The sequence below is a fragment of the Mesorhizobium sp. B2-5-11 genome (assembly GCF_006440835.1).
Classification (GTDB): domain Bacteria; phylum Pseudomonadota; class Alphaproteobacteria; order Rhizobiales; family Rhizobiaceae; genus Mesorhizobium.
Map to the genome: position 1 here is coordinate 1 of NZ_VFUK01000018.1, position 57,671 is coordinate 57,671.

Here is a 57,671-nt window from a genome sequence, read left to right on the forward strand (position 1 = left end):
TCGGCAAAGACGCGGTAGCGTCGTTCCGCATGGAGCTGGTCGATCGCGTCCTCGAAGAACCGCTGATAATTCATGTCGGCTTCCCAGTTTTGCGCTGGATCATAATCATTGCCCGATTGGCCGTCCACCGGCCCGTTTTGGTCAAAATGCCACGCCCCGCACCTGTTCCTAACGAGGGGCGGATCATGGCCTATTTCCTGGCGATAACGGCCTGTAGGGCGCTTTTGTTTCGACATGATGCCATATGCCGGCCAAGTCGGTTACGCAGGGTTTTATTGGTCATGGGGCGGGCTTTCCAGTAGAGCGGTATTGAGACAGTTTCCGATAGATCTTGAATGCGAGGACGCGGAATGACGGTTTTGGTGACGGGCGGCGCCGGTTATATCGGCAGCCATATGGTCTGGGAATTGCTGGATGCGGGCGAAAGCGTGGTCGTTCTCGACCGGCTTTCGACCGGTTTCGAATGGGCGGTGGCACCGGAGGCAAAGCTGGTCGTCGGCGATGTCGCCGACAAGGAATTGGTCGGCTCCATCATCCGCGACAACAATGTCGATGCGATCATCCATTTTGCCGGCTCGATCGTCGTTCCCGAATCCGTCGCCGATCCGCTCGGCTACTACGAGAACAACACCTGCAAGACGCGCACGCTGATCGAAACGGCGGTGCGCGAGGGCGTGCCGAACTTCATCTTCTCCTCGACAGCCGCCGTCTATGGCGGCGCCGGGCTGGAACCGGTGCGCGAGGATGCCCGCCTGGCGCCGGAATCGCCCTACGGCCTCTCCAAGCTGATGAGCGAATGGATGCTGCGCGATGCGGCGATCGCGCATGGCCTGCGCTATACGGCGCTGCGCTATTTCAACGTCGCGGGCGCCGATCCCAGGGGGCGCACCGGCCAGTCGACGCCGGGCGCCACGCATCTGATCAAGGTCGCTTGCGAGACGGCGCTCGGCAAGCGGCCGTTCATGCAGGTGTACGGCACCGATTATCCGACGCCCGACGGCACCTGCATGCGCGATTATATCCATGTCAGCGACCTGGCCGCGGCGCATCGCCTGGCCCTTGAGCGGCTGCGCGCCGGGGGCGCGAGCCTCGTCGCCAATTGCGGCTACAGCCACGGCTACTCGGTGCTGGAGGTGATCGAGAGCGTGCGCCGCGCCTTCGGCCATGATTTCGAGGTCAGGACGGGCGAGCGCCGCCCCGGTGACGCCGCCGCGGTGGTTGCCAATTCCGATCTCGCCCGGACGGAACTCGGCTGGACGCCGCAACGCGACGATCTCGACCAGATCGTTGCAGATGCGCTCGCCTGGGAGCGTATCCTGACGGGGAAGAATTCCGCACGCGGTTGAGCGGGTTTTCCCAAGGGCTCGCAAGCCGCTCCGCGAAGCGCTATGGAAGCGTTCGCGGAGGGTGCGGAAGCGCGCTGCCCGGTTCGACCTTTTTTGGGGGGACGACATGAAGATAACGGTGCTCGGGGCCGGCGTCGTCGGCACGGCGGCCGCCTACTATCTGGCGAGCGACGGCCATGAGGTCACCGTCATCGAGCGTCATCCGGCGCCGGCGCGGGGCACCAGCCAGTCGAATGCCGGACTGGTGTCGCCGGGCGATGCCACCGCCTGGGCTTCCCCGGCGGCGCTGAAGACCTTCCTGCGCGGGCTCTACAACCACGATCTCGGCATCAAGGTGCGACTGCGCTTCGATCCCTATTTTCTCGCCTGGAGCCTGCGCTTCCTGCGCCAGTGCACGGTGGCGCGCCTGCGCGCCAACACCGACATCAAGCTGCGGCTCGCGCTCTATTCGCGCGACTGCATCAATGCGCTGTCGGAGGCGACCGGCATCCACTATGACGAGCGCAAGAAGGGCATCCTCTACTTCTTCCGCTCGCAGAAGAGTCTCGACACCGGGACCGACAATTATCGCTATCTTGCCGAGCATGGCTTGCCGATCGAGATCGTCGGGCGCGACCGGCTGGTCGAACTGGAGCCGGGGCTTGCCGGGGTGAAGGACAAGATAGCCGGCGGGGTTTATTCGCCCACTGACCAGACTGGCGATTCCAAACTGTTTGTCGACAGGCTCGCCGCCTATGCGACCGAGAGGCTTGGCGCCGAGTTCCGGTTCGGCACCACGGTCGAAGGTTTCGATATCGAAGGCGACAGGGTGCGGGCCGTCATCACCTCGTCAGGCCCGGTGGCCGGCGATGCGGTTGTCATCGCAATGGGCCCGGAAAGCGGCCTACTCGGCCGCCGCTACGGCATCGACCTGCCGGTTTATCCGGTGAAAGGCTATACCGCGACGATCCCCCTGGAGGACGAAAGCAAGGGGCCGACTATGGGTGGCGCCGACGAGGACCGGCTGATCGGCTATTCCAGGCTGGGCAACCGCTTGCGGATGTCCTCGACGGCCGAGTTCACCGGCTTTGACCGAAGCTTCAAGCCCGCTGACTTCAACACCATCATCAGCACCGGCAAGGATCTTTTCCCTGGCGCCTTCGACGAGAAGAAGGCCATGTTCTGGGCGGGCCTGCGGCCGATGATGCCCAATTCCGTGCCGGTCATCGGCCGGGCCCGCTACAAAAATCTCTATCTCGACACCGGCCACGGCCATGTCGGATGGACCATGGCCTGCGGCTCGGGCAAATTCCTCGCCGATCTCGTCGCCGGCCGAAAGCCCGAAATCGATCCACAGGGGCTGGTCTATGAAGATTAGGCAAGCGGATCCGTAGTTAGCCCCGCCCTTCGACCGCCGCACGCCAGGTGCTTGCATAATCCGTCAAGGCGGGGTCGACCGGCGGTTCTTGTCTCAAGCCCTTGCCATGCGCCTCAGCCTTGTCCGATGCCAGCAACGCGGCACCGATGCTGGTGCCGGTCGCGGCTTCGGAGGCGACGACGCTTCTGGCGGTCGCCGCCGCCAGCATGCCGACAAAGAGCCGGTTGCGGGCGAAAGGGCCTTCGACAATGGTCGGGCCGTCGGCGCCGATCAGATCGAGGCAGGTCGCCGTCATCAGCGCCAGATAGAAAGAGATGGCGGCAAAGCGCTGGCCGCTGTTCATGCCGTCAGCGTTGAGCCACGCCGCCGCATGATGCGGGAACGGTCCCGACCCCTGTTGTGTCGATGGCAGCAGCAGCGTCCTTTTTGCCAGCACGGCCCCGACATCGTCTTCGGTCCAGTTCTCCGGCTGATCATCCGTCAGCACGGAAAATTCGCGGCCGCCCATGAAGCGCGCCGATGGCACGGGATCGCCCAGCGCGTTGACGTTGACCAGCGTATCACGCGCCGGGTCGAGCGCCACCGATCTGCCGCTGACCGACATCGACACCACCCAGGTGCCGGTCGAGACGACGCTGAAAGGCGGCGCGTCGGCGAGAAGATGCGGCAACAGCGAGGCGTTGGAATCGTGCAGGCCGCAGAACACAGGCGTCCGCGGATCGAGCCCCGTTCGCTCGGCAAGCGCCGGCAGGAGCGGGCCGAGCCGGTCCCTTGCCGGCCGCACCGGCGCCATCAACGCGCGCCAACCGAGGCGGTCGATCATTGCCGAAAAATCCGCTTTCCACGGGTTCCACAGATCGGTGTGGCAGCCGAGCGAGGTCACCTCGTTGGCGGCGATGCCGGTCAGCCGCAGCGCCCAATATTGGGGATACATCAACATCGCCGTTGCCCTGGCGAATTCCGTCGGAAAGCGCTTCTGCTGCCAGAAGAATTGCGCGCCGAGATTGAGGCCGAGCGGCAGCCGCGGCGTGCCGGTTTCAGCGAAGGGCGGACGGATCGCGTCATACTCGGCCGCGAGTTCCTCGGGGCCGTCGAATTCGTAGTCGAGCACGGGCAACACCAGTTCGCCGGAGGCCTCAACCAGAGCGCCCGTCGCGCCATGGGTAGTGATCGAAACGGCGTCGATGGTCTGTTCGCGGTTGAGATCGGCAAGACTGTCGAGGATGAAGGCCCACAGCGCCTCGACGTCGTGATGCGGGTAGGGAGCTTGCCGCACCGGCGCGTTCGCCATTCGGCGCAGCGCGACCTCACTCAGAGTGGCGAGGTCGACCAGCGCCACCTTGGCGTTGGTCTTGCCGATGTCGATGACGGCGATGTGGCGCGGGGCACTCATGCCATGTGGAACATGGTTTCCAGGGGCACGGCCACCGGCTCATTGTCAGGCCTGGTCTCCATGAGGTCGGCCATGTCTGCCCACCAGCGCTGCATCACCGGATGCTTCGGCAGGTCGGCCATGCCATGGTCGTCCCGCCGCCACAGCACGCCGAACAGGATGTTGGTCTCCTCGTCGAGATGGATGGAATAGTCGGAAACCCCGGCCTGCTTCAACAGCGCGACCAGCGATGGCCATATCTCGTCGTGACGCTTCTTGTATTCCGCCTTCATGCCGGGCTTGAGCATCATCTTGAACGCGTATTTTTCGGCCATCAGCGTCCCCCGCGCAGCCGCCGCCAGACGATCGGCAGCGCGATGACGATGATCAGGAGCAGGCCGATGAAGATCGACATGACGATGCCGGGCACGTTGAGCAGGCCGAGCCCGAAGGTCACCAGCCCCATGATGAAGGCGGCGAGCACGACGCCGACAATGCTGCCTGCGCCGCCAAGGATGCTGACGCCGCCAAGCACCACCATGGTGATGACTTCCAGCTCATAGCCCTGCGCGATCGAGGGACGGGTCGAACCGAGCCGGGAGGTGATCAGCACCGAGGCGATGCCGGACATCAGCCCGGTCAGGCAGAACAGGATGAACTTGATGCGGCCGACACGCACGCCGGAAAACTGTGCCGCGACCGGATTGTTGCCGATGGCGAAGACGCGGCGGCCGAAACTCGTGCGGTGCAGCACGAACCAGTAGACGACGGCGGCGATGAGAAAGAGCACCAATTCGAACGACACCACCCACCGGACGTAACCCTGGCCGAAGAAGGCGAAGCTCTCGGGATAACCCTTGTAGGCCTGGTCGCCGAGGATGATGAAGGCGATGCCTCGAAACAGGCTCATCGTGCCGATGGTGACGACGATCGAGGGCAGGCCAAGCCTCGTGACCAGAAGGCCGTTGAAGGCCCCGCAGCCGAGCCCGACGACGGTGCCGATCGCCACCAGCACCGGCGTTCCGGCGCCGGCCTGCACCGCCATGCCCATCATGGTCGAGGCCAGCGCGATGATGGCGGCGACCGACAGGTCGATCTCGCCCGAAATGATCAGCAGCGCCATGGCGAAGGCGATCAGGCCCTTCTCGGTGAAGTTGAAGGTCAGGTCCGACAGCGAATAGGGGTCGAGGAAATAGGGCGAGGCGAAGCTGTTGATGGCGAAGATGGCGAGGGCCACCACGACCAGCAGCGCTTCCCAGGAAAAGATCGCCGAACGAAACGGCTTGTCGAGCCGGTCCGGAATGTGGCGCGGGGCAGGGACGTCGCTCATGCCGCCTCCATTTTTCTCAGGATGATGCGGCCCTGCTGGCGTTCGCCGCGCGCGTTGAGCACGACGGCGAGGATGATGGCGCTGCCCGAAATCGCCATCTGCCAGAAGGGCGAGATGTTGATGACCGGCAGCGCGTTGGAGATGATGCCCAGGAACAGCGCCCCCAACACCGCGCCCCCGACCGAACCGATGCCGCCGGCAATCGAGATGCCGCCGATGACGCAAGCGGCGATGATGTTGAGCTCGTAGCCATTGGCGACCTCGACCGAGGCGATCACGTAGCGTGAGATCCAGAGATAGCCGGCGAGCCCGCCGATCATGCCGGAGATGCAGAAGACGATGAATTTCGTCCGCCCGACATCGATGCCGGCATAAACCGACGCCGTAGGATTGACGCCGATGGCATAGATCGAGCGGCCGAGCGCGGTGCGCGTCATCAGGATGAAGAACAGCGCGATGACCAGAATGGCGATCCAGGACAGCACCGGAATGCCGAGTAAGGCCGCGCGTTGGAAGCCGATGAACTCGGGGCTCATCTTGTCGGCATTGACCCAGGCGCCGCCGGAGATGACGAAGGTGGCGCCGCGATAGATGGTCAGCGTGCCCAATGTCACCACGATCGAGGGGATGTTCAGCCGCCACACCAGAAGGCCGTTGATGGCGCCGAGCACCAGGCCGACGACCAGGGCAATGACGATCAGCAGCGGGATCGGGATCGCCGGGTGAGCGGCGTTCAGCATCGCCACCACCATGCCGGTGAAGCAGAGGTTCGATGCCATCGACAGGTCGATCGAACGGGTCAGGATGACCACCATCTGCCCGAGCGCCAGGATCATCAGGATCGAGGTGTCGTTGAACACCTGGCGCAAATTGCCGGGGTCGGCGAAGGCGGGAAAACGCGTCGAGATCAGCCCGATCAGCACGAGAATGGCCGCCAGCAACCAGATTTCGCGATATTTCAGCAAAGCCTTCATGCCGCAATCCCCGCCGCCGTCCGGACCAGCGTCTCGGCGTCCAGTCCGTTGTTGTCGTAGACGGCCGCGACAAGGCCCTCGCGCATGACGACGACGCGGTCGGACATGCCGAGGATTTCGGGCAGCTCCGACGACACCATGATAACCGACAGGCCTTGCGCCACCAGCTCGGCCATGAAGCCGTGCACGGCGGCCTTGGAGCCGATGTCGATGCCCTTGGTCGGCTCGTCCAGGATGATGACCTTGGGCGTGGTCGCCAGCCATTTGGCAATGACGATCTTCTGCTGGTTGCCGCCCGACAGCGTGCCGACATCCTGGCTGAGCGAGGAGGCCCTGAGGTCGAGCCGCTCGGTGTAGGAGCGGGCGAGCGAAAATTCCTCCGCCAGCCGCAGCACGCCGGATTTGGAGGTGCGTGCCAGCGACGGGAGAGAAACATTCTGGAAGATGGGCAGGCCGATCACCACGCCTTGCTTGCCGCGTTCCTCCGGCACGTAGACGATGCCGGCCTCGATCGAATCCGCCGCCGATTTCGGCACGATCGACTTGCCGTCCAGCGTGATCGTGCCGCCGGAGGTGCGAGTGATCCCTGAAATCGCCTGCATCACCTCGCTGCGGCCGGCGCCCACAAGACCGTAGAAGCCGAGAATCTCGCCCTTGTGCAGTTCGAAACCGATGTCGTTGAATTCGGTGGGGTGCGACAGGCCGGAGACCGACAGCACCTGCGCGCCGATCTCGGCCTTGCGCTGTGGAAAGATGTGATCGACCGCACGGCCCACCATCATGCGCACGATCTGGCTCTGGGCGGCATCCTTGATCAGCCCTTCGCCGACCATCTCGCCGTCGCGGAACACGGTGTAGCGGTCGGCGATGCGGTAGATCTCGTCGAACTTGTGGCTGATGAACAGGATCGCCTTGCCTTCGCTCTTGAGGAACTCGATCAGCAAAAAGAGCTCTTCGATCTCCTTCATCGAAAGGGCGGCCGTCGGTTCGTCCATGATGACGATCTGCGCGTCGATCGACATGGCCCGCGCCACGGCAACGAGATGCTTGTTGGCGATGCCGAGGTCCTTCAGCCTTGCATCGGCGTCGATATGGCCGGCATGCATGGTGTCGAGCACTTCGCGCGCATTTCTGCGCATGGTGCGCCAGTCGATGGTGCCAAAGCGGGTGCGCGGCGCATGGCCGAGAAAGATGTTTTCGGCGACCGTCAGATCGTCGAACAGCACGGTTTCCTGATGGATGGCGGTAACGCCATGGCCGAAGGCGGCGTGCGCGCTGGGCAGGGTGACGTCCTGCCCGTCTATGCTGATCGTGCCCGCATCGGGCTGGTAGATGCCGGTCATGATCTTGACCAGCGTCGACTTGCCGGCGCCGTTCTCGCCGATCAGCGCCGTCACCTGGCCCGGATAGAGCGAGAGGCTGACATTGTGCAGCGCGCGCACGCCGGGAAAGCTCTTCGAGATGCCGGACAGCGTCAGGCGTGGCGTGGAGGCCTGGGGCCCATCCTTCACCGTGCCGTGTTGGGCTGTCGTGTCCATGGTCGTATCAAGCCCTGAAACAAGGTGCGTTTGAAGTTGCGGCGGGGCGTGAACCCCGCCGCGTCAGCTTGAAGCTCCGGATCAGTAGATCTTGGAGAACTTCTCGATGTTGGTCTTGTCGAACTGGAAGGGCGGAGCCATCGCAGCCGAATTGGTGTCGTCGAGCGTGACCTTGCCGACGCGGCCGATCGACAGCGTCGCACCGGGCTTGGCCTCTTCCTTCTTCACCGCCAGATCGTGGGCGAGGTAGACGGCGGAGTAACCGAGATCGATCGGGTTCCAAAGAGCCACGGCCTGTGAAGCGCCGTTGTCGATGAACTTCTTGAACTCCGACGGCAGCGCGAGGCCGGTGACGTTGACCTTGCCGATCAGCTTCTCATCGGTGACGACCTGGGCAGCGGCGACGACGCCGACGGTGGTCGGCGCGATGATCGCCTTCAGGTTCGGATAGGACTTCAAGAGGCCCTTGGCTTCGTCGGTGCTCTTGGCCGAATCGTCGTCGCCATAGACGGTGGCGACGAGCTTGATCTTCGGGAATTTCTCCGGCAGCACCTTCTTGGCCGCGTCGATCCAGGCATTCTGGTTGGTCGCGGTCGAGGAGGCCGACAGGATGGCGACGTCGCCGCCCTCCGGCAAATAGTCGGCGGCGAGCTTGATGATGGTCTCGCCGATCAGGCCGGTGTCGGACGGGTTCAGGTGAAGCTGGCGGCCTTCCTTGGCGACGCCCGAATCCCAGGAGATGACGGTGATGCCGCGCTCCATGGCCTTCTTCAGCACCGGCACCAGCGCGTCGGCGTCATTGGCCGAGATGGCGATAGCGTTGACCTTTTGCGCGATCAGTGAATTGACCACCTCGATTTGCGCTTCGGCGGTCGCCTTGGTCGGGCCGGTGTAGATGATGTCGACATCGCCCAGTTCCTTGGCCGCCTCTTCGGCGCCCTTGTTGGCGGCGTCGAAGAAGCCGTTGCCGAGCGACTTCACCACCAGCGCGATCTTGACGTTCTCGGCATAGGCGGCATTCACGACCATGGCGGCGGAAAAGGCCGCCGTAACCATCAGTTTCTTCAGAAAGCTCATCGAATATTCCTCCCTTGAGCGTTGCATTCCATCGCCGCTGCGGGCGTGAGGGTGTCTCAGGCTTGCAGCGAAGATTCTTCCTTTGCCGACTTGCGGGCGACGATCAGCGTTACCCCCGCTGTTTCGAGCATCTTTGCCTCGCGGTCCTCGATGCCGTCGTCGGTGATGACGGTGGCGATGCGCGACAGGCCGCACAGGATCAGGCTGGAGCGTTTGCGGAATTTCGAGGAATCGACCAGCACCACCAGCTCGTCGGCCTGGTCGATCAACTTCTGCTCCGCCTGGATCAACAGCGGATCGCCTTCCATCAGGCCGAGCGGCCCGAGCCCCTGGGCGCCCATGAACATGCGGCGCGCGTAGAAATTGCGCGTCACGTCATTGTCGAAGGGCGACAGGATGATGTTCTGCTCGCGGTAGATGGTGCCGCCGGACAGCATCACCGTGTTCTTGGAGTGCTTGAGCAGGCTTTCGGCGATCGGGAAGGAATTGGTGAAGATCGGCATGCGGCGGCCGGTCAGGAAATGCACCATCTGGAAGGTGGTGGTGCCGCCGTTGATGATGATCGGCTCGCCGTCCTTGCAGAGCTCCACCGCTTCCCGCGCTATCGCCCGCTTCTGCGCGGCGTTGAGCGTCTCGTTGACGGAAAAAGGCCGGCCGGCAAGGCCGATGAACTGTGGCGGCGTGATCGCCTCGGCGCCGCCGCGCACCCGGCGCAGTCGCTTTTGCACGTGCAGGGCCGCGATATCGCGCCGGATCGTCGCCTCGGACGACTCCGTCAGGTCGACCATTTCCTGCACCGTCACCACAGGCTTTTCCTGGACGGCGGACAGAATGATCCTGTGGCGCTCTTTTTCGTGCATGGTTCCTCCCTGCATGGCCATCTGGCATTAGAAATCGCGCAGTGTCAATCATTTCCGATCATATAATTTCATTGTGCAGTGCAATATGATTGATGTTGATCGTTTGTGATTGACAAAGCCCCGCCTTGCGTAGACATTCCCGACGAAAAGAGGAGCGCACCGTCCGCGCTTCAAGGGAGGATTACCCATGCTCGACAAGCGCTCCGGCTCGCGCCTCGCCAATCTTTGGGATGATGCGAAGGTAAGGGGGATGAGCGATCCCGAGCTTCTGGTCTATCGTTCGAACACGCTCGGCTCCGACAAGTGTGTCACCAATTACGGCGGCGGCAACACATCGTCGAAAATCCGGCAACAGGATCCGCTCACCGGACAGGACGTGGAAGTGCTGTGGGTGAAGGGCTCCGGCGGCGACAGCGCTTCGATCAAGCTTGATGGTTTTGCCACGCTCTACATGGACAAATTGCGAGCCCTCAAAGGCCTTTATCGCGGCGTCGAGCATGAAGACGAGATGGTGGGTTATCTGCCCCACTGCACCTTCAATCTCAATCCGCGCGCGGCCTCGATCGACACGCCGCTGCATGCCTACGTGCCGAAGCCCTATGTCGATCACATGCATCCCGACGCCATCATCGCCATCGCTGCCGCCAAAGATTCCAAGGCCCTGACGAAGGAAATCTTCGGCGACGCCATAGGCTGGCTGCCGTGGAAGCGGCCGGGCTTCGAACTTGGCCTGTGGCTGGAGAAATTCTGCCTCGACCATCCAGCCGCCAAGGGCGTCATCCTGGAAAGCCACGGCCTGTTCACATGGGGCGACAGCCCGAAGGAATGCTACGAAACGACGATCTCGGTGATCAACCAGGCGATCGAGTGGTTCGAGCGGCGTTCCGAGGGTGTCGCCATTTTCGGTGGCGAAGCGGTCAAGTCGCTCGACCCCGCCGAACGCCGCGCCATCGCCGCGAAGCTGATGCCGAGGATCCGCGGCCTGATCTCGGAAAAGAGCCATAAGCTCGGCCATTTCGACGATTCCGCCGCCGTGCTCGAATTCGTCAATTCCAGGGATCTGCGCCCGCTGGCGGCACTCGGCACCTCATGCCCGGACCATTTCCTGCGCACCAAGATCCGGCCGCTGGTCATCGAGTTCGATCCGGCCAAGCCCAATGTCGATGCCGTCATCGCGCGGCTGGCCGACGACATTGCCGAATACCGCGTAGGCTACCAGGCCTATTATGACAGCTGCAAGCATGCGGACTCGCCCGCCATCCGCGATCCCAATGCCGTGGTCTATCTGATGCCCGGCGTCGGCATGTTCACCTTCGCCGGCGACAAGGCCACGGCGCGCATTTCGGGGGAGTTCTACGTCAACGCCATCAACGTCATGCGCGGCGCCTCGACCGTCTCCTCCTATGTCGGCCTGCCTGCGCAGGAAGCCTTCGACATCGAATACTGGCTGCTCGAGGATCTGAAGCTGCAGCGCATGCCGAAGCCCAAGGCTCTTGCCGGCAAGATCGCGCTCGTCACTGGCGGCGCGGGCGGCATCGGCCGCGCGACGGCGAGCCGGCTGCTGCGCGAAGGCGCCTGCGTGGTGCTCGCCGACATCGACGAGACAGCACTTGCCAGCGCCAACGACGAACTGGCCAAGGCCTATGGCAAGGATTTTGTCCGCCCCGTGGTCATCAACGTCACGTCGGAGGATCAGGTCGTCGCCGGCTTTGCCGAAACGGCGGTCGAGTTCGGCGGCATTGATATTCTGGTCTCCAACGCGGGCCTCGCCTCCTCGGCGCCGATCGAGGACACGACGCTGGCGCTGTGGAACAAGAACATGGACATCCTGTCGACGGGATATTTCCTGGTCTCGCGGGAAGCGTTCCGGCTGTTCAGGGTGCAGAAGATCGGCGGCAACGTCGTTTTCGTCGCCTCCAAGAACGGCCTTGCCGCCTCGCCGAACGCTGCCGCCTATTGCACCGCCAAGGCCGCCGAGATTCATCTCGCCCGCTGCTTGGCGCTTGAGGGCGCGGAGGCGCAGATCAGGGTCAACGTCGTCAATCCGGACGCCGTACTGCGCGGCTCCAAGATCTGGTCCGGCGAGTGGAAGGAACAGCGCGCCGCCGCCTACAAGATGTCGACCGACGACCTTGAGGAACATTACCGCTCGCGCTCGATGCTGAAGCGCTCGGTGTTTCCCGAGGACATCGCCGAAGCGATCTATTTCTTCGCCTCCGACATGTCGGCCAAGTCGACCGGCAACATCGTCAATGTCGACGCCGGCAACGCGCAAAGCTTTACGCGCTAGGCCTTCCTTCTCCCCGTTCACGGGGAGAAGGTGCCGGCAGGCGGATGAGGGGCAGCGCCAGCCGAACGAAATCTGGGAGGAACAGCAGTGTCCGAAACCATCATCTCGGCTGACGTCGTCGAAAAAAACAACGCCGCGCGCAAGGCCGACCTCGAGCGTGACTACGCCTCGCTCGGCGAACGGCTCGACCGTCGCGGCATCGCCATCGACGCGATCCGAGACAAGGTCGAGAAATTCGCGGTGGCGATCCCCTCCTGGGGTGTCGGTACCGGCGGCACGCGCTTTGCCCGTTTCCCCGGCGCCGGCGAACCGCGCGACATCTTCGACAAGATCGAGGATTGCGCCGTCATCAAGCAATTGACGCAGGCGACACCGACGGTGTCGCTGCACATTCCCTGGGACAAGGCCGACCCGAACCGGCTGAAGCAGGCGGCCTCGCGTTTCGGCCTCGGCTTCGACGCCATGAACTCCAATACATTCTCCGACGCCAGGGACCAAAAGCTGTCCTACAAATTCGGTTCGCTGTCGCATGCCGACGCCGGAACGCGCCGGCAAGCGGTCGAGCACAATCTCGAATGCATCGAGATCGGCAAGACGCTTGGGTCGAAGGCGCTGACGGTGTGGATCGGCGACGGCTCGAACTTCCCCGGCCAGGTCAACTTCGCCAAGGCGTTCGAGCGCTATCTCGATGCCATGAAAGAGGTCTATGTCGGGCTGCCCGCTGACTGGAAGCTGTTCACCGAACACAAGATATACGAGCCTGCCTTCTATTCCACCGTCGTGCAGGATTGGGGCACCAATTACATTATTGCCAAGGAACTCGGCGACAAGGCGTTCTGCTTGGTCGACCTCGGCCACCACGCACCCAACGTCAACATCGAGATGATCGTGTCGCGGCTGATCCAGTTTAGGAAACTCGGCGGCTTCCACTTCAACGATTCGAAATATGGCGACGACGACCTCGATGCCGGTTCGATCGACCCCTACCGGCTGTTCCTCGTCTTCAACGAACTGGTCGACGCCGAACTGTCCGGCGCCGACGGCTTCGATCCGGCCCATATGCTCGACCAGAGCCACAACGTCACCGATCCGATCGAGAGCCTGATGCTGTCCGCGGTCGAGGTGCAGCGCGCCTACGCGCAGGCGCTGCTGGTCGACCGCAAGGCGCTTGAAGGTTTTCAGGACGGCAATGACGCGCTGATGGCAACGCAGACGCTAAAATCAGCCTACCGCACCGATGTCGAGCCGATCTTGGCCATGGCGCGGCTGAACACCGGCGGCGCCATCGATCCGGTCGCCGCTTACCGGGCGGCAGGCTACCGCGCCAAGGTCGCGGCGGAACGCCCGGCCGTTGCCGGCGGCAGCGGTGGCATTGTCTGAGGCCGAGCCCGCCCCTCATCCGGTCGCTTCGCGGCCACCTTCTCCCCGCTGGGGAGAAGAGACTGGCGCGAGCGCTGACAGCCTCCTCTCCACTAGACTAGGGAAGAGGTCGGATGGCAATCCGGGTGGGGCTCTTTCTCGTGCTCCCTCAATTGTTAGTGGACTCGATCACCCCAACACGGTTTCCTAGGTGTCCCCCGCCAGGAGCCTCGCCATGCATATCACTCGCCGCACGCTGATCGCCGTCAGCCTCTCCTTCACAATCGCTTTCGCGCCATGGGCGGCCGCCTTCGCCGCCTCGCCAGCGCCTGCCAAAGGCGAGAACGGCATGGTTGTCACCGCGCAGCATCTGGCGTCGGAGGTGGGCGTCGAAGTCCTGAAGAAGGGCGGCAACGCCGTCGATGCGGCGGTCGCCGTTGGTTATGCGCTCGCCGTCGTCTATCCCAATGCCGGCAATATCGGCGGCGGCGGCTTCATGACTGTCCGCTTCAAGGACGGCAAGTCGACCTTCCTCGATTTCCGCGAACGTGCGCCGCTGGCCGCGACCAAGACCATGTATCTCGACAAGGACGGCAAACCGGTGAAAGGCGCCAGCCTCGACGGCTACCTCGCCGTCGGCGTGCCGGGCTCCGTCGCCGGTTTCGAGATGGCGCGCGAAAAATACGGCACCTTGTCCCGGCAGGACCTCATGGCGCCGGCCATTCGCTATGCCAAGGACGGGTTCATCCTCAATCAGGGTGACGCCGCCTCGTTTGCCGGAGGTGCCGACAGGCTGGCGAAGGATCCCGCTGCGGCGGCCATATTCCTGAAGCCGGATGGCAAGCCCTATGGCATCGGCGAGCGGCTGGTCCAACCCGACCTAGCCGCGTCGCTCTCGGCGATTTCCGAAAAAGGCCCCGACGCCTTCTACAAGGGCGCCATCGCCGATGCCATCGTCAAGGCAAGCGGCGCCAAGGGCGGTATCCTGGCCAAGGGCGATTTCGAACAATATGCGGTGCGCGAGCTCAAGCCGGTGACCTGTTCCTATCGCGGCTACGAGATCATTTCCTCGCCGCCGCCCAGCTCCGGCGGCGTCATCATCTGTGAAATCCTCAACGTGCTGGAAGGCTATCCGCTGTCCTATCTTGGCGCCGGTTCGGCCGAGACCGTGCATGTCATGGTCGAAGCCATGCGCCACGCCTATGTCGACCGCAATTCGGCGCTCGGAGATCCCGATTTCGTCGACAATCCGGTCTCGAAGCTGCTGGACAAGGCCTACGCCAAGGATATCCGCGACAAGATCGATCCGTTCCGGGCCGGCGTCTCTCAGGACCTGATGCCGAAGGGGTTCGGCGAGAGCAAGGAGACGACGCATTATTCGATCATCGACAAGGACGGCAACGCGGTCGCGGTCACCTACACGCTCAACGGCTCGTTTGGCGCCGGCGTCGTCGCCGACGGAACCGGTATCCTGCTCAACAACGAGATGGACGATTTCACCCAGAAGCCCGGCGTGCCCAACCTCTACGGCCTGGTCCAGGGCGAGGCCAACGCCATCCAGCCGAAGAAGACGCCGCTGTCGTCGATGAGCCCGACCGTGGTGGCCAAGGACGGCAAGCCGTTCATGGTCATCGGCAGCCCCGGCGGTTCGCGCATCATCACCATTACGCTGGAAGCCATCGTCAACGTCATCGACCACCGCATGAACATCCAGGAGGCGATCGACGCGCCGCGCATCCATCATCAATGGCTGCCCGACACGGTCTATATCGAGCCGTTCGGACTGTCGCCGGACACCGAAAGGCTGCTGGCCGGCATGGGTTATCACCTCGATCTCAGCGACAAGACCTGGGGCCAGGCGGCGGGCATCCTGGTCGGCGGCAAGAGCCTTGCGGAAATCGGGAAGGGTGGCGGCGCGCGCTACAATGGCGCCATCGACAGCCGCGCCGCTTCCGGCGAGGCGCTCGGCTACTGATGGGACTGGCGCACTCCGCAAGCGCGTGAACCCGCGTCCGCAATCGCACCGAAAACGAAAAGACAGGGCGACCTGAGTTTCCGTGAAACGACCGCTCTAATTGACGATCAAGCCGTCACGAAATCAGCGTGACGGTGGATGCGATCAGCATCAGGGCCGCGATGCCGACGAACAGTGCGTAGATGCGCGGCCGGTCGAGCAGAAGCGCGTTTCCCGATATCCAGGCCGATGTGGCGCCGCCGAGCGCGAACAGGAAACCGTTGCGGTGGCCGAAGGTCATCGACGCGGCCATCAGCCCGCCTATGATCAGGGCGCCGAACACGATTATGACGGCGACCGCGTATCTCTCGAAGTCATTACCGCTACCCATGGCCGGCCCGATCGCATTCAAATTCGGCAGGTCATCCGGATCGAAGGGGCTGGTCGACCCGTATTCGTCTTGACCGATGGATTCTCGCATCACTCGTTCTCCGCTGACCGGCAACAAACCATCAACACATGCCGAGCGCAACCCGATCGCGTGTTTCTCCCTACGTGTTGACCGCGATATCCAACCGTTCCGGCAGGGCGCGCCAACCGTTTTGGCGGGTGCGGATCACCGCCGCAACTCCAGCGGTATCTGCCCGAATGGCAACGGTCCGCCAACCTGTTTTTAATATGGGCGTTTCTTCTGGAGAAAACATGATGGCGGAGTTGATTCGAGCTTCGACAGAAGCATTTTTACGCGACCGGAGCCGCGGCGCCAGACGCGGCCGCCTAAAATTTTCAGCTCCGGGCGTCCGCTTGATGTTGAGCCAGGTGCGTTCCGTACTTGGGGCGAGCGTCATGCTGGCGCTCGCGGGCTCATGATGAACCAGCTCGACCAAAGCGGCCGGGCTGATCGCATGGACAAAGCTCGGCCGGGGATCGATTTTCGGCGACGGCCTGCGATATCCTAAGCTGGTATCAGGGCGGCGATACGATGGATGCTGATCTCCTTGCGTGCCTTGGACGCCTCGTTGGTCAGCCTCATGTCGAACCTCTGTACTGGACAGCCTCAATCCATAGTGCGAGCGCGGTGGCAGGCGACCGTCCCTTTACTTTCAAATCGCGGCCTCGATAGCCGCCGGCCGCGATCCATACCGTTTTTGAACGCTGATAGATCGTTACGCCTCGTGCATTCGCCCAAGCGCATGATTCCGCGAACTTTGGAGCCATTGCCGAGCCCGTTCCCGAGAATGCTGTCTCTATGTGACAAAGCTGCGTGGCCATATCAGGTCCCCTAATTTTGACGGTCCCGGCCGACGATCCCCGACCCTCGCCCAAAATCACCGAATGAATGATAGGACCGCTTCCGTTACGGTAATGTGTCGCCACCAGCGCGGTCAGGTATCTCCCGATGCAAAAGCCGCCAGCTTTCGGCAGGGACAGGTCTGGATTGGCCAGGGATTAAACCCAGCTTAGGTCAACGAGCGGGCGGAGAGCCGGGATCGGCCGCCATTCAAACCTGATCAGGAGATCGGGCTGGAGACGATGATGCGCAAGGCGCACCTGTTCGACGCACAGCGCGGCGCCAGGATAAATTAGGGGGAATGGCTGACGCGCGCTGGCGACTGTCAGTTCATCCTGTCTATCAAGGTTTGGCGTTGGCTTTCCGCCAAGCCTCGTACTCGTCGTTCGCGCTTGGGTGGAGTGGATAGTAGCGTTGCAACGGCGCGCCCCCCATGAGTTTCATTCGTGAGAATTCCTCCCAATCGTGATGCTTCTGGGATTCTTCGATGACCTTCGGGGCCATTGCGACGGGAAGCACCACCACCCCGTCGTCATCGGCGACGATGATGTCGCCGGGGATCACCGTGACACCGCCGCAGGCAATCGGAACGTTGACCGCATTGGGATAGATGCTGGTCTGCACATGATAATTTGGCGTCCAGCCGCGCAGCCAAAGAGGCAGGTCGAGCTTTTCGACATTGGGCCGGTCGCGCATGCACCCATCGATGACAATGCCCGCACCGCCTCTGCCCTTGAAATAGGTCGACATCATATCGCCGAAGACACCGGAGCTCATGTCGCCGCGCGCGTCGACGACGACCACGTCGCCCTCCTGCGCATGGTAGAGCACATGTCTGTGAAGTTGCGTCTCCGGATCGGCATATTCTCCCTCGGTGAAGAGGTCCGGTCTCTGCGGCATGAACTGCAATGTCAGTGCCGGCCCGACGATCGACTTCCCATGGTTCTGCGGCACCGGGCCGACCATGTGCGGATTGCGAAAGCCCATATGGCCAAGTGTGCCCGCGACCGTGGCGGCGCCGATCTCCCTTAGCGCGTCGATCAGGTCCTTGGGCGGCCGCGTGATATCGGGAGTATGCGTCATTTTCGGACTCCGGTTGAAATTGAATTACCAGTTGGTGACAGAGCCGTCGCGGCGCTTGAGATGTGGCGCTTCCCAGAAACGGAAACTCTGCGCCTGGACCGCCGCTTCATTGACCTCGACGCCGAGCCCCGGCAGGTCGCTGACCGGATAATCGGTCCCGTCGAGCCTTGGCTGTACGGGGAAAAAGTCGGAATTGTCGAAACCCAGCTTCCTTTCGGGGATCCTGGTCTCGAGCCACGCGAAGTTGGGCACCGCGGCGGCGAGATGCACGGTTGCGGCCGTGCACACCGGGCCAAGGGGATTGTGTGGCATCAGGTCCACATAGTGCGCCTCGCTCCAGCCAGCGACTTTCATCGCCTCGGTGAGCCCGCCGACATTGCAGACATCGAGCCGGTTGAACTGGTGGATGCCGCGCTCGATGTAAGGCAGGAACTGCCACTTGCTGGCAAATTCCTCGCCGATGGCAAAGGGGATGTCGGTCATCGTACGAAGGGACTCGTACGCCTCTGGTGTCTCGGCCCGTATCGGCTCCTCGAGGAAATCAAGCACGCCGCGGCCGAGCTTGCTGCAGAAGCTCGCCGCCTCGGCCACCGACAGCCGGTGATGATAATCGACGCCGAGCACCACCTCATCGCCCAGCGCCTCGCGCGCTTTGTTCAGCATGCTCGCCGTAGGGCCGATCGATTCACGCGGCTCGAAGACGTCCTTGCTGCTTTGTCCGATGGGGAAGAAGCGGATTGCCTGCCAGCCCTGCGCGCGCAGTTCGCGGGCGCGTTCGATCGCAACATCGCCCTCGGCCTCGTCTCCGGTCGAGGCGAAGGTGGGCACGCGGTCGCGCTGCTTGCCGCCAAGCAGCTCGTAGACGGGCACCCCCAGCGCCTTGCCTTTGATGTCATGAAGGGCGATGTCGATGGCGGAAATCGCCGCCTGCAGGACCCGGCCTCCTTCGAAGTACTGACTGCGGTAAACCTCCTGCCAGATCAGGCCGATCTGCATCGGGTCGCGGCCGATGAGAAACTCGCGATAGTGCTCGACCGCGCCCGCCACGGCTTTCTCGCGACCGCTCAAGCCGCTCTCGCCCCAGCCGAAGATACCCTGGTCGGTCTCGACCTTGACGAGCATCTGGTTGCGCGTTCCCACCCATACCGGGTAGGGCTTGATCGCGGTGATCTTCAGGTTCTTGGTCATACACGCCCGCGTTCCACGCGCATCCCCTGTCTCAATCGGCCTTGAGGGCCATTTCAGTTTCGCCGTCGAACAGATGCATCCGCTCCTGGTCGAACTCGAGCCAGATCCGCTCATCAGGTTTGACGGCGACGTTGGGCGACACGCTGATGTTGACGATGGCGCCCGACAGGAATGCTTGCACGAAGGTGACGTCTCCGGTCGGCTCCACCGTATAGGCCTTGGCCGGAATGGCGCCCGGGACCGCGCTTTTGTGCAGCTTGATCGTCGAGTGCCGCGCGCCGAGCACGACCTTCTTGGTGGTCGCTCCCTGGACCTTGCGCGCGTTGAGTTGCGACAGCTCAAGCGTCCAGCCTTCCGCGCTGGTCAGCGCGGTGCTGCCGTTTGCCGTCGAAGCCTCCAGCGGAATGAGACTCATCGCCGGGCTGCCGATAAAGCTGGCGACGAACATGTTGACCGGATGGGCAAAGACCTGCGCCGGTGAATCGTATTGCTGCAGATAGCCGCCATTCATCACCGCCATCTTGTCGGCCATGGTCACGGCTTCGAGCTGGTCGTGCGTCACGTAGATGATCGTTGCCTTGAGGTCCTGGTGGAAGCGCTTGATCTCGGATCGCATCTGCACGCGCAGTTTGGCGTCGAGGTTGGAGAGCGGCTCGTCCATGAGGAACACAGCGGGGTCGCGGACGAGGGCACGGCCAAGGGCGACGCGCTGCTGCTGCCCGCCCGAAAGTTCCCGCGGTTTGCGCTCGAGCAGGTGCGTCATGTCGAGAACGCGCGCCGCTTCCCTGACCTTCTTGTCGATCTCGTCCCTGGAGAGTTTGCGCATCTGCAGCGGGAACGCCAGGTTCTTGTAGACCGATTTCTGCGGGTACAGCGCGTAGTTCTGGAACACCATTGCGATGTCCCGGTCCTTGGGGTCGAGATCATTGACCACCCGGTCTCCGATGACGATGTCGCCCGATGTGATCGAGGTCAGCCCCGCGACGAGATTGAGCGTGGTTGTCTTGCCGCAGCCTGAAGGGCCGACCAGCGCAACGAATTCGCCGTCATTGACCGTCAGCGAAACATCGTTGACAGCTTTGAAGCCGCCATAGGTCTTGACGAGATCTTTGAGGACCACGTGGGCCATCGGCAACTCCCTAATGCTTGACCGCGCCTTCTGTAAGGGCGCGTACGAAGTATCGTTGCAGGACGAGGAACAGCACCACGACGGGCACGCTCATCATGAAGCTGGCCGCCATCAGGCCCGGAAAGTCCGTCGTGTTTTCCGAGAAGAAGCGCTGGATGCCGACCGGCAGCGTCAATTGCTCGTTCTTGGAAAGGAAGGTGTAGGCGTAGATGTATTCGTTCCACGCGCCGATGAAGGAATAGATCGCGGTGGCGATGATCCCAGGCGTCGAGAGCGGCATCACGATCAGGATGAAGGCCTGGAACCGCGTTGCGCCGTCGATGCGCGCCGCCTGCTCGAGTTGCACCGGGATGTTGTCGTAGAAGCCCTTGAGCAGCCAGATCGCCAGCGGCAGCCCGAAGGTCAGATAGGTGAGAATGAGCGAGCCGTGCGTGTTCACCAGGCCGATCGCGCGCATCAGGATGAAGAGCGGCACGAGAAAGATCACTGCCGGGAACATGTTGCGCAGCAAAACGGCGAAGAACAGGAAGTTCCGTCCGGGGAAACTGAAGCGCGAAAAAGCGTAGGCCGCGGGGACAGCCACGATCACGGAAAGGATTGTCGTGACGGTCGACACGAACAGGCTGTTCCAGAAGAAGCGGAGGAAGTCCTGGCCGACGCTGTTCTGCGGATCGAGCAATTTCTGATAGCTGGCGAGGGTCGGCTCGTCCGGCCACCATTGCGGCGGGAATTGCGTCGCCGCGAACCCCGATTTGATCGAGGTGATCAGCATCCAGATCATCGGCAACGCCGTATAAAGCAGCATGAAAACGAGGAAGATGCGCCCGGCCCACCGCCATCCGTCGACGCGCATACGGCGACGGGTCTGGCCTCGGGAGACCGTCTCGGCAATCGCGCTCATACGCCGCCCTCCTTCCGCTCGTTGCCGCTCAGCGCACGGACGTAGAAGTAGCCCAGCGTCATCAGGATGATGAACAGGAGCACCGAATAGGCCGATGCCACGCCCCAGCGCTGCCGGCCGAAGGCGAGTTCGTAAATATGGGTGATCCAGATATGCGATGCGTTCGACGGCCCGCCGCCGGTCATGATCCAGGGGATGATGAAGGAATTGAAGTTGGCCACTGCCAGCAGCAGGATCGTCACCACCGAGACGTTGCGCAGATGCGGGAAGGTGACGTGCCAGAAGCGCTGCCAGGCATTGGCTCCGTCAACTTTCGCGGCGAGCAGCAACTGCTCGGGGACTGTCTGCAGGCCCGCCATCATCATGATCATGGCGAACGGAAACTCGCGCCAGATATTGACGACGATCAGCGAGGGGAGAACCGTGCTGACGTTGTCGATGAAATTCGGCGGTCGGTCGGCCAATCCGAGGCCGACCAGCACTGCGCCGATGATGCCGAAATCCGAATGGTAGATCCACTTCCAGATATAGGAGGCGGCGACCGCGCTGATGACCCAGGGAATGATCAGGATAGCGCGCAGCACACCGCGTCCGATAAAGTCGCGGTGGAGCGCCAGCGCAGTGGCAAACCCCAGGACAAAGGAGATGAAGGTGGACCCGAATGTCCAGATCAGCGTGTTCCAGGTGACTTTCCAGAACACCTCGCTGGTGAGGATGGCCGTGTAGTTGTCGAAGCCGATGAAGGTCTTGTCACGAAGCTGCAAGCCGGGCGGCGTCTTATAGAACGACAGCTCGATCGTGTAGTAGATCGGATAGGCGATGACGATGAGCATCACGGCGATCGCGGGCAGCACGTACGCGTAGTCGGCGCGATGCTCCCAGATATTCCGCAGCGCACCGGACCTGCCGGGTTGCAATTTTCGGCGCGCCTCGGCCTTGCCGGTCACGATCGTCACGATGGTATGCCCTTGTTTCTTCGGAACGAACCGGCTGCGCTGTCAGCGCAGCCGGTCAGGTCGTGGGTCAGGCGCAGGCTAGAGCCCGCCCATCAGGTCTTTCACCTTCTGGGCCGCGTCGTCCGCCGCCTGGTCGACGGTCATCGCTCCGGTCAGAGCATTCTGCAGCATGTCCGGGACGATGATGTTCATGATCTCCGGGGCCTGCGGCAGCGCCGGGAACGGGATGCCGTATGGCAGCATCGAGGTCGTGACATCGAGGAATTTGATGTTGTCCAGACGTTCCTTCATCCATTTGGTCTTGAAGCCGTTCAGGTTGCCGGGATTCGATCCGGCATAGGCCATCTTCAGCGACCATTCAGGGCTCGTCCACATGCAGATGATAGCCTTCGCCGCCGGCTCGTCTACCTTGCCGCCTTCGACATATTCGGGCTTCAGGATGTGGATGTTCGAGCCGCCGAACACGACCGCGCGCTTGCCGTCGGGCCCGGCCGGGATCAGGCCGTAGCGCATGTTGTCGATGACGGTCTGCGCCTTGTCCTTGTCGGTGCCCGTCGCCTTCTTCTGCAGGTCGAGCATGACATTGTAGTCGGACGGGTGCGAGATCATCATGCCGAGTTGGCCGGCGACGAACAGGGGCTGGTTATCGGCCTGCTGGTTGGTGAGTGCCGAAACCGGAACCGACTTGTCGCGAACATACATGTCGTAGGAAGCCTGCAGCGCCGCCTTGCTCTGCGGGCTGTCGAGTTCGACCTGCTCATAGGTCGGGCTTGCCGCCGCTTCGTCGAAGACGCCGCCACCATAGGCCCATAGCTGCGGCATGAAGCGATACGGCGTATTGCCGGCATTCTTGCGAGCCACGAGGCCATACCCGGCAATGCCGAGCTTGTCGTGGATCTGCTTGGAATACTTGATGACGTCGTCCCAGGTTGCCGGTGGCTTGTCCGGATCGAGGCCGGCGCGTTTGAAGATGTCGGCGTTCCAGATGAACGCCATCGTTTCGTTGTTGGTTGGAATGCCGTAGGTCACCCCGTCCCAGGTCACGGCCTTCATGGCGCCGGGCCAGAAGTCCTCGGTCGAATAGCCCACATCCTCGGGCTTCAGCGGCTGCAGATAGCCTTTTGAAGCGAATTCGGTACCACCCAGGATTTGCAAGCGGACCGCCATCGGCGCGGCATTGCCGAGGAGCGCGGTGCGGAACTTGTCGAGAAGATCGTTATAGGTGAGGGCTTGTTCCTCGAGCTGGATGTTTGGATAGGTCTTGCGGAAGGTTTCGAAGAATTCCTTGTAGTACTGGCGCAGGAGGTCGGGGTCGCCCTCGAACACGCCCTGATACCAGAAGGTCAGTCGCCCCTTGTAGTCCAGCGGGGTGACCTTGGCACAATCGGCCGCCGTGTCGAAATCCTGTGTTCCCGCAATGGCGCGGACATATTCCGGCGACCACTTGCTGAGGTCGACCGGCGGCGCGCCCAGCGCCGATGTGGACATCAGCGATGCCGCCAAAACGCTGACGACAGTGCCGCGCAGGACCGCACTGCCGAGTATAATCCTCGTCATAGGTATCCTCCCTGGTTCTCCCATGCCGCTTTGCGGCGAGGCAAAGCGGTCTTGCTCGTTTGATCGCAGGACGTCTTTGTATCTGTGTACCCGTTCGGGAGCCTTGTACGTTTTCAGATCATGAATTGCCTGTCAACGCGTTAGATCGTACATTGTTTATCGAAACTTTGCGTGTTAATCGGAAAGGGTGTGTATTAATCCAGGGGAGCCGGCCTTGGCCGAACCAAACGATTTCAAAGCCAAGCCACCGGTGGGGATTGACCCCATAGGGGCGTCCAGCGAAGGCGCCTCGCTTTATGAGCTGATCAGGGAAGACATCATCGAGGGACGGCTTGCCGCCAACGAACGGCTCGTGGTCACTGATCTCGCCCGGCGCCACGGCACCTCGACCAACCCCGTGCGCGAAGCCTTGCAGCTGTTGCGCGGCGAAGGCTTTGTCACCTTTCTCCCCAACCGCGGGGCGCGCGTCCGGCCTATCGATCAGGAGTTTGTCCGCGACATTTATGAGATCGGCGTTCTGATCGAGCCGGCTCTGACGCGATGGTTTGTGAATATGGCCACCGGCGAGGACATCGCCGAACTCCAACGTCTCCAGGACCTGATTGAAGAGAACAACTTCGCCGATACGTTCAGGCACAGCGAGCTGGATACCGCCTTCCACACCGTGATGTACCAGCGGCATTACAACCGCCATGCCGCCGAGCTTTGGTGGAAGCATCGTGAAGTGCTGCGAGCCGTGAGCCGGCGTTTCAATTTCACGCTTGCCCGGCGTGCCGCGATCATTCGCGAGCACCGCGAGCTCATCGCGTTCGTAAAAGCCGGAGACGCCGACAAGGCGGCCGAACTCGTTGCTCGCCATGTCGAGGGCTCCGGCCGGCACATCCTCGAACATATGCGTGCGCGCAACGCCGCTCGGGCCGGATAGAATGCCCGTTCCAGAACATCGCTAGCCCGACGATCAGACAGAGGTAGCTGACATGAAAATTACGAGCATTCGGCCGTGGCTGATCAAGTCCGATGCGTCCTATTGGGGAGAGTACCTGTTCGTCGAAGTGACGACCGACGAGGGGGTGAGCGGCTGGGGAGAGATCACGACCACCACCAGGCTCGCCAACCGCGCTCTCTGCACGATCCTGCGGCAGATCGGCGCCGCCGTGACCGGCGAGGACCCGGCCCGAATCGAGCATCTCTGGCACAAGATTTTCCGCAGCTTCACCTATATGGGCAGTCGCGGCGCCGCGGTCGAATGCGTGAGCGCCATCGACATAGCTCTCTGGGACATCCGGGGCAAAGTTTTGGGCAAGCCCATCTACGAACTGCTGGGCGGACCGGTGCGCGATGAAATCGCGCTCTACACCCATCCTAACCAGTCCAAATTTACCAGCAAGGAGGCGGTGGTCCGCGAAATTCGGGACATCGTCGAGTCCGGACACACCGCGCTCAAGTTTGATCCTTTCCCGCATCAGGGACGTAGCGCCGATGGCGTGTCGCGCGAACAGCGGGACGGCTACCTCGATGGCAGCATGACTCGCAAGGACGAGCGCGAAGCGGCCGAACTCACGGCTCTGATCCGCGAAACGGCGGGCCCTGATGTCGATATCCTCATCGATGCGCACGGCCGTTTCGACGTTCCGACCGCCATTCGCCTCTGCCGAAGCCTCGAGGAAGCCGGCCAGATCGACTGGTTCGAGGAGCCTTGCCCGCCCGAGAGCCTCAATGCCCTCAAGCAGGTGCGTGAGAAGGTCAGCGCCGCCATCTCGTGGGGCGAACGCGGCCACACCAAGTGGGACTTCGTGCCGGTGCTCGAAAACAAGCTCGCTGACTACATCATGCCTGACGTCACCTGGACCGGCGGCATTACCGAACTCAAGAAGATCTCTGCCCTGTGCGAAGCCTACTACGTCCCGGTCTCGCCGCATGACGCCGCGGGGCCGATCAACGTGGTGGCGGGGGCGCAGGTGATGATGACAGTTCCTAACTTCTACAAGCTCGAGACGTCGGAGTGGAACCTGGGTAAATACGATCATCTCATCGACACACCGCTCGACGTTTCGAACGGCAGCCTGAAACTGACGTCGAAGCCCGGTCTCGGCATCGAGATGGACCGCGAGTACCTGCAAGCCCACGAGATTGAGCTGGGCTGACGCATGTCGCCTCATGTCGGGGCTGCATGCCGCCGAAAAGCCCGCCTACCAAAAACGAGGATAAGTGATGCCCAAGACCGGTGGAGCCGACGAAGCCCTTGATCGGGTGAACATGAACTCCAAGCCGTCCGATCTTCGCATCACCGACATGCGGGTGGCTGAAATCGTCGGCGCACCGTTCACGACGGCGCTGCTCAAGATCTACACCAACCAGGGCATCGTCGGGCTTGGCGAGGTGCGCGACGGGGCCAGCGCCACCTACGCGCTGATGCTGAAGAGCCGGTTGCTTGGCGAGAATCCCTGCAACATCGATCGCCTGTTTCGCCGGATCAAGCAGTTCGGCGGGCACGGCCGGCAAGGCGGCGGCGTCTCGGCGGTCGAAATCGCGCTGTGGGATCTCGCCGGTAAGGCCTATGGCGTTCCGATCTACCAGATGCTCGGCGGCCGGTTTCGGGAGAAGGTGCGCCTCTATTGCGATACCGATGCAACCGTGCCGAGCGGCACAGAGACCGGCAAACGTCTCAAGCAGCGCATGGAGCTCGGCTTCACCTTCCTCAAGATGGATCTGGGGCTGATGCAGATCGCGGATGTGCCCGGCGCGGTCGTGTCTCCTGCCGGCTCACTCGAAGGCTATCGCGTTCATCCCGCCCGCGGCCCGCTCAAGACCGTTGATGAGCGGCGCGCCCGCAACGCGGCCTACGACCTGCATAATGTCGCCCACCCGTTTACCGGCCTTCATTTTTCCGACAAGGGCCTCGACCTGCTCGAGCAGTACATTGCCGAGGTTCGCGAGGTCATCGGCATGGAGATCCCGCTCGCTATCGACCACGTCGGCCACATCTCACTCCAGAACGGCATTCGGCTCGCCAGGCGAATTGAAAAATACGTGCCGGCCTGGCTCGAGGATGTAATCCCCTGGCAGTACACCGAGCAGTACCGGCAGTTGCAGGACGCCACCACGGTGCCCATCTGCACCGGCGAGGACATTTACCTCAAGGAGGGGTTCGAACCGCTGCTCAAGAGCGGTGGCCTCTCCATTATCCACCCGGACCTGCTCACCAGCGGGGGCATCCTGGAGACCAAGAAGATCGGCGACATGGCGCAGGATCACGGCGTCGCCATGGCCATCCACATGGCCGAAAGTCCAATCGCTGCGATGGCCGCGGCCCATGTCGCGACCGCGACCGAGAACTTCATGGCGCTCGAATATCACTCCGCCGATGTCGACTGGTGGGACGATATCGTCACCGGCCTTCCCAAGCCGCTCGTGCAGGACGGGTTCATCACTGTTCCGGACAAGCCGGGTCTGGGGATCGACGACGTCGTAGACGAGGTGATCTCGCAGCATCTGCAGCCGGGTGTCGTCGGCATCTGGCAATCCACCGAGCATTGGGACAATGAATATAGCTGGGACCGGACCTGGAGTTAGCCCAGACCCCCAGCCCTCATTCTCAAGCCCACAGGGCTAACGACCGACCATTTGTGTCGACCTCTCCGTGGGGAGAGGCGAAGAAAGAAACGGACGAAACCATGATCTACGAACTGCGTATCTATGACTGCCTGCCGGGCAGGCTGCCGGCCTTGCTCAAGCGCTTTTCCGACCAGACGCTGGCCATCTGGGAGAGGCATGGCATCCGCCAAGCCGGGTTTTTCACCACGGCGATCGGCGAAAACAGCAATCGCCTTACCTATTTCCTCGCCTGGGAATCGCTGGCCGAGCGTGAGGCGAAATGGGCGGCTTTCGTCACCGATCCGGCATGGCACAGGGCCCGGGACGAGTCTGAGCGTGACGGGCAGATCGTTGCCAATATCGCCAGCCAGCTGCTCACACCGACAGCTTTCTCGTCTGTGAAATAGGACTGTGCCATGAAGATCACCGACCTGCGCTGCGCCGTCATCGGGCGGCATCCCATCGTTCGCGTCGTCACTGACGAGGGCCTCCATGGCCTTGGCGAGGTCGAGTTCACAAAGACCTATCTCAAGCCCTTTGTGCTGCATTTCCGCGAGGCGCTGATCGGCGAGGATCCGACCGACGTCGAGCGGGTGATGCTGAAGATCCGCCAGCGAGGTTCGTTCAAGCCCTATGGCGCCGCCGTCTCCGCGATCGAGCATGCGCTGTGGGACATTGCCGGCAAGGCCGCTGGCGTGCCGGCCTACAAACTGCTCGGCGGCAAGGTGCGCGACAAGGTGCGCGTCTATAACGGCTCGATCCGCCGGAAACGCGCGGGCGACCGGCCGGAGGATTATGCGGCCGACGTCAAATGGATGATGGAGCAGCCGCAGAACTTCTTCATGGTCAAGCAAGGAATCTCGTTCCACTCGAACATGAAGGACAGCATCGAGGACTTCCATTATGGCGTGACGCAGAAGAAGGCCGGCTATCACGGTGCCATGGATCAGGGCGTGATCAGCGAGCGCGGTTTCAACCACATGCTCGACTGCGTGATCGCCATGAAGGAAGTGCTGGGCGACAAGGTCAGCCTGGCGCTCGACTGCGGCCCGGGCTGGATGCTGCCCGACGCGATCAAGTTCGCTCGCGCGGTGGAGAAGTACAATTTGATGTGGCTCGAGGACATGCTGACCGGCGACTATGTGCCGTGGGTCAATCCGCAGGCCTATCGGGAGCTGACAACCTCCACCTCGACGCCGATCCATACCGGTGAGCAGATCTACTTGCGGCACAATTTCAAGGAGCTGATCGAGACGCAGGCCGTGCGCGTCATCGGCCCAGATCCTGCCGATATCGGCGGCATTGCCGAGCTCAAATGGGTCGCCGAGCATGCCTACATGCACTCGATCCTGATGGCGCCGCACGGCACCGCGAACGGCCTGCTGGGCCTCGGCGCCCTGATCAACGTTTGCGCCACCTTGCCCGCCAACTACATCGCCTTCGAATATCCCAGCGCCTCCGACCCCTGGTGGGAGGATCTCGTGATCGGCCTGCCGTCGCAGATCGTGAAGGACAGCATGGTGGACCTGCTGGAAGCGCCGGGCCTGGGCCTCGATATCGACGCCGAAGCAGCCAGGAAGTATCTCAGGGAAGAGGATACGGGCTTCTTTGATTGAAGCCCTCTTCTTTCGCTACCGGAACCACGCCGACGGCGCCGCCTACATTCTCATCGGTATCCGTCGTCAGATGCCTGTTGATGTGATCCACAGCTTGGGTCAAAATTGGTTGGTCTGAACTGGACCGTCAGAGGCGGTGGTGTTGAAGCGGACTGGCAAAAACATCGTTGTCTGCTGCGATGGAACGGGAAACCAGATCGAGCGCAATCTCTCGAACGTCTTGAAGTTGTTCCGCATCCTGAAGAAGAATGAGGAGCAGCGCGTCTATTACGACGCCGGCATAGGAACCATCGGTGCCAGCGATGCCTGGACGCGATGGCGCCAGAACGCGAAATCCGTGTTCGAGCTCGCAACTGGATATGGTCTCGACGCCGAAATCGCCGGCGCCTACGCCTTCATCTGCAGGCACTACGTCGAAGGGGACGCAATCTTCCTCTTTGGCTTCAGCCGGGGAGCCTATACAGCCCGCGCCGTTGCGGGCTTGATCCACATGATCGGCCTGCTGCATCCGGACCAACTCAACATCGTTGAGTATGCCGTAAGCTCCTACAAGCAAGCCAGCGATGAGCACGACCTTAGCGTTGCCTGGCACTTTTCCAAGGTTTCAGGAGCCCGGGACGCGCGCATCAGATTTCTTGGTGTCTGGGACACCGTGGCGTCGATCATCGTGCCGCGAAGCGACCGGCTTCTGCCACAGCTCCTGACACTGCCGCATACGAGGACCAACCCGAGCGTCGAAGTCTTTCGACATGCAATTGCGATCGATGAGCATCGCCGCATGTTCCGGTTGAACCGGTGGATCGAGCCGCAGCCATTCGTCGAAAACCCTTTCGACAAGATTGCGCCGGCAAAAGAGCAGGACATCAGGCAAGTCTGGTTCGCCGGATCTCATTCGGATGTCGGCGGTGGCTATCCTGAAGAGGAAAGCGCCATATCCAAATTTCCGCTCGACTGGATGGTTGATCAGGCCAAAGCATTTGGATTGCAGACCAATTCCCGCATGCTGGAGCGGCTTGTCTTCGGGGAAGGGAAGGGCGAGGGGACGATGACGTTCGTCAGCCCCCATCCGTTGGGGATCGTGCATGATTCAATGACCGTGGGCTGGAAGCCGCTCGAGTGGATTCCAAAGTCCGTCAAATGGCGTGAATGGAAGCGAAAATCGGTCCTCGGCTTCTACCTACCGCAAGCCGAGCCGCGCATGATCGAGCGACAGGGACGGCGGCCGCTGGTCCATCAGTCGGTTCTGGATCGGAAGGCGGCGATCCCGGCCTATAAGCCCGAGAATTTTCCAACCGCATTCGATGTTGAACCCTATGGTGACCTCATGAAGGATCACCTGGCCAACGAAGCCGCTACTTAGCGCAGACACCGAGCGGGCCAGCAGGTCTGTGACGGCAGAGAATTTCGGGTGGGTCGGTCCTACTTCGGCAGTCAACGCGTGGAACGCGCGCGTTTCGCCGGATCATGGAACTCTGCTGCTTTCAACGCCGGTTCAACGAGACGGCAATGATGATGATAGCGCCCTTGATCACCTCCTGGATGCTGGTCGAAAGACCGAGCACGAGAAGACCGAATCCGAGTATCCCTATGAAGATTGCGCCGACGACAGAACCGACGATCGATCCATAGCCGCCGAAGAGACTTGTCCCGCCTATGATCACGGCCGCGATGACATCGAGTTCGAGACCCGCCCCCAGGCTAGGATTGCCGGCGGTGGAGCGGGCCGCGAGCATCATGCCTGCAAGGGATGCCATCATGCCGGACAGCACAAAGGCGAAGATTTTGACGCTGTCCGTCCGCACCCCGGAAAAGCGGGCGGCTACAGGGTTTCCACCAGTCGCATAAACACGCCTGCCGAAGGGCATCTGGTGCAGAAGATAATAGCCGACGGAAGTTAGGACGATCGTCCACCAGATTGGCGCCTGCACGCCCAGAAAACTGCCGTTCCAGAACAGGTTCGAGAAATCATCGTCGACGATCGACACTGGCCGGGTGCCGGTGATCGTCAGCGCCAGCCCGGAAAAGATCGACAGCATGCCAAGGGTCACAAGAAACGATGGAATGCGTATTTTTGTAACAAGGATGCCCGAGGTAGCCCCGATCGCTGCGCCGGCTGCCAGCACCAGAAGAGCTGCGACGTAGGTGGGAACATCCTGGCCGAGCAGCAGCGCTCCGATCATCCCTGAAAAACTTGCAACCGATCCTACCGACAGGTCGATTTCGCCGCAGATGATGACGAATGTCATGCCGATCGCCATTGCCGAAACGATGGCTGTGATGCGCAGAACCGCGCTTGCGGTCGAGACAGACGCGAAGTGGGGAGCAAACAGGACGAAGTAGAGGGTTATCGCCAGGAAGATCACATAGGTGATGTGATCGCGGAAAAAATTTATCGCATTTGCGTGCGAGGGCATAGGGGACGGTTTCATGCTGCAACTCCCTGGGCGCGCGCACTGGCTTGTCTGGCCGCCTCGGCCTGCAGCAACGCGCGAAGTTTTGTCTCGTCGTCCGCGCGATCGATGCTGCGCGTGATCCGCCCTTGCGCCATGACCAGAATGCGATCGGACAAATCCAGGAGTTCTTCGAGTTCCGAAGAAATAAGCAGCACGGCGACGCCTTCGCCGGCCGTGCGGCGCACAAGGTCGCGCATATCGCGCTTGGCATTGATGTCGACGCCGGAGGTTGGTTCGTCGAGGATCAACAGCTTCGGCTTCATGGCCAGCCATTTGGCGAAGACGATCTTCTGCTGATTGCCGCCCGAAAGCTCCTGGGCTTTCTGTAAGGGACCGCGGCACAGGATACTGAGATCGTCCCGGTATTGTCTGAACAGAGCCGTTATCCGGGCCTTCGCCATCGGCCCGAACGGACCCGCCAGCGAGAACTCGGAAAGGCGGGGGAGCGCGAGGTTCTCCTCGATCGAGCGCCCACCCACAAGACCTTCGAGCCGACGGTCTTCGGGAACAAGCGCGATACCGGCAGCGATGGCCCTGCTCACACTGCCCGGCTGGACGGGGTCGCTCCCGACGGCGATGTGGCCGGTTACATCCGGAAGGATGCCGAACAAAGCCTTGCCCAGGGTCGAGCGGCCACTGCCGACAAGCCCGGCAAGGCCGACGATCTCGCCCGGGTCGATCGAGAACGACACGCCGGACAGTTTGCGCGAGGTGGCAAGGTCACGGACCTCAAGAGCCGGCATCCCGGCGGGCGTCGCCGGTTGACGATTTGCTGGCGCGGCTGCGGCTGGGGAAGCTGTTTCGACCTTGGGCCGGGACATCAACGACGCGATATCCTCGATGGACGTCTTCTCCGGATCGAGCGGGCCGACCAGTCGCCCATCCTTGATAATCGAGATGCGATCCGAAAGCTGCAGCACATCGGCCATGCGATGGCTGATGTAGACGATACCGATTCCGTTCTGCTTGAGCTGACCGATTGTCCGAAAAAGCGTTTCCTCCTCATGGATGGTCAGGGACGAAGTCGGCTCGTCCATTACGAGCAGCTTGGCGCCCCGCGAGATCGCTTTGAGAATCTCGACCATCTGGCGCTGAGCGAACGCCAGGTCGCCCACACGTGCCGAGGCATCGAGCGAGAAGGCAAATCGCTCGATCAGAGCCCGGGCCTCGCGCAGCATTTTTCTGGCATCGACACGTCGGCCGAAGGCGAGCGGCTCGCGAAGGATAAACAGGTTTTCGGCAACCGAACGGTTCGGCAAGACGCTCAGCTCCTGGAAGATCATTGCGATTCCGCGATCGATCCTCTCTCGAAGCGACAGGGCGGTGACGTCCTCGCCGTCGAACAGAATCCGGCCTTCGTCCGTCCGATACGCGCCCATGAGGATCTTCATGAGCGTCGACTTGCCCGCACCGTTTTCGCCGAGCAGTGCATGCGTTTCGCCGGCCTTGACCTCGAACGAAATGTCCGACAGCACGCGGTTCGCGCCAAACGACTTGCCGATGCGTTGCATCGTTACGATAGGGCGCTGGGACGTTGAAGTTTTCGCTTCGGCCATGACGATTTCTCGATCGCTCGGGGAGCGCCGGCGGACTGCTGCGGCCCGCCGGCGAAAGAAGGAGCCAGAGCAATTCCAGGAAAAGTGTGTACGGTTTTCCGTCTGGAATTGCGCAAAAACAAAGAGATAGAGCGGTTCGCCGTTTCCGTGAAACGGTGAACTGCTCTAGAAGCACTCGCCGTTGCAGATTTTCACCACCGAAGCCGGCGCATCTTCCTTGGTGACCTGCTTGAGGGCACTGAGAAGGTCGAGCTTCTTGACGCGCAATGTCGGTACCGAAATATACGGCGGGACGTCATGTCCAAGCAGAGCAAGCGCGGCCGCCTTGGCCTCCGCGACACCCTGGTCATAGGGGCGTTGCGCACCCACGGCCAGAAACTCGCCACGTGCAACGTTCAGCGCGCTGTCTGCGGCAATGTCATTCGTGGTGATGACGATGTCGCGGCCGAGTGTCTTGGCCGCGGCCACGACCTGCTGCGCGGGCGTGTCCCAGGCAACGAAGATGCCCTTCATGTCGGGATGTGCCGTCAACATGGCGGTGGCGACCTCGTAGGCCTTCTCAGGCGCGGTGAAGGTACCGACGTCCGCGACCTTGATGTCGGGGTGTTCGCCGAATGCCTTGAGTGCGCCGACCTTGCGGGCCGCGACAGAGTAGTAGTAGTCATAGACCAGCGTGATGATGCCGACCTCGCCCTTGCCGCCAATGGCCCCGACAAGTTCCTGCGCGGCGAAATAGGCGTTCTTCTCATTGTCGGAAGCGACAACGGACACATAGTCCTTGCCCGGCGCCATATCGACCGGAACGTTGTCCATGAAAACCAGCTTGATGCCGGCTGCCGCCGCCTTCTTGTAGGCTTCGGATTCGGACTTCGGATCGATCGGGATCGAGAAGATCACATCCGGCTTGCGTGCGATCATCTGCTCGAGATCACTGATCTGCTGGCCGGGCTGGAACTTGGCGTCGGTGGTTCCGACAACCTCGATGCCAAAATCCTTGAGCGTGTTCGAGATCCCGGCCACCTGCAATTGAGGCCAGCCGGCATCCATGGTGTGCATCACCAGCCCGGCGGTGAACTTTCCGGTCTTCAGCTTTGCAAGGTCGGCATCGGAGAATTTCAGCACGTCTGGCGACACCGCCGGTGGACCGTCCGGGAAGCCCGGAACGGGTTGGCCTCTCGGCGATAGAGGCAACGGCTCAAGCAACGCCTTTGCTTCCGGTGGAATGGTGTCGTCGGCGATCGCCGAAGATGCGGCCAACCCCGACAATGCCACGGCCAAAGCCGCCGCCATGAATCCACGATAGTGCATTTTATTCCTCCCGATGAGATGAAACGGCCATTTTGGCCGGGTAGCGACCTGGCTGGTCGTACTGGCTGGGCGCTGTTCAGCGCCCGTAAGGCATCAATGCCGCCGTGGCGGCACCCGAGTAATTCACGTAGACCGTCTTCTTGCGCATGTAGCTCTCGAGCCCGTGTACGCCGTCGTCACCGCCCAATCCGCTCTCGCGGAAGCCGACATGGAAGCCCTGCAGCATTTCTGGCCCGATCCGGTTCACATAGATTTCGCCAAACGAGACCTCGTTGACGGCGTTCATGACGCGACCCAGATCGTTGGTGAAAAGATAGGCCGACAGGCCATAGCGACTGGCATTGGTGATGCTGACTGCCTCCTCGAAGGTGTCGAAGGGCATGATCGGCACGACCGGGCCGAAGATTTCCCGCGTCATGATCGGCATGTCGGGCGTCACGTCGGTCAATACGGTCGGATTGAGCCAGTAGCCACCGTCGATCGGCGCCTTGGCCGGGCGTCCGCCGGCCAGAGCCAGCTTCGCGCCGCCCGCGACGGCTTCCGCCAGGACCACCTCGACCTTTTCCAATTCCTCACGGCTGACTTTGGGACCGATATCGGTATTCGCCTGCATCGGATCACCGACGACCAGCGACTTCGAGAACTCCACGAAGCGCGTGACGAACTGATCGTAAATCGAACGGTGGACGAGCGTGCGTTCGTTGCATATGCAGACCTGCCCGCAATTCATGTAGCGCGAGGTGGCCGCCGACCGCACCGCCAGCTCGAGATCGGCATCGGCCAGGACGATGAAGGGCGCCTTGCCGCCAAGCTCCAGCGAAACGGGCGTCAGGTTGCGCGAGGCATTCGCCATGATGCGCTTGCCGGTCGGCACGCTTCCGGTCATGGTGATGAGGTCGACGCCGGGTTCCGTGCACAGCACCTCGCCTATGGTTTCGCCTCGTCCTGTTATGATGTTGACGACGCCGTCCGGCACGCCCGCTTCCACAAAGATGCGAGCCATTTCGAGCGCCGAAAGCGGCGTGTCTTCATGCGGTTTGAGGACGATGGTGTCGCCGGCGATCATGGCGGGCGCCACCTTTCGGCTGACCAGGGCGCTCGGATAATTCCAGGGAATGATGGCGGCGACGACGCCTACGGGTACGCGCTGGATCCAGACCTGCTCTCCCGCATAGTCGGATGGCAGGATCTCACCTTGAATGCGGCGGGCAAACTCGGCGTAGTAGTCGAAGAACTCGGCCGCACCGCCGACTTCACCCATGGCCTCATTGATCGGCTTGCCTTGTTCCCTGACGACCACCTCGGCCAGATGTCGGGTGTTCTGCCGGATCAACACCGCGATCCGCTTCATGATCGCCGCACGGGCGAGGGGTGATTTGAGCCCCCAGGCTTTCTGCGCCTTACGGGCTGCCTCTATCGCCTGGCGAGCCTGATCCGGACTTGCCTCGGGCACGTCGACAAAAACCTTGCCGTTGGCCGGGTTGATCACCGGGCGCGTGCCGGCTTCGCCGGTGACAAATCTGCCGTCGATCAGCATGAGATGGGACTTCTCTACAGCCATGATTCGATCCGCTTCTTCGTGCGTTGCAGGCGTGCCGGTGCCTAAGGTTTGGATTTTGCCGCGGCCATCTGAACGGCGAACTCGATCGCCTCGACCAGGCTGTCCTCGTTGGCGATGCCCTTGCCGGCGATGTCGAAGGCCGTGCCGTGGTCGACGGAGGTACGAATGATCGGAAGGCCGAGCGTCACATTGACACCGGAGAGCGCTTTCCATTCACCGGTCGCGGGATCGACATTGAAGCCGAGCAGCTTCACCGGAACATGGCCCTGATCGTGATACATCGCGACCACCGCATCATACTGACGGGCACGTAGCTTGACGAAGACCGTGTCGCCCGGAACAGGTCCAACCACGGCGAAATCGGGCGATGTGTAAGAGGCGACGACCGGGGTCGTGATGTCGATGTCCTCACGACCGAAAATGCCGCCTTCGCCAGCGTGCGGGTTGAGCGCGGCAATCGCAATGCGCGGATGGGCAATGCCGAGGCTCTGCAATGCCTCGACAGTCAACTCGATAACCCGGCGCAAACGAGGTTCGGTCAGTTTCGACGGAACCTGAGCCAGCGCCACATGGGTCGAGACATGGCTGACGCGAAAATCGCCATGGGCAAGCATCATCACGGAATCGCGTGCGCCTGTCAGCTCCGCCAGCATGTCGGTATGGCCGGCATAGTGATAGCCGGCCAGGTTGAGTGCTTCCTTGTTGAGAGGGGCCGTAACGATGCCTGCTATCGAGCCGGCCTGGGCCAGGCGAACAGCCTTTTCGATGGCCAGGTAGGCAAGGCGCCCGCCTTCGGCCGACATGACGCCTGTCTCTATGGGTGTCCGCTCTGGTCCGGCCTCAAGAATGGCCACGGGCGGAAAATGTCCGTTGGGCGAAGCCGACGGTTCTTCCCGCTCGATACGTCCTGAAATGGACTCCATCGCGCGCATCGCGGTGACGCTGCCGATGATGAGAAGCGACAGTGACCCCTCGGCAAGGCGCGGTTTCAGCCGTGCGCATGCCTTCGCGATGATCTCGGGGCCGATGCCCGCGGGATCACCCATTGTGATGCCGAGCCTTGGACCAGACATAAACACCCCATATCGGTCAATTGTGATCATCTTCTAATCCTTCTGGCCAGATATGCGCAATAGTTTTCTTTCGCGATCATTCGCAATCAAATTTCACGGCTGATCGGACTGCGCCTCTCCCTCTGCGGGCTGAAATCTCGACCGCACCCGGCTTCGCAGTGTTTTTGACGCTATTTGACCGGCAAGGCGGATGTGCCGCGTCTTCGCCGGCGATCGTCCTGATCAGGAACGCGCGAGAGCGGCAAGCCTGCAGAGCAGGGCGCTGTCGCCGAACGCGCCCGATTTCGAAATCGTGGCCAGCCCCTCGAAAACGCCGCCTTTGATGACGGAAACCGGCAGCCCCGGCTCGATCTCGCTTTCGACCGTGAGTTCGACGGCGCCTAGGCTGTCGCACACCGACCGCAATGTTTCGCCGCCAGTGACGAGCAACGTGCCGGGCTTCGGCAAATCTTCGAGAAGCGAGGCAAACACCTTGCCGATATGATCCGCCACCGCGTGGCGATCACCCGATGCAGCGACGCTGACAATTGATGGCGCGCCTTGCATCATCCGCTCCGCCAAGCGCTTTCTCGCTTTGTCGATGTCGCGTTCGATAACGATATGCGCATCCGCATGCCGGGCGGCAAAGAGGGCCACCTGTCCCGCTGTGACCTCGTGATTTGTGCCGACAAGGCCAAGGAACGGCCCGGATAACGCAAGAGCAGGCTTCTGCTGTGCTTTCATGTGCCGGGCGAGTGCCGCCGCCAGGCCGCCTGTGCCGACCCACAAGATCCGTGCCTCCGGGATTCCGGCCGTTGCGACGATCTTGTCCAGGTCCGTGTCCGTTTCGGCATCGTAGAGGGTGATGAAATGGACCGGTCGTGCCCTCGGTGTTGAACGCCCGACCGAAAAGCGCTGGCCGAGGTCGGCGAGGAGGTCGGGACCAACCATTTCAGGCCGATCGAGCCGCCATTGGCGCCCGGCGCGCGTAACACGCCCTTGAAATGGGAAAGCAGGCGCCAGCACAACGCGCTGGTACGTCCCCTCGACGATGCAGGCTTCTATTTCGGCGATGACGTGACCGCGCAAAAGGCTGTCGATCTTCTTGAAACTCAATTGTCCGGCGGCGAGCCATGGCGCGAGCGCCCGGTGCCTGGCGACGGCCGTCGCCTCGGCGCCCTCTCGCGTGGCCGCATCGACAGCCATACGCCCCGAAAACGCACGGTCCAGTTGCCAGCTCACCCCGATGCCGTAGCCAGGCGAGGCGAAGGAAACCGCGCTATCCAGGGCGCCGGTCAGGTCGTCGGCTACGACCCGAATATCCGCAATCTCAAGAGCGCTCAACTGAAGAACCTGGACGGCTGACGCGCACGACGCGGACGTTCACATCGAGCGTCCGAAGATTGGTGAGGTGAGCCTGATCGATGCCCTCGTCGGTAATGATCTGGTGGATATCGGCCAGACGGCAGATGGTGCAGAAATTGGGGGCAGTGAACTTCGAATTGTCCGCAAGCACGACGACACGGCGCGCCGCCGCGATCATCGCCTGCTTCATCGCCGCAACCTCTAGCGAGGTCTCCGTGAGCATGTCTCCGGTGATGGCATGGGTCCCAAGAATGGCCACATCGGCGTGGATGGTTCGCAGGAAATTCTCGCCGGGCTGGCCGACCAGGGTCAGTGAGCCCGGCTTGCAGGTGCCGCCAAGCATGACGAGACGTACTTCCGGCACGGCTGCAAGTATCTGCGCGATCGCAAGACTGTTGGTAACGGCGGTAAGCGGAATAGGCGTCGCGGCGATGGCGCGGGCGACTTCCAGCACGGTCGTGCTTGCGTCGAAAATGACGCTTTGGCCGGCGCGGAGTTCCGACATCATGGCGGCACCGATGGCCTCTTTCTCTGCCCTGGCGAAATGCGCCGCGGTGGCGAGATCCGGCTCGAAGGTGGCGAGTTCCGTGCGCTGAAGCATCGCCCCGCCATGCGTTCGCTCCAGTGCTCCCTGCCGTTCAAGCGTCTCGAGATCGCGCCGGATCGTCGAAGGCGATGCGCCGATGAGATCGATGAGCTCCTGAACGCCTACGGCTCCTTGCCGTTTAAGGCATTCGAGGATGAAGGCATGACGCTTGGCCGGAATCAAGTCGACCCGTCCGCGCCCGCCATCGTCTTCCCATGACCCGGCGGACGCCGAGGGCGCCATGTCCTCCACCGCTGATTTTCGGACATTCCTTGCCACGTTTGTATCTCCGCACGGTGCCGCAAACGCGCTCGCCTGAATCACGCGAGCGATCTGCCGCAAAATATCATGAATCCATCCAGCAAGCCCAATCGTTTGTCATCTTGGTGGGCGAATTCCCACCGTTTTGGCTTGGTTAGAATTATTTTGACTGGTTTTTGACCGAATATGCTGATCAAACGTGGTCAACCTTGGTCGGAAGAGGTTGAAAAACGAGCAGTTTTCGTCAAAAAACTTTCTGCGGCGGCGGTAACGGCGCGGCAGATGGGGGGTGTAGACGATGAAGCGGCACTTCGTGATGCCGTTCTGCTGACGCGACCTGGAGACGACGTCGGTCCCGCCGGCCGAATTGGCTTGGCGCTGGCTGGCAACTCGGCCCGCGGAGGATCTTCTGACGAGGCGAGCGTCGTCGGAGTTCTCGATGCCTTGGGGCTTGCCCGGGATGACGAGACGGCGGCCGACTTGGCAGACGAGCTTACGCATCTTGCTGCGACCCACGGCACTGTCGGAACGACGATCGGCACCTTCGCGGCCGTCGAGCGCCGAGGCCTTCCACGCACTGGCGGGTCCTGGTTCGCCGACGCGCTGTTGGTACAGCGGCTGGGTTGGCCCCACGCGGGTCCCGCTGTTCGGTGGCGAAACCGCCAATGATCTTCATTTGAAATGCTTGCGGTCGATATGATCTCGATATAACATTTACGCAATCCAGGCATGACCCCACCGCTCCACTCGATCATTTCCAGGCTCCACCTGAAACAGCTGCGGCTCCTGGTCGCGCTGGGCGAGCACGGCTCGCTCCTGAAGGCCTCGCAGCAGGTCGCGTTGACGCAACCGGGCGCGAGCAAGGCATTGCAGGAAATCGAGACGACCTTCGGCACGCCGCTGTTCGTTCGCACCAACCGGGGCCTGGAGCCCAATGCCGTCGGCCATTGCGTGATCCGCTATGCGCGCCTGATCCAGACGGATCTCGCGCACCTGCGCGACGAGATCGTCGGAATCATGCGTGGCCAGGGCGGGCGGGTGGCGGCCGGCGTCATCATGGGCGCGGTGCCGCTGCTCACCGATGCCATCTCCGCGCTCGTTGCGCGGCAGGCCGACTTGTCCGTCGAGATCGTCGAGGACACCAGCGCCGCCCTGCTGGCCCAGCTCGAAGCCGGCCGGCTCGACCTGGCGATCTGCCGCACGACCATCAGCCAGGCGCCGCAGGTCTACGACAGCGTGAAGCTCCAGGATGAAACGCTCGCGGTGATCGCGAACGTCGGCCATCCGCTCCGGCACGCGAAGAAGCTCACCCTGCAGGAGCTGGCGCCATACCGATGGGTGGTATACCGCGCGAACATGCCGATGCGGCTCTTGCTCGAACGCGAATACCGCGATTGCGGGATCCGGTTCCCGCAGCACCTGCTCGAGACGACCTCCGCTTTTGCGACGCTGGCGCTGCTGCAGGCCAACCCGTCCTTCGTGGCCCTGGTGTCGATCGAAGTCGCGCAGTTCTTCGCGCACCGGCAGATGACGCGCATCCTGCCGCTGGCCCTGGCGTCGCGAAGCGAGGCCTATGAGCTCGTCACCCGCAAGGGGGCGTGGGTTCCGCCCGCCGCCAAACTGCTGATCGACGAATTGGTCCATCGCCAGTCCTGAGCATCAGGTCGGCGCGACCGCGCCGGTCAGCGCTGTATCCGCCAGGGTGCCGCATGGGCAAGGCGATGGACCTGGCCAGCGGGGCCGAGGGGGGCCGTCCGTGCGCGCCATGACCGAGCGGCTCGGCTTGCCGACGGGCTTGGCCCAACTGGGCGTGGCGCGCGATGTTCCCCGACATCGTCCGGGCGCCTTGAAGGACCACAGTCACCTGACCAACCCGCGCGTGGCATCCGACACCGGTTACGAAGCGATGCTCGAAGCCAGCCTTTAGGAAGCAAGCACACTATGTTCAACAACCTGATCGGCGGCGAGTGGGTCGAAGGCCCTCGCGTCTCGCGCAACATCAACCCCTCGGACACGCGCGACGTCATTGGCGAGTTCGCGCAAGCCGAGGCGGCCCAAGCCAGGCAGGCCATCGCCGCAGCCACCCAGGCCCAGTCCGCCTGGGGCCTGTCCACCCCGCAGCAGCGCTTCGACATCCTCGACGCCGCCGGCGCCGGGATCCTGGCGCGCAAGGCCGAACTGGGCGACCTGCTCGCCCGCGAGGGAGGCAAGACCCTGCCCGAGGCCATCGGCGAGGTGGCACGGGCCGGCAACATCTTCAAGTTCTTTGCCGGCGAAGCGCTGCGTGTCGGCGGCGACGTGGTGCCTTCCGTACGCCCGGCGTCGGCGTGGAAGTCACCCGCGAGCCCGTAGGCGTCGTGGGCCTGATCACGCCCTGGAACTTCCCCATCGCGATCCCCGCCTGGAAGATCGCCCCGGCCTTGGCCTGCGGCAACGCCGTGGTGCTCAAGCCCGCCGATCTCGTATACGGCAGCGCCTGGGCCATCGCCGACATCCTGCACCGCGCGGGCCTGCCAGCGGGGTGTTCAACCTGGTGATGGGCCGCGGCTCCGAAGTGGGCCAGGTGCTGCTGGACGACAAACGCGTCAACGCGATCAGCTTCACCGGCCCGGTGGCCACCGGCCAGCGCATCGCGCAGGCCTGTGTCGCGCGCATGGCCAAGTTCTTCATGCCGCCGGTGCTGGAATCACTGGCCTCGGGTCCGAGGAACAGGTAGTCCCGCCGGACCGAGAGGCCTGGCGGGACTATTGTTGAGAGCTGTAGTCCTGCTAATACGAACTGGAGGCTGCGTGCCTTCCTGCGATGATGCCCTGAGAGAGAGCTCGACCGTTCCCGTGCTGACTGAATCCGCCAGCAGCTTCGCCGGCGGCGTAGAGGCCGGGAATCACCTGAGAGGCATAGTCGAGGACCTGGCTTGAGCCGTTGATGCGCAGGCCGGACCGGGCGTCGTGGATCACCGGCGTCGACCAGGCGGCATAGAAGGGGCCCCGTTGGATCTTGTATTGGGGTGTCGGTTTGCCGAAGTCGGCGTCGGCACCCGCGTCAACAAAGCTGTTGTACCGCGTCACCGTTTCGACCAGGTTGCTTGCCGGCATCGGAACCCGCTGATGCGGCATGACGATCTTCTGTGCGAGTTCCTCCAGCGTGTTTGCCTGGAAGAAGAATCCATCGGGATCGACGAAGGGCGGCGCCACATTCCATCTCTGGCGGGCCACGGCATCTGCATCGAAGATGGCCCAGATCGGGCCACCGCCGTTGTGGCCGTCGCCGATTCCAGCCAGAGCGGCGTTGATCCAGTTTTGCGGGTTGTATGTGATGTTCTTGGCGTTCAGGTAGCTGCCCTGAGTGTACGGGTTGACCGAGCCAGCGCTGTTCGTCCCGAATTGACCTCCCGTTTCGTCGTAGAACCGCCTCCCGATCATGTTTACATGGATAACGTTCTGGTTGTTGACGTTGGCTAGTCCCGAAGCTTTCGCAAGGTGGAAGACAGGGCTATTGGGCCCCCACTGCAGGAACGAGTAGTTGTACCGCGTTCCGATGGCGGTTGGCTTGGTGATGTTAGTGCCGAACTCTCCAGTCTGGTTGTACGTGCCCGCGAGCGACGCGCCGACATTCAGCCCTGCGAGTATGCCGCTGGCGTCCTGGAAGGAATAGGGCTCGCCAGCGACGCCGCAGTACTCCGCGGTGAGCCGTGGGTCGAACTGTCGGCGGTATTCCACATTGCCGTTTCCGCCGCCACTCGCAATCACTACGCCCTTGCGTGCCTGAATGTTAACGAGGCGGCCCTGATTGGAGGCTACGACCCCGACCACGCCCGCTTTCGTCCGCAGCAGTGACTCCAAACGGTAATTCAGCAGGATCTTCACGCCACGCGCCTTTGCCGCGGCCTCCAGCGGATATATGAAGCCGGGCCCTTGAGACGTCGTCCGCTGTTGGCTCGCGGCTACCGGCAAGCCGGTCCGGACCGAGACGTAGTTCATGATCGCCGTATGCATCATACGGTTCACCGAGTTGCCGACCTCATTGCCGCCGACATTGTCGGGCCTGGATGTCGTCCACACGACGCCATGGCGGACCAGAAAGTTGTAAAGGTCGACGTTGACGTCGGCAAATGCCCGGATCAGCTCGCGATCGTTATAGCGGTAGCTCGGAAAGCCGTTCGCCTGGACGATGGACCAGTCGGTAAGGTCGCGATACAGGAGGTCTGGCGAGTCCGCGATGCCGGCCGCCATCTGGGCAGGGGTTCCGCCTCCCAGGGGAATGTTGCCTGAGCTGACGATGCCACGTCCCCCGATGTGCGGTTGCGCCTCGAGGACAATAACCGACGCGCCCGCCTCTGCGGCGGCGACTGCGGCCCCGAGGCCCGCCGAGCCGCAACCCACAACGACGATATCGGCTACGCGCGGGTCCGCGGCATTGGCAATGCTCGGCTGCAATATGCTGCTGGCCACCCCTGCGGCGGCGATTCCGGCGCCGGCCTTCAACAATGAGCGTCGGCTGACTGTCATTACGTTCTCCTCCTGATATTTTTAGACCAGCGCATTCGGGCCAGCGCATTCGGGATTGTTTGGATCTGGGCCTGAACAGCGAAACTCATTAATCGTGATCGCCGCAGAGACTTGGCCGGCCGGAGTATTGCAGCATTCGCTCGCGCGACAACTGAGAAGATGTGATCTCGGTATAACGTTTACTCAACCCAGGCATGGCCCCACCGCTCCACTCGATCGTTTCCAGGATCCACCTGAAACAGTTGCGGCTCCTACTCGCGCTGGGCGAGCATGGCTCGCTCCTCAAAGCCTCGCAGCAGGTCGCGTTGACGCAACCGGGCGAGCAAGGCATTGCAGGAAATCGAGACGACCTTCGGTCGCCGCTGGGTTACGGCAGGCCGGAACGCATTGTCATCGACGGCAGCCAAACCAACCGCGAGGCGGTCATTTCCTGCGATGCTGAAAGCCGTCTGCGGGACCGCCCGCGACGTTCACCGAAGCCGATTCACATCCGCAACAGCAAGTACCTCAATAATTGGATCGAACAGAACCATCGACGCGTCAAGCGCCGCATCCACTCCATGTTCGGCTTCAAGTGAATGCGACCGCCGAGGTTATTCTCACTGGCATGGAGATGGTTCACATGATGCGCAGACAGCAGGCGAGGTTTGCCTACAATCCATCTCCCTCGATCGCCGAGCAGTTCGAGATCCTGGCAGCCTGATCAGCGACGCGAAAACAAAAGAACGATTTGCGACAGAGCCCGCGAATGTCGATAGCCAGCGGCAGCCTTGCGCCGTCTGCATGCCACGCTGTTTTGCAAGCCTGTTATCGGCGCCAATCGTACAGCCCTGCGGAGTTCAGAAGCCGATGCCGTAGCGCTGCAGACACGGCGCGAGCGCTTCGGCCGCGCCGCAACGCGCGGGCAGCTCGACGCGTAACCGCGCATAGGCCCATTGCCGCCAGGGACGCGGAGAACTGCCGGATATCTCGATACGGACGAGTGACGGCATGCGGTTGGTGCTTGTCCATTCGGGGCTGAGCGCGCCGTCCGGCCCGGCATAGCTGAACGAAAGCTTCAGATCGCCTCGCACCAGCGGAAGATCCTCCCCGCCCTCGCCCATCCTGTGATCGCGGCGGGCACGAATGAGGGCCTCGTCGGCTCCGGCCCGACCCATCGAATAGGTGATGTCATCAAGTCCCGCACGCGGCTCGTAGCCGAGCGCCGGGCGCTCGAAGGTGACCTCGTCGGCATGGCCGGTGAAGCGGATCGCAGCGGCTCCCTCCGGGTTGGAATAGCCGGGCTGCGCCGCCTCCAGATCCTCGACCATCCGGTCGAGAATCACCGCCACCGTGTCCTCCTGCCCGCCTCTGGCGATTATCCCCTGCCATTGGCGCAGCCAGGTTCCGGTGTAGAGTGCCAGCCCGCCAAACAGCATCGTCGCAAGCACCAGCGAAGCCAATGCCTCGATCAGCGTGAAGCCGGCCCGAGCGCTGCGTTTCCTTGTCATTGCCGCTTGCCGAGGCGCACGGTCTGCATCGCGTCGTCATCCGATCCGTCGGTGCTGCGAACGGTGACGGAGTAAAGCTGCCATCCGGCGCGAGCCAGGGCAGTGCCGCGTTCGAAGCGGTACGGTTCCACGATGACCGTGAAGCCTCCGATCACGCGCCGGCCCGTTCGCAACGGGCTAAGGGTCATCGCCGCCGCCATGGCAGCCTGCATGCCGACACGGCGTTCGGTCGATCGTTCCAGACCCGCGAACGCACCTGCGGTGCCCGTGATCATGCGCGCGATCGGAACGATCAGCAGCACGGCGACGGCAAGCGAGGCCAGAACCTCGATCAGCGTGAAGCCGCGTCTGCGCCGTCCTGTCATTTCGGCCTCATTTCCACGCGGCCGGTCAACCAGTCGACGCGCAGTTCGATCTCCCGGCCGCTGGCGGACAGTGTCATGACGCCCCCACACGACCGTCCGTCGGCAAGGAAGCGCAAGGCTCTGCTTCCGCCTCGTATGGGACACCGGTCCGACGTGACCCAGTTCATGGCCACCCCATCCCTGATCGAGATCGGATTGGCGCCATCCACCTGGATGCGTTTGTTTCCCGGATCGACCCTCACGTCGGCGACGCTGCCCGTGGTCAGCGCCTTCGCTCTGCCCTTGCGGAACTCCCCGCTGACGCGAACCGCCTCGCCAGAAAGCTCGGCAGCCCCGATGCTGGAACGCGGGCGCGGCATCAGCACGAAGGCCGCGAGAGCGACGATCGCAAGCGCCGCGACCACGTCGAGCAGCACGACACCGCGTTGCGTCCTTTTGCGGTTGCTGTTGCCCTTAGGGCTGGGCGGACACATTGGAGCCGCGCCCACCGGGCCCGTCGGTGGTGATGTTGAACGTCTTTCCGTCGCTTGCGTATCTGTATTCATGACCCCACGGATCGAGCGGAACGGTCTCGCCGCGAACGTATGGCCCGTTCCAGACCTGGATGGTCGAGGGCTTGCGCACCAGCGCTCCCAGCCCCTCTGCCTGCACCGGATAACGGCCGACATCGATGTAGAAGATGTCGAGCGCGCTGGAAAACGCCTCGATCTGAAGCTTCGCCGCACGCACGCGCGAGTCGGACAACTGCGCGAGAACACGAGGACCGACGAGCGCCGAGATCAGGCCGATGATGGCCAGCACGACCAGCATCTCGATCAGCGTAAAGCCTGCCTCGCGGCGCCGGGCACGCTTGCGCTGCATGAGATTGGGACCAACTGCGAAATGAACGCTCATGCAAACAGCCTCCTAGCGGACCATGTCGTTGAATGACATGAGGGTGGACATGATCGACACGATCATACCACCGATCAAGATACTGATGGTTGCCACTGCCGCAGGGCCGACAAGCCCGACGATACGGGACAGCGAACGCTCCAGCCGCACTTCATAGAAGTCGGCGACACGATAGGCCAGCCCTGCGAGTTCGCCACTTTGCTCGCCGAGCCTCAACATGCGCACCGCCAGCGGGGGAAGCTGAAGAATCTCAAGCGCATGGCCAAGCCTATTCCCCTGCCTCAGCGCGTCGGACGCCTGCTGCGCGCGTGCCCGCGCGGCCTCGCCGTGGTCGACGGTATCGCTGATGAGCTTGAAAGCCACAGGAACCGCCACGCCAGTCTCGACCATGATGCCCAGGAGACGGGCGAAGCGCCCCGTCCGATAGCTCCCCGGTATCTCCGACAAAAGCGGAAGTTTCTTGGCGAAACCCCAAAGCCATGCCCAGAGAAGGCCCCGCCGCGCCGCCACGAACCCCAGCAATACGAGTATCGAAGCCGCAAGCAAAAGGACCAGCCCATAAGCGCGCAGGAAATTCGAGACCGCGAACATCACCACCATCAGCGTGTCCTTCTTGCCGCTCTGCATGAGCATCGGTTCGAACTGAGGAACGACCCCCACCAGGAAGAAGACCAGTACGCAGATCGTGCCGGCAAACAGGACTGCCGGATACCGCAGCGCCTCGCTGACTTTGGCCCGCAATGCCTCGAAATGCTGGCGCTCCTGCACGATGCGCGACAGGAGGGTGGGTAACTTGCCGGAGGTCTCCGCGACACGAACCATGGCGACCTGGAACGCCGGGAACAGAGCGGGCCAGGCTTCCAGCGCTCTGGAGAACGAGGTGCCCGACGCCAGGTCGGTGCGAATGCCGGCAACCACGGGCTGAAGCCTGCCGCTGTCGAATTCCTTTTCCATGATCGCCAGCGCTTCGTCGATCCGGATCCCCGCATTCAGCATGATCGACAGGTCGGAGAGCAGCCGCGTGACCTGCGACGCCGGTATTCGGGTCGAAAACAGCGGTGCGCGCGATGCAGACTGCCTCGGTTCGACACTTACCGGGATCAGCCCGCGCGCCCCGAGCTTCTGGACGGCATCGTCGGAATCGGACGCATCGATCCGCCCGAGTTCGAGACGACCCTCGCCATTCAAAGCCTTGTATGCGAATGCCGTGGAGACCATGGAGGCCAAATTTCCTAACTGTACGCCTCTACTGGAGACGTTCGTTCCTGATAGCTGTCTGTGAAAGAAACTCGCTCCATTAATCCCTGCCGGAGGCTCGGAATGTGCAACCACTCCATTTGGATCAACCCCCTGAAGGCGTGGGCACCGGCTCCTCCGGTGGCAACATTTGTTCACCGCTTGCCTCATCCGAAAACCGCAGCGAGGCGCGTCCTCCCGCTCCATCGAGCTTGACTTCGAACTGGCCGACTTCCTTCAGGGTCCAACCTTCCCGGCTTTCCCCCGTGCGCAGCGTGAAGGCCGCCATTTCGGCCGGGGTGGTGAAGGTCGCGCTGTTGAGCCTTTCCGACCGCACGATGCCAACCAATTGCCACTCGGGCGCCGCGGCAGGCGGGGGCTCGGGTTCCGGCTCGGGCTGCACGACAATAGGTTCCGGCTCGGGGGCACCGAACGCGATCGGGGCAGTCCGGTCCGGCGAGAACAGGGGCCGATCCCGAAGCGCCGCATAGTCGCTCACCTGGCGTTCCCTGACCGATAGCTTTTCTGCGCCGAAGGACAGGCTCGAAGAGGCCGCGATGGCGGCGAGCATCATTGTCGCGCCCAGCATGGTCATCATGACTGGGGTCCCTTCTCCCGGAAGGCCGACAGCATGACGTTCAGCGACAGCGGCCGATCCATGGAACCCGAGGTCTGATTTCCCCCCAGATCGACGTTTCGGTTCAACCGAAGCCTGAAGCTATCAACGACCATGACGGGCGAGCTTGCCTCGATGGCATACATGAGATCGGGCAGCGATTGCTCCATAACCTCGATATCGGCAGTTAAACGAATGCGTTCCAAAGACTCCAACTGAGGATCGCCTATATCGGCGACCTGACCGTCTGTGGGAACATCGACGCGCCGGATAACGGCACCCACGCGTTCAACGCGGTTGGAGAGCAGACTCTGGAATTCGGCCGAGACGAGCCCACTGGTTTGCGCATCGAGAAGAATCTTGCCCTCGCCGGGATCCAGAGCCTGGTTCGCGCCTTGGGGAACCGGGGAAGTGGACGCCTTGCTTTCGAGCAAGGCGGTACGTTCCTCATAGAGCGCCAGCGCGCCCGCCTCCGCGCGCCAGGACAGCAGCGTATCGGCGACGAGTACAAGAGCTCCGACGACCAGCAGGGCCATGACGACCAGGGATTGAAGCCGCGTGTCGCGCCACAGGGGTGTCGTCCTCATCGCAGCGAACCTCCCGTGCGGATGAGCGGGCGGGTATCGACCTCGAACTCCGAGGTAACGCCATCCTCGCCGCGCAGGGCCGATCCGACCAGCTTGCTGTCTTCGAAGCGACCCGATGATTCCAGCGCGGTCAGTACTTCGGGCAGGTCCTTGGTCCGGCCCGAGAGACGCATGCGGCCATTGGCGAAGGACACCTCAATGGCATAGGAATGCGTCGGCAAAACCTGAGCCAGGTCGTCCAATGCTCCCAGCGCGCTTATCGCGTCGTCCTTGATATTCCGCGCCTCCTGCTCAGGCGCTGTTTCAGCCTTGTCCGGAGTCGCCGCCAGCGCGATTGCCTGGCGCGCCTTCTCGGCCCGGATCTCGACGGCGGCGCGGCGCTCGGCATAGTTGTTCTGGATCATCGGCCGCACCGCCGGAGCCGTGACTGCAGCGACTAGGCTTACGCCCAGAACTCCGGCAAGGACAAACTTTATCCGGCCACGCGTGCCGGTGACCCGTTGCCGCTGTGTCAATACTTCCACGGCATCGCCTTCCGGAAACGGCGCCGAGATCACGACCTGGCGGGCCTCGGCCACATTCAGGCAGGCCAAGGCAGCAGCGACACGCGACCTCGGAACGATTGCGACGGCGACGGTGATCTGCCGCGCCTCACGGCTGATCCCGAGGACCCTGTGGCCGAAATAGATATCGGAAGCAGGCAATGGCGAAAGCGCGCCCATCCGCGACGTAACGATGCCTTCGACGTGGCTGGCAGCCTCCATCGGCAGTTCGATCCGGCGCGCGATCACCCAGCTCGCCGGGATGCCGAGATGGACCGCCTTTCCATTCACCGCGGCGCGCAATGCGGCCGGCGCCTGCGTGTCTGGAGAAATCAGTATCAACAGGGGTGCTGACGGCTTTCGGCTGGTCGCCGGCTCGATTTCAAACGCGCTCCCATCGTCCGCGACCCGCGCGACCACGCGGCTGCTGGATTTGACGCGCGCAAGTTCATCCAGCAGGGAGGCCGGTCCCGCGATCCAGTCATCCAAGCCGCGGATCGCCGCGGTGAAAGGATAAGCCATTCCGGTCAAACCCCAGAGCAGAAGCCGGCACCGGATCCGGAGTTCCGTCGCCCGCGTGAATACAAATCATAGCGCATCTTCAGGTCCTAATTCCAGATCAGTCACAGTTCTTCGCCAATCGAGCACCGATCTTGAACGCAGGCCCAAGTAGGAACTGTCCTAATGATTGTCGCGCGGCAGGCCGCTGGTGACGGCGATGTTCTGGTACTTCACCGCCGGCTTCAGAACCATTCCCTCGGACAACTGGTCAACCATTGACCGCTGGATCTCCTGCCAGGGTGTCTGATGCTTCGGATATGCATAGCCGCCCTCGTTTTGCAGGTCGACGCGACGGCGCTTAATCTCGTCGTCCGACACGAGGATGTCGGCGGTCCCCTTGCGCAGGTCGATGCGTACCCGGTCACCCGTACGCAGCAGCGCAAGGCCACCACCGACGGCCGCCTCGGGCGAGGCGTTGAGGATCGATGGAGAGCCGGAAGTGCCGGACTGACGGCCATCGCCGATGCAGGGAAGCGAGTGGATGCCCGCCTTCAGCAGGTAGGCTGGCGGCTGCATGTTCACGACTTCGGCGCCGCCCGGATAACCGACTGGGCCGGCTCCGCGCATGAACAGGATGGTATTCTCGTTCAGGCCGAGTGACGGATCCTCAATGCGACGGTGGTAGTCTTCCGGACCGTCGAAGACGACGGCGACGCCCTCGAAGGCATCGGGGTCTCGCGGATTTGACAGATAGCGGTCGCGAAACTCCGGCGAGATGACCGACGTCTTCATGATTGCGGAATCGAACAGATTGCCTTTCAGGTTGATGAAGCCGGCATCCTTCCTGAGCGGATTGGCCACGGTACGGATGACCTTGCCGTCGAGATTCTCTGCCGCGGCGCAATTGTCGCCGATCGTGCGGCCGTTGACGGTCATGGCTCCAGGATGCGGCAGCAAGCCGGCCTTCATCAGCTCTGCCACCACGACCGGCACACCGCCCGCATGATGATAGTCCTCGCCGAGATATTCACCGGCCGGCTGGAGATTTACGATTAGCGGAACGTGGTGACCGACCTTCTGCCAGTCATCGACGGTCAGCGACACGCCGAGATGCCGCGCGATGGCGTTGAGGTGGATCGGCGCATTGGTCGAGCCGCCGATGGCAGAATTGACGACGATGGCGTTCTCGAAGGCTTGCCGCGTCATGATGTCGGAGGGTTTCAAGTCCTCGCGCACCATGTCGACGATGCGCTTGCCGGTTTGGTAGGCGATCTGGCCGCGCTCGCGATAGGGTGCTGGAATGGCGGCGGAGCCCGGCAACTGCATGCCGAGCGCCTCGGCCAGCGAGTTCATCGTCGTCGCCGTGCCCATCGTGTTGCAGTAGCCGACGGACGGCGCCGATGAAGCGACGATGTCCATGAACTGGTCGTAGTCGATCTCTCCTGCCGCCAGCCTTTCGCGTGACTTCCACACGACCGTGCCGGAGCCGGTGCGTTCGCCCTTGTGCCAGCCGTTCAGCATCGGGCCGACGGACAGCGCTATGGCCGGAATGTTGACGGTGGCCGCGGCCATCAGCAGCGCCGGGGTGGTCTTGTCGCAGCCGATGGTCAGCACGACGCCATCCAGCGGATAGCCATAAAGCAACTCGACGAGAGCGAGATAGGCGAGGTTGCGGTCGAGCGCGGCGGTGGGCCGCTTGCCTGTCTCCTGGATCGGGTGGACCGGGAATTCCAACGGCACCCCGCCGGCGGCCACAATGCCGTCGCGCACGCGCTTGGCGAGCTCGATATGATGCCGGTTGCAAGGTGACAGGTCCGAGCCCGTCTGGGCGATGCCGATAAGCGGCTTTCCGGACTGCAGTTCTTCGCGGGTCAGCCCATAGTTCAGATAGCGTTCGAGGTAGAGCGCCGTCATGCCGGGATTGTCCGGATTGTCGAACCACTCGCGCGAGCGTAGCCGCTTCGCACCATTGATCTTGGACATTTACACCTCCAGAACCGCCGTTTGGCCATCGATATGGCATCGGCAACTGGCGGACAAGTACCCTCAATCAGATATGTGGACAAATTGCCCATTTTGTGGATTGTAGTAAGATGTGAACGATACGGCAGGCGCGCAGATGCGCCGCGTGCCGGGGAGGGGTAGCCAAGCGTGAGCCAGATCATCTTCATTCCCGCCGAGGGCGGCTCGGGCGAACCCCGTGTCGCGGCGTCGCCCGATACGGTGAAGCGCATAGCCGCCCTTGGCTTCGACGTGGTGGTTGAGAGCGGAGCGGGCACACTGTCCCGCATCGCCGACGAAGACTACGCGAAGGCCGGTGCCACCATTGGTTCCGCATCCGATGCGGCCCGTGCGGATGTGATTCTGAAGGTGCGCCGGCCGACTGATGCGGAGCTGAAAAGCTACAAGTCAGGCGCTGCGGTCATCGCCATCATGGATCCGTATGGCAACGATGCCGCCGTCGCGGCGCTGGCCAAGGCCGGGCTGACGGCCTTTGCGATGGAATTCATGCCGCGCATCACGCGCGCCCAGTCGATGGACGTCTTGTCCTCGCAGGCTAACCTTGCCGGCTACCAGGCGGTGATCGACGGCGCTGCCGAATATGACCGGGCGCTGCCGATGATGATGACGGCGGCCGGCACTGTTCCTGCCGCCAAGGTGTTCATCATGGGCGTCGGCGTTGCCGGCCTGCAGGCGATCGCCACAGCGCGCCGGCTCGGCGCGGTCGTCACCGCGACCGATGTGCGCCCCGCCGCCAAGGAACAGGTCGCCTCGCTTGGCGCAAAGTTCCTCGCCGTCGAGGACGAAGAGTTCAAGGCGGCCGAGACCGCCGGCGGCTACGCCAAGGAGATGTCCAGGGAATACCAGGCCAAGCAGGCGGCGCTGACCGCCGAGCACATCGCCAAGCAGGACATCGTCATCACCACGGCGCTGATCCCCGGCCGCCCGGCGCCGAGGCTGGTGTCGGCTGACATGGTCGCCTCGATGAAGCCTGGTTCGGTGATCGTCGATCTTGCTGTGGAGCGCGGCGGCAATGTCGAGGGCGCTGTGCCTGGCAAGGTCGTGACGACGGCCAACGGCGTCAAGATCGTCGGCCATCTCAACGTGCCGGGCCGCGTCGCGGCCTCCGCTTCGCTGCTCTACGCCAGGAACCTTTTTGCTTTCCTCGAGACCCTGGTCGACAAGGCGACGAAGACGCTTGCCATCAACCGCGATGACGACCTGGTCAAGGCGACCATGCTGACCGACGGCGGCAAGATCGTCCATCCGGCCTTCGCCAAGGCCGACCAGCAGCCGCCAAAGGGCCAATATATCGAACCGCCGGCGATCCCGGCCAGCACAATGGTCGCTGATGCTTCGGCGCCCAAGAAAGCCGCGCCCAGGAAAGCTGCCGCATCCAAGCCCTCGCCGCCCAAGTCGCCCCCGCCGCCCAAGTCGCCCTCGCCAAAGTCGCCCTCGCCCAAGCCGAAAGGGACCGCGTGATGGACCAGACCTTGCAGAAAGCCCTCGACCAGCTCGACCAGGCAAGTGCTGCCGTCCGGCTGGCGGTGCAGAACCTGGCAAATGCTCCCGGCGGCGCCGAGGCGGCCGGTGACGCCGCGCACGCGCTGTCGGGCGGCGCCATCGATCCCTTCGTCTTCCGCCTGGCCATCTTCGTGCTGGCGATCTTCGTCGGCTATTACGTCGTCTGGTCGGTGACGCCTGCGCTGCACACGCCGCTGATGGCCGTCACCAACGCCATCTCCTCGGTCATCGTCGTCGGCGCGCTGCTTGCCGTCGGCATCGCCGCCTCCGGCGTCGCCGCGGGCTTCGGCTTCGTCGCGCTGATGCTGGTGTCGGTCAACATCTTCGGCGGCTTCCTCGTCACCCAGCGCATGCTGGCAATGTACAAGAAGAAGGACAAGTGACGTGACCGTCAATCTCGCCTCCTTCCTCTATCTGGTCTCCGGCATTCTCTTCATCCTGGCGTTGCGCGGCCTGTCGCACCCGACCACCAGCCGGCAAGGCAATCTCTACGGCATGATCGGCATGGGCATTGCCATCGCCACCACGCTGGCGCTGGCCACGCCATCGGCTGGACGCTTCGGCCTGATCGTGCTCGGCCTTGCCATCGGCGGCGGCGTCGGCGCCGTCACGGCCAGGCGCATCGCCATGACCTCGATGCCGCAACTGGTCGCCGCCTTCCACTCGCTCGTCGGCCTTGCCGCCGTCATGGTGGCGGCCGCCGCCATCTATGCGCCGGAAAGCTTCGGCATCGGCACGGCGGGCGACATCCACGCCCAGGCGCTGGTCGAAATGAGCCTGGGTGTGGCCATCGGCGCCATCACCTTCACCGGCTCGGTCATCGCCTTCCTGAAGCTTGACGGGCGCATGTCCGGCAAGCCGATCATGATCGGCGGCCGCCATTTCATCAACATCGCGCTTGGCATCGCCTTGGTCGTGCTGATCGTGCTCTTGGTCACCACCGAATCGAAGCTCGTCTTCTGGCTCATCGTTGCCGCATCGCTGGTGCTGGGCGTGCTGCTCATCATCCCCATCGGCGGCGCCGACATGCCGGTGGTGGTGTCGATGCTCAACTCCTATTCGGGCTGGGCGGCGGCCGCACTCGGCTTCACGCTCGGCAATCTGGCGCTGATCATCACCGGCGCCCTGGTCGGCTCGTCGGGTGCCATCCTGTCCTACATCATGTGCAAGGGCATGAACCGCTCCTTCATCTCCGTCATCCTCGGCGGCTTCGGTGGTGAGACCGCAGCCGCGGGCGCTGATGATGGGATCGAGCGCACGGTCAAGCAGGGCTCGGCCGACGATGCGGCCTATCTGATGATGAACGCGCAGAAGGTCATCATCGTGCCTGGCTACGGCATGGCCGTCGCCCAGGCCCAGCACGCACTGCGCGAGATGGCCGACAAGCTCAAGGCCAATGGCGTCGACGTCAAATACGCCATCCACCCCGTGGCCGGCCGCATGCCGGGCCACATGAACGTGCTCTTGGCCGAAGCCAACGTGCCTTACGACGAAGTGTTCGAGCTCGAGGACATCAATTCCGAATTCGCGCAGGCCGACGTCGCCTATGTCATCGGCGCCAACGACGTCACCAACCCGTCCGCGCGGGATGACAAGTCCTCACCTATTTACGGTATGCCGATCCTCGACGTCGACAAGGCGCGCACCTGCCTGTTCGTCAAGCGCTCGCTCGGCTCCGGCTATGCCGGCATCGACAACACGCTGTTCTACAAGGACGGCACCATGATGCTGCTCGGCGACGCCAAGAAGATGACCGAGGAAATCGTCAAGGCCATGGATCACTGAGATTGATACGCCCGGCAAGGCGATGAAGCGGGAAGGGCTCCAGCCACTCCAAGCCTGCTCATTCCAACGCGGCGCAGTCTGCGGCCCTCGGCTACGATCGTCACGGTCGCATGGGTCATGACGATTTCCCACCAGCTGCTGGCGGGCGTGACGCTTGCCTTGGTCGAGTGGGGTTCCGCAATATTGGCGGCGATATGTGGGTGTAGCGAAAGATTCTCAATCGCTACCTCGTGTGGCACCCGGTTCACCGTCTGGTGGGAGTAGAAGGGGCACGGGCTCTTGACACCCATACCGCACAGCCTTCTGGTCTGGCGCAGCTTTCCGGGGAACCGCCGGGTCCGGAATCGTACGTCAGGCAGACCGCTCTGCGGACTAAACCGACAGACGGATTCGGCATGCGCAAGCCGGCGTCCATTGTGCTCAAGGGTCAAGTGCGACAGGTACGTTCAATGAACCCACAGCTTACAGACTTACACTCGCTCTTGTCGTCCATGGCCGGTGCCGGACTGGCGAGCCGCGAGGCTACGCGGGGCCTTTTCGGTGAGAGCACGGCCTCGCGAGCCTCCGACCTGCACCGCCTGATCGAAGCGCAGATCGTCGACGCCGATGCCCTCGCAGGCTTCCTGTCGTCCTATTATGGCGTGCGGCTTCTCGACCGGCACCAACTCGCCGACTACAGGCCCGTCGCGCAGAATCTCTCAAACCGATTTCTTGTGGAGAACTGGATCGCGCCGCTCACGGCGCCTGACGGGAGCGCCGTCATAGGGGTTCTCCACCCTGGAGACGCAGACCCGATAGAGGCGCTGCGATCCGTTCTCGACGGTGACGTCGAGGTCTGCGTGGTTCCCGCACCCGACCTGGAATCCTGCTTGGAACGTCTTTCCGGCACCCAGGACGTTGCCCAGGCCACCGGCGAAGGAGCAACCTCCGAAGCGGCTATCGCAAGCCTGCGGGATCTCGCGAGCGGCGCGCCGGTTGTGGTTGTCGTCGACGACATCTTCCGGCGCGCGCTCGACCTGAGGGCAACCGACATCCACCTCGAACCGATGCGCGGACGGCTCGTGATGCGTTTCCGTATCGACGGCGTCTTGCGGATCATGCCTCCGCCGCCGCACGAAATGGGCGATGCGATCGTGTCGCGAATCAAGGTTCTCGCCGGCCTCGACATCACCGAGCGCCGCAAGCCTCAGGATGGTGCGATGCGCCTTCCCATCGGTGACCGCGAAGTCGAACTGCGCGTTGCCACCCTCTCCTCCATCCATGGCGAGACCGTCGTCATGCGCATCCTGCACCGCGACAGCGTCCTGCTCGATTTCGCGGGCGTGGGCCTGGATGACCAGGAACGGCAGACGCTGAACCGGCTCCTTGAGCACACCCACGGAATGATCGCCGTCGCCGGCCCGACCGGCAGCGGCAAGACGACGACGCTCGCCGCCGCGCTCTCGAAGCTAAACGATCCGGGCCGCAAGATCGTGACCATCGAGGATCCCGTCGAGTACCAGATCCCCGGCATCGTGCAGTCGCAGATCAACTCGGCGATCGGCATCACCTTCTCATCCGCGATCCGGACGTTCGTGCGACAGGACCCCGACGTGATCCTGGTCGGCGAGATACGCGACGGCGAGACGGCACGGGCCGCCGTCCAGGCAGCGCTCACCGGACACCTCGTTCTCACCACGGTCCACGCGAACACCGCGGCGGCGGCCTTCACCCGTATGCGCGACCTGGGTGTCGAGACCTATCTGCTGGTCGGCGCCGTACGCGGCATCATCTCCCAGCGCCTGTTGCGGCGGCTCTGCGATCACTGCAAGCAGGAAGGAATTCTTCCGGCCGAGACTTTCTCCTCCGACTCGCGTTACCAGGCCGTCGGGTTCTCCCAGGGCCAGAAAGTGTTCAGCGCAGTGGGCTGCGGCCGTTGCAACGGCACCGGGTATCGAGGCCGCATCGCCGTGTTCGAGATCCTGGTCCTCGAGGAGGCTATCATCGAGCTCGCTTCACAAGGAGCAGACCACTCCAGGATCGAAGCGCTCGCGCTGGAGCGGGGCATGAGCACGATGGCGCATGACGGTGCCAGGAAGGCAGGGCAAGGTCTCACCTCGCCGGCGGAGGTGCTCAGGGTCACCGGGTTTCGCTGAGCGCATCCATCCACGTCCGTGCCTGCCTCTGACCCGCGGACTGGCGGTTGGCATCGCCTCCGCAGGACTGGCCACTATTGCCCGCCACCTTCGCCTTGATAGGGCTCGATGCTTTCGCTCTCCAGGACGTAGCCCGAAGCAACTTCGCTTGAACCGTCCACAAAGGAGAGGTCTTTCCTTTCGGACTGCACGCGCATCGTGCCGGTTATCATCACGCCCTCGAACAGGGCCGCAGGCGCGTACGGAGCGGTGGATTTCAAGTAGATCACCTGGTTCGGCGGCGGTGGCGGCTCATGGATGCACGCACCGAAATAGGGGACCAGCAGGAACTCCGTCGTACCGTCCGGGTTAAAATCCAGGGGCAGCAGATAGCCGGCGATGGCTACCTGCGCCCCGTCCAACTTCTTCTCGGTGAGGGTTCCACGCCTCTCGATCTCCGTAGCCCAGGCGACGTATCGTTCGTAAAGCGCATCAAGATCGACGCCTTGCTTTGCAAGTTTCTCCCTGTCGGCGTCGACCCTTTTTTTGGCTTCGTCGCGCTGAAGGGCAAACTCTTCGCTCAACTCGCCCGAC

General features: G+C 62.6%; 52 protein-coding genes and 2 pseudogenes (1 of these 54 running past the window's edge). 19 read left to right on the forward strand and 35 right to left on the reverse strand.

Features of this window, described 5'->3' with window-relative positions; all coding sequences use genetic code 11:
• The coding region (locus tag FJ490_RS32975) for a hypothetical protein (protein WP_140528008.1) at positions 1 to 236 on the reverse strand (236 nt) is incomplete at its 3' end.
• 114 nt (positions 237 to 350) lie between these two features.
• On the opposite strand from FJ490_RS32975, the gene galE reads away from it, so the two are divergent.
• The gene (gene galE / locus FJ490_RS30830; RefSeq protein ID WP_140496575.1) at positions 351 to 1,346 is read left to right on the forward strand and encodes a UDP-glucose 4-epimerase GalE; all 996 of its coding nucleotides are present in this window, start codon (positions 351 to 353) and stop codon (positions 1,344 to 1,346) included.
• Positions 1,347 to 1,452: 106 nt separating this feature from the next.
• The gene (locus FJ490_RS30835) at positions 1,453 to 2,703 is read left to right on the forward strand and encodes a D-amino acid dehydrogenase (protein WP_140496573.1); all 1,251 of its coding nucleotides are present in this window, start codon (positions 1,453 to 1,455) and stop codon (positions 2,701 to 2,703) included.
• 16 nt (positions 2,704 to 2,719) lie between these two features.
• Here the strand turns inward: FJ490_RS30835 and FJ490_RS30840 are convergent, their stop codons facing one another.
• The 7 genes from FJ490_RS30840 to FJ490_RS30870 form a co-directional block, all read right to left on the reverse strand.
• On the reverse strand, positions 2,720 to 4,096 hold the full coding sequence (locus tag FJ490_RS30840; protein ID WP_140729587.1) for an FGGY-family carbohydrate kinase: 1,377 nt from the start codon (positions 4,094 to 4,096) through the stop codon (positions 2,720 to 2,722).
• Entirely contained in the window at positions 4,093 to 4,410 is a 318-nt protein-coding gene (rhaM, locus tag FJ490_RS30845) for an L-rhamnose mutarotase (RefSeq protein WP_140496569.1), read from the reverse strand. The genes FJ490_RS30840 and rhaM overlap by 4 nt, the downstream gene beginning before the upstream one ends.
• Entirely contained in the window at positions 4,410 to 5,405 is a 996-nt protein-coding gene (locus FJ490_RS30850) for an ABC transporter permease (protein ID WP_140729588.1), read from the reverse strand. The genes rhaM and FJ490_RS30850 overlap by 1 nt, the downstream gene beginning before the upstream one ends.
• A complete protein-coding gene (locus FJ490_RS30855; RefSeq protein WP_140496565.1) occupies positions 5,402 to 6,379 on the reverse strand; it encodes an ABC transporter permease in 978 nt (325 codons plus the stop codon). The genes FJ490_RS30850 and FJ490_RS30855 overlap by 4 nt, the downstream gene beginning before the upstream one ends.
• Complete coding sequence (locus tag FJ490_RS30860; protein WP_140729589.1) at positions 6,376 to 7,917, reverse strand: sugar ABC transporter ATP-binding protein; 1,542 nt, start codon at positions 7,915 to 7,917, stop codon at positions 6,376 to 6,378. Before FJ490_RS30860 ends, FJ490_RS30855 begins: the two co-directional genes overlap by 4 nt.
• Before the next feature lie 81 nt (positions 7,918 to 7,998).
• On the reverse strand, positions 7,999 to 8,994 hold the full coding sequence (gene rhaS / locus FJ490_RS30865; RefSeq protein WP_140496561.1) for a rhamnose ABC transporter substrate-binding protein: 996 nt from the start codon (positions 8,992 to 8,994) through the stop codon (positions 7,999 to 8,001).
• A 56-nt stretch (positions 8,995 to 9,050) separates the two neighbouring features.
• On the reverse strand, positions 9,051 to 9,854 hold the full coding sequence (locus FJ490_RS30870; protein ID WP_140496559.1) for a DeoR/GlpR family DNA-binding transcription regulator: 804 nt from the start codon (positions 9,852 to 9,854) through the stop codon (positions 9,051 to 9,053).
• Between the two features lie 187 nt (positions 9,855 to 10,041).
• On the opposite strand from FJ490_RS30870, the gene FJ490_RS30875 reads away from it, so the two are divergent.
• From FJ490_RS30875 to ggt, 3 genes are all read left to right on the forward strand, one after another.
• Positions 10,042 to 12,144, forward strand: coding sequence for a bifunctional rhamnulose-1-phosphate aldolase/short-chain dehydrogenase (locus FJ490_RS30875; RefSeq protein ID WP_140729590.1), 2,103 nt, complete (start codon positions 10,042 to 10,044; stop codon positions 12,142 to 12,144).
• An 87-nt stretch (positions 12,145 to 12,231) separates the two neighbouring features.
• Positions 12,232 to 13,524 (forward strand): L-rhamnose catabolism isomerase, encoded by a 1,293-nt coding sequence (gene rhaI, locus FJ490_RS30880; RefSeq protein WP_140557661.1) that lies wholly within the window; start codon positions 12,232 to 12,234, stop codon positions 13,522 to 13,524.
• 214 nt (positions 13,525 to 13,738) lie between these two features.
• Positions 13,739 to 15,478, forward strand: coding sequence for a gamma-glutamyltransferase (ggt, locus tag FJ490_RS30885; RefSeq protein WP_140685006.1), 1,740 nt, complete (start codon positions 13,739 to 13,741; stop codon positions 15,476 to 15,478).
• A 115-nt stretch (positions 15,479 to 15,593) separates the two neighbouring features.
• On the opposite strand, the gene FJ490_RS30890 is transcribed toward ggt, so the two are convergent.
• The 8 genes from FJ490_RS30890 to FJ490_RS30925 all read right to left on the reverse strand — a co-directional run bounded on the left by FJ490_RS30890 (position 15,594) and on the right by FJ490_RS30925 (position 23,562).
• Positions 15,594 to 15,938: a hypothetical protein gene (locus FJ490_RS30890; RefSeq protein ID WP_140496551.1), complete on the reverse strand. Its 345-nt coding sequence runs from the start codon at positions 15,936 to 15,938 to the stop codon at positions 15,594 to 15,596.
• Between the two features lie 70 nt (positions 15,939 to 16,008).
• The gene (locus FJ490_RS30895; RefSeq protein WP_140729591.1) at positions 16,009 to 16,305 is read right to left on the reverse strand and encodes a hypothetical protein; all 297 of its coding nucleotides are present in this window, start codon (positions 16,303 to 16,305) and stop codon (positions 16,009 to 16,011) included.
• Between the two features lie 785 nt (positions 16,306 to 17,090).
• Positions 17,091 to 17,831 carry a ribonuclease activity regulator RraA gene (locus FJ490_RS30900; RefSeq protein ID WP_140496549.1) on the reverse strand — a complete coding sequence of 247 codons (741 nt, stop codon included), beginning with the start codon at positions 17,829 to 17,831 and terminating at the stop codon, positions 17,091 to 17,093.
• Between the two features lie 24 nt (positions 17,832 to 17,855).
• Entirely contained in the window at positions 17,856 to 19,019 is a 1,164-nt protein-coding gene (locus tag FJ490_RS30905) for a mandelate racemase/muconate lactonizing enzyme family protein (RefSeq protein ID WP_140564773.1), read from the reverse strand.
• A gap of 31 nt (positions 19,020 to 19,050) precedes the next feature.
• A complete protein-coding gene (locus tag FJ490_RS30910; RefSeq protein ID WP_140496545.1) occupies positions 19,051 to 20,148 on the reverse strand; it encodes an ABC transporter ATP-binding protein in 1,098 nt (365 codons plus the stop codon).
• A gap of 10 nt (positions 20,149 to 20,158) precedes the next feature.
• On the reverse strand, positions 20,159 to 21,049 hold the full coding sequence (locus FJ490_RS30915) for a carbohydrate ABC transporter permease (RefSeq protein ID WP_140496543.1): 891 nt from the start codon (positions 21,047 to 21,049) through the stop codon (positions 20,159 to 20,161).
• Positions 21,046 to 22,005 (reverse strand): sugar ABC transporter permease, encoded by a 960-nt coding sequence (locus tag FJ490_RS30920; RefSeq protein ID WP_140557668.1) that lies wholly within the window; start codon positions 22,003 to 22,005, stop codon positions 21,046 to 21,048. The genes FJ490_RS30915 and FJ490_RS30920 overlap by 4 nt, the downstream gene beginning before the upstream one ends.
• Before the next feature lie 78 nt (positions 22,006 to 22,083).
• A complete protein-coding gene (locus FJ490_RS30925) occupies positions 22,084 to 23,562 on the reverse strand; it encodes a sugar ABC transporter substrate-binding protein (RefSeq protein ID WP_140729592.1) in 1,479 nt (492 codons plus the stop codon).
• A 214-nt stretch (positions 23,563 to 23,776) separates the two neighbouring features.
• Here FJ490_RS30925 and FJ490_RS30930 point away from each other — a divergent pair, with 214 nt between their 5' ends.
• The 6 genes from FJ490_RS30930 (at position 23,777) to FJ490_RS30955 (ending at position 30,132) form a co-directional block, all read left to right on the forward strand.
• Positions 23,777 to 24,487, forward strand: coding sequence for a GntR family transcriptional regulator (locus FJ490_RS30930; RefSeq protein ID WP_140496537.1), 711 nt, complete (start codon positions 23,777 to 23,779; stop codon positions 24,485 to 24,487).
• Between the two features lie 52 nt (positions 24,488 to 24,539).
• Complete coding sequence (locus FJ490_RS30935) at positions 24,540 to 25,706, forward strand: mandelate racemase/muconate lactonizing enzyme family protein (RefSeq protein WP_140729593.1); 1,167 nt, start codon at positions 24,540 to 24,542, stop codon at positions 25,704 to 25,706.
• Positions 25,707 to 25,773: 67 nt separating this feature from the next.
• Positions 25,774 to 27,135, forward strand: coding sequence for a mandelate racemase/muconate lactonizing enzyme family protein (locus FJ490_RS30940; RefSeq protein WP_140557675.1), 1,362 nt, complete (start codon positions 25,774 to 25,776; stop codon positions 27,133 to 27,135).
• A gap of 101 nt (positions 27,136 to 27,236) precedes the next feature.
• Positions 27,237 to 27,563 (forward strand): NIPSNAP family protein, encoded by a 327-nt coding sequence (locus FJ490_RS30945; RefSeq protein ID WP_140496531.1) that lies wholly within the window; start codon positions 27,237 to 27,239, stop codon positions 27,561 to 27,563.
• 9 nt (positions 27,564 to 27,572) lie between these two features.
• A complete protein-coding gene (locus FJ490_RS30950; protein WP_140496529.1) occupies positions 27,573 to 28,772 on the forward strand; it encodes a mandelate racemase/muconate lactonizing enzyme family protein in 1,200 nt (399 codons plus the stop codon).
• Positions 28,773 to 28,911: 139 nt separating this feature from the next.
• Complete coding sequence (locus FJ490_RS30955) at positions 28,912 to 30,132, forward strand: DUF2235 domain-containing protein (protein WP_348641025.1); 1,221 nt, start codon at positions 28,912 to 28,914, stop codon at positions 30,130 to 30,132.
• A gap of 121 nt (positions 30,133 to 30,253) precedes the next feature.
• Here the strand turns inward: FJ490_RS30955 and FJ490_RS30960 are convergent, their stop codons facing one another.
• The 8 genes from FJ490_RS30960 to FJ490_RS33420 all read right to left on the reverse strand — a co-directional run bounded on the left by FJ490_RS30960 (position 30,254) and on the right by FJ490_RS33420 (position 39,547).
• Complete coding sequence (locus FJ490_RS30960) at positions 30,254 to 31,135, reverse strand: ABC transporter permease (protein ID WP_181165435.1); 882 nt, start codon at positions 31,133 to 31,135, stop codon at positions 30,254 to 30,256.
• 62 nt (positions 31,136 to 31,197) lie between these two features.
• Complete coding sequence (locus tag FJ490_RS30965) at positions 31,198 to 32,781, reverse strand: sugar ABC transporter ATP-binding protein (RefSeq protein ID WP_140624780.1); 1,584 nt, start codon at positions 32,779 to 32,781, stop codon at positions 31,198 to 31,200.
• 165 nt (positions 32,782 to 32,946) lie between these two features.
• On the reverse strand, positions 32,947 to 34,089 hold the full coding sequence (locus FJ490_RS30970) for a substrate-binding domain-containing protein (protein ID WP_140729596.1): 1,143 nt from the start codon (positions 34,087 to 34,089) through the stop codon (positions 32,947 to 32,949).
• 76 nt (positions 34,090 to 34,165) lie between these two features.
• Positions 34,166 to 35,650: an aldehyde dehydrogenase gene (aldA, locus tag FJ490_RS30975; RefSeq protein WP_140729597.1), complete on the reverse strand. Its 1,485-nt coding sequence runs from the start codon at positions 35,648 to 35,650 to the stop codon at positions 34,166 to 34,168.
• A 41-nt stretch (positions 35,651 to 35,691) separates the two neighbouring features.
• The gene (pdxA, locus tag FJ490_RS30980; RefSeq protein WP_210239487.1) at positions 35,692 to 36,723 is read right to left on the reverse strand and encodes a 4-hydroxythreonine-4-phosphate dehydrogenase PdxA; all 1,032 of its coding nucleotides are present in this window, start codon (positions 36,721 to 36,723) and stop codon (positions 35,692 to 35,694) included.
• A gap of 222 nt (positions 36,724 to 36,945) precedes the next feature.
• Positions 36,946 to 38,046, reverse strand: coding sequence for a four-carbon acid sugar kinase family protein (locus FJ490_RS30985; RefSeq protein ID WP_140729598.1), 1,101 nt, complete (start codon positions 38,044 to 38,046; stop codon positions 36,946 to 36,948).
• Entirely contained in the window at positions 38,033 to 38,932 is a 900-nt protein-coding gene (locus FJ490_RS30990) for a DeoR/GlpR family DNA-binding transcription regulator (RefSeq protein ID WP_318012478.1), read from the reverse strand. Before FJ490_RS30990 ends, FJ490_RS30985 begins: the two co-directional genes overlap by 14 nt.
• Positions 38,933 to 39,031: 99 nt before the next feature.
• On the reverse strand, positions 39,032 to 39,547 hold the full coding sequence (locus FJ490_RS33420; RefSeq protein ID WP_246676728.1) for a hypothetical protein: 516 nt from the start codon (positions 39,545 to 39,547) through the stop codon (positions 39,032 to 39,034).
• 96 nt (positions 39,548 to 39,643) lie between these two features.
• On the opposite strand from FJ490_RS33420, the gene FJ490_RS31000 reads away from it, so the two are divergent.
• From FJ490_RS31000 to FJ490_RS31010, 3 genes and pseudogenes are all read left to right on the forward strand, one after another.
• Positions 39,644 to 40,570: a LysR family transcriptional regulator gene (locus tag FJ490_RS31000; protein WP_140496511.1), complete on the forward strand. Its 927-nt coding sequence runs from the start codon at positions 39,644 to 39,646 to the stop codon at positions 40,568 to 40,570.
• Between the two features lie 100 nt (positions 40,571 to 40,670).
• Positions 40,671 to 40,841 carry an iron-containing alcohol dehydrogenase gene (locus FJ490_RS31005; protein ID WP_140557690.1) on the forward strand — a complete coding sequence of 57 codons (171 nt, stop codon included), beginning with the start codon at positions 40,671 to 40,673 and terminating at the stop codon, positions 40,839 to 40,841.
• Between the two features lie 14 nt (positions 40,842 to 40,855).
• Positions 40,856 to 41,561, forward strand: a pseudogene (locus FJ490_RS31010) (aldehyde dehydrogenase family protein); the annotation flags it as partial.
• A gap of 121 nt (positions 41,562 to 41,682) precedes the next feature.
• Here FJ490_RS31010 and FJ490_RS31015 read toward each other — a convergent pair.
• Complete coding sequence (locus FJ490_RS31015) at positions 41,683 to 43,422, reverse strand: FAD-dependent oxidoreductase (protein WP_140557692.1); 1,740 nt, start codon at positions 43,420 to 43,422, stop codon at positions 41,683 to 41,685.
• Between the two features lie 368 nt (positions 43,423 to 43,790).
• Between FJ490_RS31015 and FJ490_RS33425 the strand changes: the two are divergent.
• Positions 43,791 to 44,125 (forward strand): annotated as a pseudogene (locus FJ490_RS33425) (DDE-type integrase/transposase/recombinase); the annotation flags it as partial.
• A 136-nt stretch (positions 44,126 to 44,261) separates the two neighbouring features.
• Here FJ490_RS33425 and FJ490_RS31025 read toward each other — a convergent pair.
• From FJ490_RS31025 to FJ490_RS31065, 9 genes are all read right to left on the reverse strand, one after another.
• Positions 44,262 to 44,912, reverse strand: coding sequence for a prepilin-type N-terminal cleavage/methylation domain-containing protein (locus FJ490_RS31025; protein WP_140496507.1), 651 nt, complete (start codon positions 44,910 to 44,912; stop codon positions 44,262 to 44,264).
• A complete protein-coding gene (locus FJ490_RS31030; protein WP_140496503.1) occupies positions 44,909 to 45,277 on the reverse strand; it encodes a prepilin-type N-terminal cleavage/methylation domain-containing protein in 369 nt (122 codons plus the stop codon). Before FJ490_RS31030 ends, FJ490_RS31025 begins: the two co-directional genes overlap by 4 nt.
• Positions 45,274 to 45,693 carry a hypothetical protein gene (locus tag FJ490_RS31035; protein ID WP_140496501.1) on the reverse strand — a complete coding sequence of 140 codons (420 nt, stop codon included), beginning with the start codon at positions 45,691 to 45,693 and terminating at the stop codon, positions 45,274 to 45,276. The genes FJ490_RS31030 and FJ490_RS31035 overlap by 4 nt, the downstream gene beginning before the upstream one ends.
• A 37-nt stretch (positions 45,694 to 45,730) precedes the next feature.
• Positions 45,731 to 46,171, reverse strand: coding sequence for a type II secretion system major pseudopilin GspG (gspG, locus tag FJ490_RS31040; protein WP_140496499.1), 441 nt, complete (start codon positions 46,169 to 46,171; stop codon positions 45,731 to 45,733).
• Between the two features lie 12 nt (positions 46,172 to 46,183).
• Entirely contained in the window at positions 46,184 to 47,503 is a 1,320-nt protein-coding gene (locus FJ490_RS31045) for a type II secretion system F family protein (RefSeq protein ID WP_181165436.1), read from the reverse strand.
• Positions 47,504 to 47,513: 10 nt separating this feature from the next.
• Entirely contained in the window at positions 47,514 to 48,005 is a 492-nt protein-coding gene (locus FJ490_RS31050; RefSeq protein WP_140496494.1) for a hypothetical protein, read from the reverse strand.
• Positions 48,002 to 48,610 carry a GspMb/PilO family protein gene (locus FJ490_RS31055; protein ID WP_140496491.1) on the reverse strand — a complete coding sequence of 203 codons (609 nt, stop codon included), beginning with the start codon at positions 48,608 to 48,610 and terminating at the stop codon, positions 48,002 to 48,004. The genes FJ490_RS31050 and FJ490_RS31055 overlap by 4 nt, the downstream gene beginning before the upstream one ends.
• Positions 48,607 to 49,641 (reverse strand): PilN domain-containing protein, encoded by a 1,035-nt coding sequence (locus tag FJ490_RS31060; protein WP_140670962.1) that lies wholly within the window; start codon positions 49,639 to 49,641, stop codon positions 48,607 to 48,609. The genes FJ490_RS31055 and FJ490_RS31060 overlap by 4 nt, the downstream gene beginning before the upstream one ends.
• A 192-nt stretch (positions 49,642 to 49,833) precedes the next feature.
• Positions 49,834 to 51,636 (reverse strand): IlvD/Edd family dehydratase, encoded by a 1,803-nt coding sequence (locus FJ490_RS31065; protein ID WP_140496487.1) that lies wholly within the window; start codon positions 51,634 to 51,636, stop codon positions 49,834 to 49,836.
• A 168-nt stretch (positions 51,637 to 51,804) separates the two neighbouring features.
• On the opposite strand from FJ490_RS31065, the gene FJ490_RS31070 reads away from it, so the two are divergent.
• The 4 genes from FJ490_RS31070 to FJ490_RS31085 all read left to right on the forward strand — a co-directional run bounded on the left by FJ490_RS31070 (position 51,805) and on the right by FJ490_RS31085 (position 57,098).
• Entirely contained in the window at positions 51,805 to 53,136 is a 1,332-nt protein-coding gene (locus tag FJ490_RS31070) for a Re/Si-specific NAD(P)(+) transhydrogenase subunit alpha (RefSeq protein ID WP_140736554.1), read from the forward strand.
• A complete protein-coding gene (locus tag FJ490_RS31075) occupies positions 53,136 to 53,561 on the forward strand; it encodes an NAD(P) transhydrogenase subunit alpha (protein WP_140512858.1) in 426 nt (141 codons plus the stop codon). The genes FJ490_RS31070 and FJ490_RS31075 overlap by 1 nt, the downstream gene beginning before the upstream one ends.
• 1 nt (position 53,562) lies before the next feature.
• Positions 53,563 to 54,963 (forward strand): NAD(P)(+) transhydrogenase (Re/Si-specific) subunit beta, encoded by a 1,401-nt coding sequence (locus FJ490_RS31080; protein ID WP_140512860.1) that lies wholly within the window; start codon positions 53,563 to 53,565, stop codon positions 54,961 to 54,963.
• A gap of 449 nt (positions 54,964 to 55,412) precedes the next feature.
• The gene (locus FJ490_RS31085; RefSeq protein WP_181165437.1) at positions 55,413 to 57,098 is read left to right on the forward strand and encodes a GspE/PulE family protein; all 1,686 of its coding nucleotides are present in this window, start codon (positions 55,413 to 55,415) and stop codon (positions 57,096 to 57,098) included.
• 74 nt (positions 57,099 to 57,172) lie between these two features.
• Here the strand turns inward: FJ490_RS31085 and FJ490_RS31090 are convergent, their stop codons facing one another.
• On the reverse strand, positions 57,173 to 57,671 hold the 3' portion of the coding sequence (locus tag FJ490_RS31090; RefSeq protein WP_140558626.1) for a DUF3299 domain-containing protein. The gene runs 227 nt beyond the window's last position; 499 of the gene's 726 nt are visible here — the last part of the coding sequence; its start codon lies off the right edge, out of view; it ends in the stop codon at positions 57,173 to 57,175.

Bases quoted from the DNA above. Each gene is read 5' to 3' on its own strand.
- FJ490_RS30900 (WP_140496549.1), bottom strand. From the start codon at position 17,831: ATGACGCATACTCCCGATATCACGCGGCCGCCCAAGGACCTGATCGAC.
- FJ490_RS30835 (WP_140496573.1), top strand. From the start codon at position 1,453: ATGAAGATAACGGTGCTCGGGGCCGGCGTCGTCGGCACGGCGGCCGCC.
- FJ490_RS30950 (WP_140496529.1), top strand. From the start codon at position 27,573: ATGAAGATCACCGACCTGCGCTGCGCCGTCATCGGGCGGCATCCCATC.
- FJ490_RS30940 (WP_140557675.1), top strand. From the start codon at position 25,774: ATGCCCAAGACCGGTGGAGCCGACGAAGCCCTTGATCGGGTGAACATG.
- rhaS (WP_140496561.1), bottom strand. From the start codon at position 8,994: ATGAGCTTTCTGAAGAAACTGATGGTTACGGCGGCCTTTTCCGCCGCC.
- FJ490_RS30890 (WP_140496551.1), bottom strand. From the start codon at position 15,938: ATGCGAGAATCCATCGGTCAAGACGAATACGGGTCGACCAGCCCCTTC.
- FJ490_RS30970 (WP_140729596.1), bottom strand. From the start codon at position 34,089: ATGCACTATCGTGGATTCATGGCGGCGGCTTTGGCCGTGGCATTGTCG.
- FJ490_RS31055 (WP_140496491.1), bottom strand. From the start codon at position 48,610: ATGAGGACGACACCCCTGTGGCGCGACACGCGGCTTCAATCCCTGGTC.
- FJ490_RS30925 (WP_140729592.1), bottom strand. From the start codon at position 23,562: ATGACGAGGATTATACTCGGCAGTGCGGTCCTGCGCGGCACTGTCGTC.
- galE (WP_140496575.1), top strand. From the start codon at position 351: ATGACGGTTTTGGTGACGGGCGGCGCCGGTTATATCGGCAGCCATATG.
- FJ490_RS30915 (WP_140496543.1), bottom strand. From the start codon at position 21,049: ATGAGCGCGATTGCCGAGACGGTCTCCCGAGGCCAGACCCGTCGCCGT.
- FJ490_RS30860 (WP_140729589.1), bottom strand. From the start codon at position 7,917: ATGGACACGACAGCCCAACACGGCACGGTGAAGGATGGGCCCCAGGCC.
- rhaM (WP_140496569.1), bottom strand. From the start codon at position 4,410: ATGGCCGAAAAATACGCGTTCAAGATGATGCTCAAGCCCGGCATGAAG.
- FJ490_RS30965 (WP_140624780.1), bottom strand. From the start codon at position 32,781: ATGGCCGAAGCGAAAACTTCAACGTCCCAGCGCCCTATCGTAACGATG.
- aldA (WP_140729597.1), bottom strand. From the start codon at position 35,650: ATGGCTGTAGAGAAGTCCCATCTCATGCTGATCGACGGCAGATTTGTC.
- FJ490_RS30905 (WP_140564773.1), bottom strand. From the start codon at position 19,019: ATGACCAAGAACCTGAAGATCACCGCGATCAAGCCCTACCCGGTATGG.
- FJ490_RS30910 (WP_140496545.1), bottom strand. From the start codon at position 20,148: ATGGCCCACGTGGTCCTCAAAGATCTCGTCAAGACCTATGGCGGCTTC.
- FJ490_RS30935 (WP_140729593.1), top strand. From the start codon at position 24,540: ATGAAAATTACGAGCATTCGGCCGTGGCTGATCAAGTCCGATGCGTCC.
- ggt (WP_140685006.1), top strand. From the start codon at position 13,739: ATGCATATCACTCGCCGCACGCTGATCGCCGTCAGCCTCTCCTTCACA.
- FJ490_RS31025 (WP_140496507.1), bottom strand. From the start codon at position 44,912: ATGACAAGGAAACGCAGCGCTCGGGCCGGCTTCACGCTGATCGAGGCA.
- FJ490_RS30875 (WP_140729590.1), top strand. From the start codon at position 10,042: ATGCTCGACAAGCGCTCCGGCTCGCGCCTCGCCAATCTTTGGGATGAT.
- FJ490_RS30840 (WP_140729587.1), bottom strand. From the start codon at position 4,096: ATGAGTGCCCCGCGCCACATCGCCGTCATCGACATCGGCAAGACCAAC.
- FJ490_RS30945 (WP_140496531.1), top strand. From the start codon at position 27,237: ATGATCTACGAACTGCGTATCTATGACTGCCTGCCGGGCAGGCTGCCG.
- FJ490_RS31000 (WP_140496511.1), top strand. From the start codon at position 39,644: ATGACCCCACCGCTCCACTCGATCATTTCCAGGCTCCACCTGAAACAG.
- FJ490_RS31085 (WP_181165437.1), top strand. From the start codon at position 55,413: ATGAACCCACAGCTTACAGACTTACACTCGCTCTTGTCGTCCATGGCC.
- FJ490_RS31075 (WP_140512858.1), top strand. From the start codon at position 53,136: ATGGACCAGACCTTGCAGAAAGCCCTCGACCAGCTCGACCAGGCAAGT.
- FJ490_RS30850 (WP_140729588.1), bottom strand. From the start codon at position 5,405: ATGAGCGACGTCCCTGCCCCGCGCCACATTCCGGACCGGCTCGACAAG.
- pdxA (WP_210239487.1), bottom strand. From the start codon at position 36,723: ATGTCTGGTCCAAGGCTCGGCATCACAATGGGTGATCCCGCGGGCATC.
- FJ490_RS31030 (WP_140496503.1), bottom strand. From the start codon at position 45,277: ATGACAGGACGGCGCAGACGCGGCTTCACGCTGATCGAGGTTCTGGCC.
- FJ490_RS30870 (WP_140496559.1), bottom strand. From the start codon at position 9,854: ATGCACGAAAAAGAGCGCCACAGGATCATTCTGTCCGCCGTCCAGGAA.
- FJ490_RS31050 (WP_140496494.1), bottom strand. From the start codon at position 48,005: ATGATGACCATGCTGGGCGCGACAATGATGCTCGCCGCCATCGCGGCC.
- FJ490_RS30895 (WP_140729591.1), bottom strand. From the start codon at position 16,305: ATGACGCTCGCCCCAAGTACGGAACGCACCTGGCTCAACATCAAGCGG.
- FJ490_RS30855 (WP_140496565.1), bottom strand. From the start codon at position 6,379: ATGAAGGCTTTGCTGAAATATCGCGAAATCTGGTTGCTGGCGGCCATT.
- gspG (WP_140496499.1), bottom strand. From the start codon at position 46,171: ATGAGCGTTCATTTCGCAGTTGGTCCCAATCTCATGCAGCGCAAGCGT.
- FJ490_RS31015 (WP_140557692.1), bottom strand. From the start codon at position 43,422: ATGACAGTCAGCCGACGCTCATTGTTGAAGGCCGGCGCCGGAATCGCC.
- FJ490_RS31065 (WP_140496487.1), bottom strand. From the start codon at position 51,636: ATGTCCAAGATCAATGGTGCGAAGCGGCTACGCTCGCGCGAGTGGTTC.